The organism is Eggerthella sp. BIOML-A1 (assembly GCF_009875595.1).
In the GTDB taxonomy this organism is placed as follows: Bacteria; Actinomycetota; Coriobacteriia; order Coriobacteriales; family Eggerthellaceae; genus Eggerthella; species Eggerthella lenta.
The window spans coordinates 1-56,658 of the sequence record NZ_WWRZ01000004.1; the positions used below are offsets into that span (position 1 = coordinate 1).

Here is a 56,658-nt window from a genome sequence, read left to right on the forward strand (position 1 = left end):
GGAATGACCTGCATGCAAGCGGCCCTTATCGCATGGATTACGATTAGGCTCTGGACACACTTTCTTGCCTATAACCCACGCTTCCGATGGGATGCGTTCACGCCGCTGAGCATAAAAAAGCAGGCCACCGGTTTCTCCGATGACCTGCTCTAAGTTGCTGGTCGGGTTGACAGGATTTGAACCTGCGACCCCTTGACCCCCAGTCAAGTGCGCTACCAAACTGCGCCACAACCCGTTGTGCTTGCCCGGTTGCTCTTGCGAGCTTCCCAAACAGCGTTGACTATCTTAACGGTAACCTGCCGGCTTTGCAAGACATTACTTCAAGGTATTTTGCCTTCCCTCTCAGATTCCTCGATGCGATGCAAAAGCTCTTCGCGCGTATGGACGCCGAGCTTCCGGTAGATCGATTTCGTATGAGCCTTGATGGTGTTCTCGGACACGACGAGCTCTTCCGCAATAGACGCGATGGTGCGCGCTCGTGCAAGCTCGGCAAGCACTTCCCGCTCGCGCCCGCTCAGCCGATACCGCGCGCTCACCGTCGCGCATTGGCGCGCGATAGCTGACGCCAGCGAAGGCTCGCGGCTCTCCTGACGCGCGCCTTCTTCGGAAGAGGCCTCGACGACCCTCGCCTTCACGGGTGCGACGTACTCGAACGAGTATTCCTCCTCGTCGAAGTTGTTCACGCGAAAAAGGCTGTACGACTTGCTTCCCAACAGCAGGAAACCCGCGACGAGCAAGGCATACGTCACAGCGAGCACGGTGAGGGCCGTGCCTTGTGCTCCGAACCACCGCTCGGTTCCCGCGATGATCGACCCTAGCAGCAGTCCTCCTACGTTGGCGAGCATGGCGCTGGAGAACAGGCGCGTCGGATTCGCGTCGGTCGTGGCCGCGATGGGCCCGAGGGCTAAATACACCATCGCCAGGAACAAGTAGTATCCCGTGTACAGCAGGCTGGGAACTGCGAAGGCGTAATCGTCGCGCGCGAGCAGGTACGTGACCATGGCCGCACTGAGGAGGCAGAGCACGAAGCCGGGAACGAGCAGAATGCCCCGACGCTCCGCCGCAGTCTCGGCCAGGGCGATGAGCGCCAGCGCCACGGCCGCGACTGCAAGCACGCTCGGCCATTCGACGGCGCTCGCATACACCGCCTGCAACCCGTCCGCATTGCGGAGGTAGTTGTACGGAATGGAGAACACGGCGATGCAGACGAAGAACAGCGCGGGCGACTTGCGATTCGCGGAATCCCCTTTCGCGCGCCATGCCCCCGAGGAGCCGACCAACCTGCTTCGCGCGCCGGCGAGGCTCCCCAGGGACACGAGGGGCAGCATCGCGAACATCGCCACGGACAACGGCGCGGGAAGCAGTATCTCGACAAGATACGCGACGACGGCGAGCGTCGCGGCCGAAAGCGTCACCAACAGCTGCTCGCCTTTGGGATCGAGGTACTTGTACAGCTCGCCCCACATGATGATCAGGGGCGTGGCCCCGCACGCCACGAGCACGTTGCCCGCATAGTTGCATGCTGGCGACGAAAAGAGCAGGTTCCCGACGAGCAGCAGCGCGATGCCGCCGACCAGGCATAGCGCTGCTGCCGGATGCAGAGCGCGCTTCTCCAGAAGCGGGGTTATTCGGCGAGAGAGCGCGAAGATCAGCAAGAACACGGTGAACGTGCCCAAAGAGTTGGCGATCCACGCGCTGCCCGGCTCGACTTCGGACTGCACGCCGATCACGCTCCCCAAAAACGTGATCGAATGCAGAAAGGACCACTGGGCGCTCATGCCCACCAGCGCCAGCAGAATGCCCATGGCGTGATACGAGCTGTAATGCGGCAGCTTGTCCTCCTGCGGCTTTTCCTTCAAAGACAGGATTCCTGCTTCCATACGGTTCCCCTCCCCTACGGTTCTCAGATCATACCCCACTTTGCATTCGAGGCCTTACCCGTTACGGGTAATTCTCGCGCAGTCCGCACGGATTCTACCTATGGCGGGTGATGGCTGCGCAGCGTACGCGACGATAGAATTCCCGTAGGATCTGCGCTTCGCCGCAAGTTCTCAGGAGGGATTCGAAAAGGAGGCATCATGGATCTGACAAGAAGGAGCTTTCTCGGCATCGCCGGAACCGCGGGCTTGATCGCAGGGGCGGGTTTGGCAGGGTGCGCGCCGACGAGCGCGAACACGGGCGGATCGCAGCAGGATGCGCCCCAGGACGAGAAGGGCGCCCGCACCAAGACGTTCGACGCAGTGGCTACCTACGACTGCGACATCTGCATCTGCGGCGCCGGCAACTCCGGGCTTTCCGCCGCCGTCGAGGCCGCCCAGCAAGGGCTCGGCGTAGTGGTCCTGGAAAAGCAGGGAGGAACGGGAGGCGGCGGCATCGGCACCGAAGGCGTGTTCGCTGTCAATTCGGAGATGCAGCAAGCGGCCGGGATCTCCATCGAGCCCGCCGAGATCATATCCACCGAGATGGAATACTCCCACAATCGAGCCAACGGCTTGAAGTGGTTCGACCTTGTTCAGGCTTCGGGCGAGAACATCGCCTGGCTCAAGGAATGCGGGGTCAACTTCACCGGCGTGGTCGACGATTATCACGGCGGCAAGTTCGAGACGTTCCACTGGTTCGGCGAAAACCGAGCCCACGACGACTTCTCGCCCGCGATGACCTCGAAGGCGAAGGAACTCGGCGTGGAGTTCCTCATGAACTGCCCGGCCATAGAGCTAATCAAAGGCGGCGACGGTTCCGTGAACGGGGTGTACGCGAAGAAGCTCAACGGGGACTACGTCCAGGTGAACGCGAAAGCGGTGGTCTTGGCCACGGGCGGTTTCGCCAACAACGACGAGTATCTCCAAGAAGGAGGCTTCTCGGACACGACGAACGTCAAGCGGTTCCTCTACGGCTACGACGGCGACGGGGTGCGCATGGCGCTTGAAGCCGGCGGAGCCAGCAACATACCGCGTATGTCGGGCTTGATGCAGTTGACCGTGTCAGGCGCCCCCGGCGGCGAATACGGCACGTACGGCCGCGGAGACGGGCTGGTGGTGGCAGGCCACAATCCCTGCTCGCTGTGGATCAACGAGGACGGCCAGCGCTTCTGCGCCGAATCGGCCGGCGTCGACAACTGGATGAGCGACATGATCCCCTCGCTCGCGCACCAACGGCTCTACTCGATCTACGACGCCAAGGTGTTCAAGGATGCCTACGACGGCATGATAGCCCCTCGCCTCGATTGGGAAGCCACCCAGGAGGAGCTTGCGCAGCGCATACGGGAGAACCCCCACGACGACTTCTTCAGCGCCGACACGCTCGAGGAGCTGGCGAAGAAGGCATGCGACGCGTTCGGGCTGGATCTGGACACCGTGCTCGCCTCGATCGCCGACTACAACGACATGTGCGACAAGGGCGACGACGCCTATTTCGGGAAGCCGAGCGAGTATATGCAGAAGCTCGACAACCCGCCCTTCTATTTCTGCTACATGCCGCAATCGTGCATGGTGACGTTCGGAGGCATTCGCACGAACCGCAAGATGGAGGTCGTCGACAAAGCGGGCAAGCCGATACCCGGCCTCTATTCGGCCGGCGTCGACTCGGCCGACCTGTGGCCCAACATCTACACGATCAATGTCCCGGGCGGCACGAACGCGAACAACATCAACTCGGGCCGCTTCGCCAGCCGCTTCGCCGCCGCCTACATAGGCTCGTCGCGCAAGGGATCGGTAACTTCGGAGGGAGACACGTCCCCATCCGTCTTGGAAGCCGCCTGGTCCATGCCGCAGGGGACGCTCAAAGACGGCACGTACCGCGACACCGAGTTCGGCATGTTCAGCGACATCACGGTGGAAGTGACCATCGAAGGAGGATCGATCGCCGCGATCGCCCAGGAAAGCGAGCTCGAAACTCCCTACGTCGGGCAGGCGGCTATGGAGGACGTCTTGATACCGGCCGTCATCCAAGCCCAAGACGTGCAGGTCGACACCGTCGCCGGGGCGACGCGCACGTCGCAAGCGTTCCTCACCGCCGTGCAGAAGTGCTGCGAAGAGGCGGCATCCTAGAGCAGGGCCGCCGCAAGATGCAGGGCGCCGGTCCAAGGCGCCCTGCATCCGTTCCTACGCCAGGAACTGCATGGCCTTGTTGAGAATCTCGTCGGCGAGGCGAGTCTTGGACATGCGGGGAAGCTCCTCGACGTCCTGATCGTCCACGAACCATACCACGTTGTCGTCGGCACCGAACGCGCGGCCGCCTCCCACTTCGTTAGCGACCACCAGATCGGCGTGCTTGGATACGAGCTTCTTCTCGGCGTTCGCCACCACGTCGTTCGTCTCGGCGGCGAAGCCCACCACCACCTGCTGCTCCTTGCGCTCGCCCAGCGTGGCCAGGATGTCCGGGTTCTCGACGAGGTCGATGGTGCCCAGCTCGGCGTCGGCGATGCCCTTCTTCAGCTTATGCCCGGCCGCCTCGCGCGGACGCATGTCCGCCACCGCCGCCGCGAAGATGGCGATATCGGCGTCTTCGAAAGCGTCCTCGGCCGCCGTGAACATGTCGCGCGCCGTCTTCACGTGCACCATATGCACGCCTTGCGGGGCGGGCAGCGACACGGGTCCCGAAATAAGCGTCACGTCGGCTCCGCGAAGAGCCGCAGCGCGGGCGAGAGCGTAGCCGGTCTTGCCGGAGGAGTGGTTCGAGATGTAGCGAACCGGGTCGATGGGCTCAACCGTGGGGCCCGCGGTGATCATGACACGGCGCCCGGCCAGGTCGCGCTTCACGCCCAGCTCGTCCAGCGTTGCCGACACGATGTCGTCCACCTCGGCCAACCGGCCCTTGCCGATGTCGCCGCACGCCAGGTAGCCGTCGCCTGCATCGATGAAGCGCGCGCCGCGGATATGCAGCTTGCCTATGTTGTAGCGTGTGGCACCGTTCTCGTACATGTTCACGTTCATGGCCGGCGCTATGACGAGCGGCGCGGTGGTGGCCAGCGCCGTGGTGGTCAAGAGGTCGTCGGCGATGCCGTTCGCGATCTTGGCGATGACGTTCGCGGTGCACGGCGCGATGAGGAACACGTCGGCCTCCTGCGCGAGCGACACGTGGTGGATGGGGTCGGACGGGTCGTCGAACAGGCCCACGGCCACCGTCTCGTGCGTGAGCGCGCGGAACGTCGTGGGTCCCACGAACTCGGTGGCATGCTCGGTCATGACCACCTTCACGCGCACGCCCGCCTTCTGCAGGCCCCGCACGATCTCGCACGATTTGTAGGCGGCAATGCACCCCGTCACGCCCAAAAGCACGGTCTTCTGCGCGGGGTTTGCCGCGCCTTCGTTCACGTTAGTCACGAGAGCCCTCCTCTATATGCGGGCGCAGCACGTCGGAAAGCACTCGAAGGTGCGCGCGGCTGCGGTCGAGGCAGGGCACGTACGTGAAGCTTTCCTCACCGGGCGTGCGGCCCGCCTGCTTGATCTGGTCGAAATAAAACGGCTTGAGCTCGTGGTCGATGTCGTAGAGCGTCTCCAAACAATCGACGGCGAAGTTCGGGCAGATGAAGAACACGCGTCCCACTCCGGTTTCCGCCCAGCGCGTCAGCACGTCGCGCGTGTACGGGGAGAGCCATTCGCGGCCCTTGTCGAAACGGCACTGGTAGCCGATGGTCCAGCGGTTGCGGTCGATGCCCAGCTCGCTGGCCACCTGCAAGCTGGTGGCGCCCGTCTGCAGCTCGTAGGTGTCCCCCGCCTCGATGTCCACGAGCGGGATGGAATGGTACGAGAACAGCACTTTATCGTCAGAGTCCACCTTGAAACCGGCATGCTCGATGGACGCAGCGATGGCGCGGATGTAGGTGGGGTCGTCGTGGTAGTTGTCGACGAAGTCGCACGGCACGTCCCAACGCGCCTTCTTGAGCGCGCGCTCCACGCTGTCGGACACAGAGCCGGTGGTCGAGTAGGCGCTTTGCGGGTACAGCGGAAGCACGATGAGACGCGTGCAGCCCGCGCCCTTGAGCTCGCGCACGCAATCGAGCACCGACGGGTCGCTGTAGCTCATGGCGCAGCGCACCGCAACGTCCAGCCCCTCGTCCTCGAACGCGGCCCCCAGGCCGGCCTCCAGCTTCTGATGGGCGATGGTGAACGGCGATCCTTCGTCGGTCCAGATCTTCTGGTATTTCTCGGCAGACGCGCGTCCCCGCTTCGGGAGGATGAACAGATGGAGGACGAACCACCATCCTGCCCGGTTCATCGGCGCGATGCGCTTGTCCATCAAGAACTTGGCGAGATATTTCCGCACGGCGCGGGGCTTGGGCACGGTAGGCGTGCCGGTGTTCACTAGGAGCACCCCCGAGCGCTTCCCCTCTGGCACGATGTTCATCACCTTCCTGCGGAGTAGACATGACGAAACGGTTGAATTCCGCCCTGGAAAATCTGTTATAGTTTAGCCCATTGACTATCGACAGGGCAGGTGAATGGAGAAAGAACCGAAAAAATCGGCTGTGGAATCGACGTCGCGACAGGCCGAAACGTCCGATCGGGAACCCGAAGCCGGCTCCTCCCCCTGCGAAAGCCCCGAACCGCATCCGGGCATCCTCCGCGAGATCGGCAAAGAGGCGCGCGAGCAGGTCCGTCCGAACCAGGGATACCTCAAGATCGACTACTTCACGCTGTTCTGGCTGTTCGTCGCAGGCAGCGTGTTCGGCCTCGTAGTGGAGACGGTGTTCCACGCCATCGTGTACGGCGGCTACGAAAGCCGCGCCGGCCTCGTGTGGGGCCCGTTCTCGCCCATATACGGCGTGGGTGCGGTGGTGCTCACGGTGTCGCTCAACCGCTTCTACCACTCGCACAACCTCATCATCTTCCTCATAGCCATGCTGCTGGGCTCGGTGATGGAGTACGCGACGAGCTGGCTCATGGAGGTGCTGTGGGGCGCCATCGCCTGGGACTATACCGGCACGTTCGGCAGCATCAACGGCCGCACGAACTTCGCGTTCGGCGTGATGTGGGGGCTTCTGGGCCTCGTGTGGGTGCGCACGATCCTGCCGTTCATCAAGCGGGTGTTCTCGCACGTGGATGCCAGGAGCATGCTCGCACGCCTGGTCACCGCGGCGCTCAGCCTGTTTATGGCGCTGAACATCGCCGTCACCCTGCTCGCGCTCGACCGCGAGGGGCAGCGCGCCGCGGGCGTGCCCGCCACCACGTGGGAACAGCGGTTCTTCGACGAGCACTTCCCCGACAGCTACCTGCAATCCCGCATGCAGAACATGAGCGTGTACGGGAAGGGATAGGCTACAGCCGCGGCCTCGGGGCGCCTTCCAGCAACGCTCGCACTTCCTCCCCCGCCGTCGTGCGGCCCGTGCTGCGGGAGGCGAGGTCGTCGAGCGCTTCCTGCAGGTCGGAGGGCAGGTTGTCCGCGAAGCGCAGGCCCTCCCCCGTGACGGGATGCTGGAACGACAGCTGGAACGAGTGCAGGAACTGGCGGTCGAGGCCGAGGTCGGCCGCAGGCGCGCTCGGCGCGCCCGACGTGTACGCCGGGTCGCCCACAAGAGGGTGCTTCGCGTACTCCAGATGCACGCGTATCTGATGGGTGCGCCCTGTGAACAGCTTGCAGTCGATGAGCGTGTAGCCGTCGTCGCGCCCCCCGTGCTCGAAGCGCTCGAGCACCCGAAACGTCGTGATGGCCTCGCGAGCCGACGGCGTGTCGCGGACGGCCATGCGCGTGCGCTCCTTCTCGGCGCGCGCGATGGGAGCGTCGATCATACCGGTGTCGTGGGCGATCACGCCGTGCACGAGCGCCAGGTAACGTCGGTCGACCGCGCGATCGCGGATGTCCGACATGAGGGCATAGCCCGTCTCGTCGTTCTTCGCCGCCAGCATGAGGCCGCTCGTGTCGCGGTCGAGGCGGTGCACGATGCCCAGACGGTCGTCCTCGCCCTGCACGTTGCACAGGTTCTCGGCGCCGCAGTGGTAGATGAGGGCGTTCACCAGCGTGCCGTCGTCATGGTCGACCGACGGATGGCACACGAGCCCCACCTGCTTCGACAGCACGATGAGGTCTTCGTCCTCGAAGCGTATGTCCAGATCGATGGGTTGGCCGCGCAAAGGGCCGGGCTCTACCGGCTCCTCAACCTGGTACACGATCGTGTCGCCCGGCGCCACGGGATGCTTCTTCGCAACCTCCGCGCCGTTCACGAACACGAGGCCGTCGTCCACCGCGCGCGCAGCCGCGCTACGGCTGGGATACAGACCGCGCGCGGCCAAAAGCGCATCGAGGCGCTGACCCGCGTCGTCGGGTGCTGCGACGTAGCTCAACATGCGGCTCATCGCGCGTCGGTTCCTTCGCCTTCGCCGTCGGACGCGGCAAGCTCTGCGGATAGGCGATCCTCGTGGCGCCAGCTGACGATAACGCCGACAAGGAATAGCACGAATCCGCATGTCACGCCAATATCAGCCACGTTGAACACGGGGAAGTCGATGAACACCGGCTCGATGAAGTCCACGACGTAGCCTAACGCGAAGCGATCGAACGCGTTGCCGAGGCCGCCCGCCACCACGAGCGCCGCGCCCACCACCTGCACGATGTTGGGACGATACGCTAGGAAGAACAGATACACCGTGAGCAGCACGCATACGATCAGCGACATAACGCCCAGAAGGAACGTGGAGTCGCCGAACATGCCCCAAGCCGCACCCGTGTTGTGAACGAGGTGGAACCGCACGAGGCCGAGCAACGGGCCCGTGATCACCTCCCCCATGGAATACGAGCCGTTGAAGTAGTTCTTCGTGAGGGTGTCGAGAGCGAGCCATGCAAGCACGACGATGCCGAACACAAGCGTGTGACGCGAGCGATCGGCCTTCAATTGCCGGGCTTCTTCCTCCGAAAAGGCGGCTTCCTTCGAATCGCCTCGCTCGTCCGAAAGGGTCGGAACGCTTTCGGACGAGGCCGCATCGATTCCATCGACCCGCTCCGGTCGTTCGGGACGACGCGAGGAGGGCTGCTTGTCGGGCGATTCCGTATCCAAGAACCTATTCCCCTTCCGCGAAGCCGATGGCGTCGAGCGCATCGCCGCAGCGCTCGCAGACGGATCCGTGGTTCGCGTTGCCGCCGAGCGCACGGTGGTTCCAGCAGCGCGGGCATTTCTCGGCCTCGGTCTTCGAAACCGTCGCCGCCAGCTCCTCGCCTTCGGCGAACGACACGGACGCCACGATGAACAGCTCCTCGAACACCGCCGCGTCATAGCGCTCCACCGCGTCGAGCACGGCGCGGGGCGCGGTCACGACGACGGCCGCCTCCTGGCTCTTGTTCACGACCTTCTGGCCGCGCGCGTCCTCGAGCGCCTTGGTCACGACTTCGCGCACGCCCATGATCACGCCGAAGTCCTCGGACACGCGCTCCCCGTCCGCGGGGATGGCGGGCGCGAAGTCGGACGCCTTGGGCCAACCGGCCAGCTGCACGTTCGTCGGGCGGCCTGCGCGCTCGCGCATGGCCTGGGGGTAGTGCTCCCACACCTCGTCGGTGGTGAACGAGAGCACCGGCGCCAGCACGCGCACGAGCACCTCGAGGATGTTCATCAGTACCGTCTGCACGGCGCGGCGGCGCGGCGAGTCAGGCGCCTCGGAGTACAGGCGGTCCTTCGTCGCGTCCATGTACACGGCCGACAGGTCGTTCACAATGTAGTCGTACACGGCGCGGTACACATAGTGGAACTTGTACGCGTCGTAGGCGGCGCTCACGTCGTCCAGCAGGTGCTTCGTGCGCACCATGGCCCACTGGTCGAGGGGCTCGAGCGCGTTCCAATCGGACACGGCGTCCTTCTGATCGTCGAAGTCGTCCAGGCTGCCCAGCAAGAAGCGGAACGTGTTGCGGATGCGGCGGTACGCCTCGGAGGTGCGTTGGAGGATCTCGTCGGAGATGCTCACGTCCTGCGAGTAATCGACGCTGGCCACCCACAGGCGCAGCACGTCGGCGCCGCTCTTCGCCATGACCTCGGCCGGATCCACGCCGTTGCCCAGCGATTTCGACATCTTGCGGCCTTCGCCGTCCACGGTGAAGCCGCAGTGCATGACGGCTTTGTACGGCGGCACGCCGTACGCGCCCATGCTAGTGAGCAGCGACGACTGGAACCAGCCGCGGTGCTGGTCGGAGCCTTCCAGGTACATGTCGGCCGGGAAGCGCAGACCCTCGGCCTCGCGATGCTTCAACACGCTGGTGTGCGACACGCCGCTCTCCCACCACACGTCGAGGATGTCCTTCTCGGGGGTCAGCTCGGTGCAGCCGCACGTCTCGCATTTCACGCCGCGCGGCAGGTACTCGGACGGCTCGCGCGTGAACCACGCGTCGGCGCCCTCGCGGTAGAACAGGTCGATCACCGCGTCGAATGTCTGCTCGTTCGCCACGGTGGAGCCGCACTTCGCACATTTGAACACGGGGATGGGCACGCCCCACGAACGCTGGCGCGAGATGCACCAGTCGGGACGGTCGGCCACCATGGATCCGATACGGTTCGAAGCCCACGCGGGAATCCACTCGACGTCGTTCTCGATGGCCTTGAGCGCGTTCTCGCGCAGGCTGTTCTTGTCCATGGACACGAACCACTGGTCGGTGGCGCGGAAGATGACCGGCTCGTGGCAGCGCCAGCAGTGCGGGTAGCTGTGCAGGATCTCCTTTTGGGCCACCAGCGTGCCGCGTTCGCGCAGCCATTCGATGATGACCGGGTTCGCCTCGTCAACGTCGAGGCCCGCGAAAGGGCCCGCCTCGTCGGTGAGAACGCCGTTGTCGTCCACCGGCATGAGCAGCGGCACGTCGAACTCCAGCGCCACGAGGTAGTCGTCCTGACCATGGCCGGGAGCCGTGTGCACCGCGCCCGTGCCGGAGTCCAGCGTGACGTGGTCGCCGTAGATGATGGTGCCCTTGAGGTCCTGGCGGACGGGGCACGTGTAGGTGAGGCCGGTGAATTCGCGGCCCTTGAGCGCGACGGGCTCGCCGTCCTCGCCGCGCACGAGGTCGTAGGATTCCCAGCCCGCGATCTCGGCCACCTGTTCCACCAGCTCGCGCGCCATGATCATGTTGGAGCCGTCCGCCTGGACCATCACGTAGTCGGCGTCGGGCGCCAGCGACACGGCCGTGTTCGCCGGAAGCGTCCAGGGCGTGGTGGTCCAGATGAGCACGTAGGCGTCGCCCGCAGCGCCTGCAGTCTCGAACATGCCGGGCATGATATCCATCTTGAACTTCACGAAGATGGACGGCGACGTCTCGTCGGAGTACTCGATCTCGGCCTCGGCAAGCGCCGTGTGGCAGCGCTTGCACCAGTGGATGGGTTTGCGGCCGCGGTACACCAAGCCGTCGAGGTACATCTGCTTGAACACCTCGACGTTGCCCGCCTCGTAGTTCGGCGTGAACGTGAGGTACGGATGCTCCCAATCGGCGTTCACGCCGAGGCGCTTGAAGCCCTCGCGCTGCACGTCGACGTATTTCTCAGCCCATTCGCGGCAGAGGCGGCGCAGCGTGGGCTGGTCGATCTTGGCCATTTTGTCGGGGCCGAGGGTCTTCTCCACCATATGCTCGATGGGCTGGCCGTGGCAGTCCCAGCCGGGCACGTAGGGCGTGAAGAACCCGCGCTGCGCATGGGACTTGTTCACGAAGTCCTTGAGGATCTTGTTGAAGGCATGGCCGATATGGATGGGGCCGTTGGCGTACGGAGGGCCGTCGTGCAGGATGAAGGGCTTGCCGTCCTTGTTCTTCTCGAGAACCTGCTCGTAGATATGCTCTTCTTCCCACTTGGCCAGACGCTTCGGCTCGCTCTCGGGCAGGTTAGCCCGCATCGCGAAGTCGGTCTTCGGCAGGTTCATCGTTTCTTTGTACGTGTTCGCCACGGGTGCCGTACCTTTCCTCAAAGCATGTGCGCTTCTGTCGCCATAAACCGCTATAGTATAGTGGAACGAACGCCGTTTCCGGCGAGCCTGCCCGCACTTTTCAAAATTGCGACACAGGAGCGCGACGCTAAACGGTATACTTTTAACGATCGCATATTCACAGCGGGAAGCTCGGGTTTTTCCGACCGCTGCAGTTTCAAGGAAGGACGCGTCGTATGCCGATGAACTTCGAGATCGTCACCGATTCCAGCTGCAACCTCGTCGAGGACATGATCGACGAATTCGGTCTGCATATCCTGCCCCTCACCTTCATGGTGGACGGCGAGCAGTATCAAAGCTATCTCAAGGGGCAGCACACCGACCTCAAGCAGTTCTACACGATGATGCGCGACGGCAAGGTGATCACCACGTCGCTGCCGAACCTGGCCGACTCCGAGGCGCTCATGCGCGGGCTGCTGGAACAGGGACGCGACGTGCTGTACCTGGGCTTCTCCAGCGGGCTGTCGGGTACCTACGAGGCCGTCGAGCTCCTGGTGAAGCAGCTGGCCGCGGAGTTCCCCGAGCGGAAGCTGCGCTCCGTGGACACGCTGGCCGCCTCGGGCGGCGAAGGCCTGCTCGTGTGGCACGCCGTGCAGCGCGCCCGAGGCGGCGCCTCCATCGACGAGGTGCGCGACTGGGTAGAGCAGCACAAGTTGAACCTGGCGCACTGGTTCACCGTGGACGACCTCATGTTCCTGTTCCGCGGCGGGCGCGTGTCGAAGACCGCGGCGTGGGCGGGCACCATGCTCAACATCAAGCCGGTCATGCACGTGGACGACGAGGGGCGCCTCATCCCCCTGGAGAAGGTGCGCGGACGCAAGAAGTCGTTGCACGCCCTGGTGGACCACATGGAGAAGACGGCCATCGCCCCCATCGACCAGCAGATGGTGTTCATCACGCACGGCGATTGCCTCGAGGACGCCGAGTACGTGGCCCAAGAGGTGAAGGAGCGCTTCGGCGTGAAGGAGGTCGTCATCAACTACGTCGACCCCGTCATCGGCGCCCATTCGGGACCTGGCACCATGGCGCTGTTCTTCCTGGCCGACAAGCGATAGCCTGGCGTCCATTGTCGATTTTTCAACCTGTTGGGGGTCGGGGCAGACATGCCGTGCTCAAACAGTCCTGAGCTCGCTCGAAGCGTTCACAGGACGCTTCGGCTCGTGCGGAACTGCGCGCGGCATGCCCGCCCCGACCTCCTCAGGCCGGCTTTCTCGAAGGGTTCGCGGCTGCATATCGCTTGCGTCCGGCTTCGCTTTGATAATGTCTACTTGTAGTCGGCCGGGTTCTTGCTGGCGGAGCCGGTGGTGTTGCCCTCGCCTCGCAGCTCGCGGCCGAAGCGGACCGCGGATTCGCCGAACTTGTCCTTGACGAGGTCGGTTGCCTCGATGAGTCCGCGCCGCTTCGCCTCGTCTTTGATGACGGGGTCCACATCGTCGTCGCTGGGAGCAGCCTCGGCGATGTCGAACAGGCTGCCCTGCACGCTTTCGCCTCCGCCGAACCCGGTCATCGCCACGCCGATGAGGCGCACGGGCATGCCGGGGCGCCACAGCTCGTCGGCCATGCGGTACAGAAGCGGCGTGTAGGAAAGCTCGTCGTCGCTGGGCGCCGGCAGCTGACGCTGCACCGAGCGCACGCTGCGGTCGTCGTAGCGCATGCGCAGGCCCAGGGTGCGGCCGCGCAGCCCCTTGCGTCGCAGGCGGCGCCCCACCTTCGCGGCGATGGTGGCGATGGCGCCCTCGACGTCTTCGCGCGTGGTGAGGTCCACCGCGAACGTCATCTCGTTCGACACCGATTTCACCGTGTCGTCCTGCTCCACGGGCGCGTCGTCGCCCCCGTTCGCCCGCACGTGCATGACGCGGCCGTTCTTGCCGAACGCGCGCAGCAGCATTCCTTCGTCCGCATCGGCCAGCTGGCCGAGGGTGCGTATGCCGCGGGAGTGCAGCTTCTCCTCGGCTGCGGCTCCGATGCCGCTCATCGTGCGCACGGGCAGGGGCGCGAGGAAATCCCGCTCGCCTCCGGGGTACACCACGGTCAGCCCGCGCGGCTTGTCCATGTCCGAGGCTATCTTCGCGACGGTCTTCGACGTGCCCACCCCGATGGAGCACGTGACGCCCAGCTCCTCGACGCGCTGCTGGATACGCTGCGCGACGCGCACGGGATGCTCTCGGTTCACCGACGTGGGAGACACATCCATGAACGCCTCGTCGATGCTGACCTGCTGCACGTGCGGCGTTTCGGCGCGCAGTATGTCCATGATGGCGTTCGACATCTCGCGGTAGCGGTCGAAGCGGCCGTGCGTCCAGATGGCGTGAGGGCACAGGCGCTTCGCCGTGGAAGAGGGCATGGCGCTGCGCACGCCGTACGGGCGCGCCTCGTAGGACGCCGTGGACACCACGCCGTGCTTGTCGGCGTCGCCGCCCACGATGACGGGCTTGCCGCGCCAGGCGGGATGGTCCAGCTGCTCGACCGAGGCGAAGAACGCGTCGAGGTCCACGAGCAGGATGGCCGGGCCCTCCCACGGCTCGAGCGGCATGGCGTAGCCGCCGCCGCTGGCGGGCCGTTCGGGATCGGTCTGTGGTGAATAGGATCGCATTGCGCGAATAAGTCTACCATGCCCTGTCCGGGCGTAATGAACTTGTGCTAGGATATTCATTCCTTGCCTCGAGCCACGAGGCAACATGCGGGGAGGGAGAGACATGACGATGACGCAGCGAGACACCGACGCGCTTCCCAGCGTACGAGCCTGCGTGACCGCGCTGCCCGAGCAGCTGCTGTCTCCTCCCTACGAGATGCGCTCGGAGATGAACTGGATCGACTTCTCGGGCACGGCGAACCCCTTGGGCACGCCCCCTTCTTTCATCCGCGCTATGGAGACCGCGCTCGCCGCCGGCGAGCTGAACTACCCGCCCGACCGCGAGGCTCACGCCCTGCGCAGCGTGCTGGCCCGCAAGTTCGGATTGTCCGTGGAATCGTTTCTCGTGGGCTCCACCGTGGGCGACATGGTGCGCGCCGTAGCCCAGACCTACCAGCCCTGCACCGTGGGTGTGGCCGTTCCCGGCCCTGTGGAGTACGCGCTGGCCGCAGGAAATGCCGGGCATCGCGTGGTTGAGATCGCCAGCCCCGCCGGCTTCACCGTGCCCGATCCGGCCGCGGCCGAGCGCCACGGCATCGTGTTCGACGCCGCCGTGCTGGCGAACCCGGGCTACCCCACCAGCCGCCTGCTGCCGAAGCCGACGCTGCTTGCCTACCTCGACGCCTGCACCTGGGTGGTGGTTGACGAGCGGTCCATCGAGCTCACGCTGGGCGGCGAGAGCATGGTATCCCTCGTGAACGAGCACCGCAACCTCGTGGTGGTGCGCTCGCTGTGCGAGCCGTTCGCCATGCCGGGCATCCCCATCAGCTACTGCATCGCGCATCCCGACACCATCGCGCAGATCACGCGCTTTTACGACAGCTCGTGCGTGCCGATGTTCGCCGAGGTGATCGGCGAGCTGGCGCTCACGGAGACCGAGCACCTCGAGCGCACGCGCGAGTTCTTGGACTCCGAGATCCCCTGGCTGCAGTGCATGCTCAACCTCATCCCCGGCATCGACATCTTCCCCGCCGAGGCGAACTACGTCATGTGCACGTTCGACGCCGGCCCCGACCTGGCGCTGGGCGTGGCGAACACCGACGAGCTGGCCCAGCGCCTGCAATTGGCCGGGTTCCTCGTGCGCAAGCTGGAAGGAACTCCCGCGCTCGAGGACAGCCGCTACTTCTGCGTTGCCGTGCGCACGCGCGAGGACAACGAGAAGCTGGTGGCGGCTCTGCGCGAGATCGTCGTGGGCTGCTAGGGCGCAGCTCGCCTTGACACACACCGCCTGCGCTCAGGATGACAGTCGGGGCCTACTTCACCTCGTAGCCCGCCTCTACGATCGCGGCGGCCAGCACGTCTTCCGGCACGTCGTGCGCGAGCTTCGCGGTGGCGGTGCCGGCATCGAGGTCGACGACGGCCTCTTCCACGCCCTCCACGCCTTCCAGCGCCCTCTTCACGTGGGCGACGCAGTGCTGGCACATCATGCCTTCGACGTTCAGGGTCTTCTCCATGGTACTCTCCTTTTCGTTGGGGTTGTCGGACTCGGTGCTGTCGATGGGCGCGGACGCGGGGGCGTCCGACGGTGCCGCAGGGAGGTCGGGCTTCCAGCCGCGCAGACGCAGGGCGTTCGTTACCACGCACACCGAGCTCAGGCTCATGGCGGCCGCAGCGATCATGGGGTTGAGGTTCAGGCCCATGAACGACAGCGCGCCGGCGGCCACGGGGATGCACACTGCGTTGTACACGAGCGCCCAGAACAGGTTCTGCTTGATGTTGCGCAGCGTCGCGCGCGAAAGCTGGATGGAGACGGGCACGTCTAAAAGGTCGCTTCGCATGAGCACGATGTCGGCGCTCTCGATGGCCACGTCGGTGCCGGCCCCGATGGCGATGCCGACGTCGGCGCGCGCGAGCGCCGGGGCATCGTTGATGCCGTCGCCCACCATGGCCACGCGGCCCTGCTCGGACAGGCGGCGGATCTCGCGTTCCTTGCCGTCAGGCAGCACGCCGGCGATGACCTCGTCGGCGCCCACCTCGCGTTGGATGGCGGCGGCGGTGCGCTCGTTGTCGCCGGTCAGCATCACCGTGCGGATGCCCATGGCCGAAAGCGTGGCCAGGGCGGCGGCGCTCGAGGGCTTCACCGTGTCGGCCACGGCGATCACGCCCAGGAGCTCGCCGTCCTGCGCGAAGAAGAGCGGCGTCTTGCCCATGTCGGCCTGCCGCTGCGCCTCCTCGGCGAACGCGCCCACCGCGACGTTGCGGGCCTCCATCATGCGCAGGTTGCCGGCGCATGACGGGCGGTCGTCGACGAGCGCCGCCACCCCTTCGCCGGGCACCTGCTTGAAGTCCTCCACGAGCAGCGGGTAGGCATGACGGCTGCGCGCGTAGTCGCACACGGCGCGGGCGAGCGGGTGCTCGGAGCGGCCTTCGATGGACACCGCCAGCTCCAGCAGGCGCTCCTCGCCCACGCCCGGGGCCGGGACCACGTCGGTGACGCTCGGCGCGCCCTCGGTCACCGTGCCCGTCTTGTCGAACACGACGGTCTTCACGTCGTGGGCGGTTTCCAGCGCCTCGGCCGACTTGATGAGGATGCCGTTGGTCGCCCCACGCCCGGTGCCCACCATGATGGCCGTGGGCGTTGCCAGGCCGAGCGCGCACGGGCACGAGATGACGAGCACGCTGATGGCGTGCGACATGGCCGTCTCGAGCGTCGAGCCACCGAGCATCCACACGGCGAACGTGACCACGGCGATGACGATGACCACGGGCACGAACACGCCCGATATCTTGTCGGCGATCTTCTCGATGGGCGCCTTCGTCGATGTGGCCTCGTCCACGAGCCGGATGATGCCGGCCAGCGTGGTGTCGTCGCCCACGCGGTCGGCGCGCATGGTGAACCATCCGGTGCGGTTCACGGTGGCGCCGGTCACCGCATCGCCGGGGCGCTTGTCCACGGGCACGCTCTCGCCCGTGATCACCGACTCGTCCACCGTCCCCGAGCCCTCGAGCAGGGTGCCGTCCACGGGGACGCCCTCGCCCGCGCGCACCGCCAGCACGTCGCCCGCGCGCACCGCCTCCACCGCGACGCGCTCCTCGCGGCCGTCCACAAGCCGCGTGGCCTCCTTCGGCGCGAGGTCCACGAGCTTGGCGATGGCGTCGGTGGTCTTGCCCTTCGCGCGCGCCTCGAAGTACTTGCCCAGCGTGATGAGCGTGAGGATCATGGCCGCCGACTCGAAGTACAGGTCCATGGCCGCCAGGTGCGCGGCGTGCAGGTCGCCCGCGCCCAGCGCGATGCCGATCTTGTAGATGGCGTAGATGCCGTACACCGTGGCCGCCGTCGAGCCGAGCGCGATGAGCGAGTCCATGTTCGGCGCGCCGTGGAACAGCGTCTTGAAGCCCACGCGGAAGAACTTGAAGTTGACGAACACGACGGGCAGCAACAGCAGGAACTGCGTGAACGCGAACGTGAGCACGTTCTCGTCCCCCAGGAAGAACCCGGGCAGCGGCCAGCCGAACATGTGTCCCATCGACAGGTAGAACAAGGGGATCGTGAACACGGCCGACACGATGAGGCGCATGCGAACATGCTTGGCCTCGGCGGCCGCGTCGGCCACGGGGCGCGCCTGGGCCGCACGGCTCCCCGCGCCCTGCCGGCCGCCGCTCGCGCCTGCCGGGACGCGCGCGGCGGCGCCGTAGCCCGCCTTGTCGACCGCGGCCTCGACGGCGACCGTCACGGCCGACGGTTCCGCGCCGTCGTCGAACGAGATGTCCATGCTGTTCTTCAGCAGGTTCACGGCCACGTCGGCCACGCCCGGCACGGCCCGCGTCGCCTTCTCCACGCGCGCGGAGCACGCCGCGCACGTCATGCCGGTGACATCGAACGTTTGCTTCACTTCTTACTCCTTCGCAGCCGCCCTCCCCTTCGCGCGAACGGATGTTTCACGTGAAACATCCGCGACAAACGGACGAACGGCCTTGTCTTTCAGCGCGGGTTAGCGCGAGAACTTCTTCAACAGGTTCATGACCTCGTCGATGATCTCCACATTGCCGCGTTCGATCTGTTCGACCACGCACGTTTCCAGGTGGTTGCGCAGCACCACGGCGGAAATGCTGTGAACCGCACTTTCCGCGGCCGCCAGCTGCGTGAGCACGTCGGCGCAGTAGCGGTTGTCGTCGATCATCGTCTTCACGCCGCCCAGCTGCCCGATCACGCGGTTCAAGCGACGATGAAGGTCGGCCTGCAGCTCTTCCGAGCGCGGCGTCTCCTTACGGTGGCAGCAGCACGTCGACGCGGGGCGCGACGAGAAGGCGGCGTTTTCAGCTTGCGCGTGATTCTCGGTCATGACGATTCCTTCCTTCTATACCCCATGAGGGTATCCAAGCGCGAGTATATACCCCTTAAGGGTATTGTCAACCCCTTCGTCCGCGAGCGCTTGAACGGAGGGAGCGACGGCACGCGTTACGGAGGGCCGCGCCGCCGACGTCGCGGAGGCGGCTCGCCCGCGCTGCAGCCAATGCGAAAGGTAGCGGCGCAGCCGAGCCGGAACGCGGCCGTCACGCGAAGGACACCGCACGGTAGCCCCGCATCGTCGTGCGAACCGCTACACTGGATGCGAGCGGAAACGCGAGGAAGGAGCCGTGGATGTGCCGCCGTTTCATACCGATCGACTGCGACGAAGTCGCCCGCATCGCTGCGGAGATAGAGCGCGACCTGGCCGCGCACGCGGACGAGCTGGCTTCGCTCGACCCGATCGAGGCCTATGAGGACTTCCTCTTCTTCCCCGAATCCGCGCAGCCGGACCGCGCCGAGCAGCGAGCGGAACGCGAAGAGGCGCCTGTGCAGCTCTCGCTGTTCGACGACGAATCGGACGAGCCGGCAGAAGCCCGCGGAACCGGCGTGATCGGCCGCGCGAGCCGCCCCGAGGCGCTTCCCTCATCGGTCGTGCCGCTCATCGTGGCCGCGGGCGACGGATGCGGCCTCGCGGTAGCCCATATGGCCTGGGGATACGAGGTTCCTTGGAAGAACGGACCCGTGTTCAACACGCGCATCGAGACGACTCTGCGCGGCGAGGGCAGCATGTGGGCCGAGTCCTTCGCACGTCGTCGCTGCCTGGTGCCTGCTCGGGGCTTCTACGAATCGCATGCGACCGAGACGGTGCCGAGCGAGCGCACCGGGCGCCCCGTGAAGCGCCAGTACGCCTTCGCAGCGCCCGACGGCGCGCCGCTCTTGCTGGCGGGCGTGCACGATCGCGGACGGTTCTCGCTCGTCACCACCGAACCGAACGCCGCCGTGGCTCCCGTGCACAACCGCATGCCGCTCGCGCTGGAACCGGGCGAGGCCGCCCTATGGCTGCGCGGCGTCTACGAGCCGCTGCTCGACCGCGGTGCCGTGCGGCTGACCGCGCGTCCCGAGCGTTGAGCCGGCGAAAGCTTCGACGCCGGAGCGGCGACGGAGCCGACATCCCTCGGCATCGCGACGCACAGATGTTTCACGTGAAACATCCGTGCGTGTTTTCCATTCGACGAACGATGTTCGGTGGAACCCTTCGCTCGAAGCCGCCCAGTCCCGAGCATCTCCGTGCAGCCGGTTAGACGTGTAATGGAGAAAACATATCGAATTCGGAAGAAAGCCGCGAGCTTCGCGGGGATGAGCGGGCGCAATCCCACGGCTTCCCTTCTGCGATCGGGCACTATGCGGAAAGGCAGCTTGCGCTGCGCCTTCGAACCCCTTGCGAACTTCCGAATCCGATGCTTTTTCGCCACCGACGTTGCTTTCGGACGCGTGCGCCGCCTCGCGGCGCGCTACTTCCCGCGCTCGGAAAGGAACAGCCCTGCGATGGTGAGCAGGACTCCGGCGACGACCGGCGGGGTGAGCGGGTCGCCCAGCACGGCGGCCGAGGCCAGCACGGTGAGCGCCGGCACGAGGTAGATGTACAGGCTCGTCTTCACCGGCCCCAGCTCCTTCACCGCCATGTTCCACGTCACGAAGCACAGCGCGCTCGCGCCCAGCCCCAAGAACACGAGGTTGCCCCACATCTCGGGCGCGGCGAGCGAGCCCCAATCGGGCGAAAAGCCCAGAAGCGGCAGCGCGGGAAGCATGAACGCGAGACCCCAGGCGAACGTGCGGCGCGTGACGAGGATGCTGTCGTAGCCGAACGTCGAGAGCTTCTTCGTCACGATGGAGTACACGGCCCACGTGCCCGCCGCCGCCAAGGCCAGCGCCACGCCGATGAGCCCCGCCTGCCCCAGCCCGCCTTCTGCGACAAGGCCGCCCGACGCGCCGCCCGCGAAGCTGACCAGGCACACGCCCGCCATGGCCACCGCGAAGCCGACGAAGAACGGCGCGCGCAGGCGCTCTTTCAGCACGACGGCCGACGCGACGCCGGTGAACAGCGGCGCCGCGGCCACCACCACGCCCACGATGGAGGCCGTGGTGAACGTGAGCGCGATGTTCTCCAGCAGGTAGTACACCGTCACGCCGGTAGCGCCCGCCAGCATGAACCACCGCTCCTCCTTGAAGCCCCGGACGTGCAGGATGCGCGGGCGCAGGAGCGCGAGCGCGACGAACCCGATGACGAAGCGGAAGAACAGGATCTCGATGGGTGCGAGGTGCACGAGCAGCACCTTCGTGGATACGAACGTGACCGCCCACACCACCACGGTGACCAAAGCCAGCGCATGCCCGCGCACGGCGGGGCGGCGCTGATCCGCCGGCGCCCCCTCTATGGCCTCGCTTGTTTGAACCGCCATCTCGCTATCCTTCCCGCACCCGCGTGCGCGCCGCCGTTCGGTAGCTGCCGGGGGTGATGCCGTAGAACGATTTGTACACGCGCCCCATGTGCGCCTGGTCGGCGAACCCCGACCGCGCGGCCGCCTCGGCCGGGTCGACGCCCGCCGCCAGCAGGTCGCGGGCCCGGTTCGCGCGCACCGCCTGCAGGTAGCGATGCGGCGTGAGGCCCGTTTCCTCGGAGAACACGCGGATGAGGTGGTAGCGCGACACGCCCGCGCAACGCGCGAGGTCGTCGAGAGTGATGCACGAGGCGAACCGTTCTTCGAGGTATGCCCGCGCCCGCGCCACGTTCGCCGCGGAGGGAGCCTCGGGCGCCGGGGGCTCGGCCGCCGCGCTCTCGCAATACCGCGCCGTCTGCGCGAGGAGGGCCCAAAGCGCTTCCTCCTCCTCGAGCGGGTCATGCGCGGAATCGGCCCGGGCGAACGCGTACAGCCGGTCCATGCACGCCGAAAGAGCCACGTCGCGCACCACCACGGACTTGAAGCGGCAAGCGGGGCCGCCGTCGAGCAGGGACGCGGCGCCGATACCGTGTGATTCAGCGAACGCTTGCGCGAACAGGCCGACGGGCACGACCACGCTGCGGTACATGAGCGGCGCGTCGTCCAAAGGCTTGCAGCCGTGCACCTCGCCGGGGCCGAACAGCACGAAGTCCTCGAGCCCCAGATCGTGCACCTCGCCGCGGCACGTCATGCGCCGCCGCCCTCCCACCATCTGGCCGATGGTCCAGAAATCGTGGAAATGGAGCGGGAACGGCTGCACGATGCCCTCGAGCGTGACGAACTCCACGCCCGGGCACGGCCCGAACGGCGCGATGCGCCGGTTCTCGGCGCCCATGTCGGGGTCGGCCAGCCGCGCGCCGCGCACGTCGGGGCGCGCGTTCCAAGATTCGATCGTCTCCATCCAAAACCTTTCGTCCAAGCAGGAAACGATACCACGAACCGCACCGAGCCGCTTGTACGAAATTGCGGGCGGAAGCGCGCGCCTCCTTCGCGCGCCGCGCATCCGCGTCTATCCGTACAGATGTTTCACGTGAAACATCTGCGAGAGGCTGCGCCGACGGGAAACCTTCACGCAAACGCCCCTCCGGGGGGATCGCGGCTTCGCTCGCTAGCGGCGCTCCAGCAGCGCGCCCTTCGTCGAGATCACCGCCACCTCGAACGGCACGTTCTTGCCGCTGCGCTCGAGCGCGGCGCGCGCCGCATGTTCCAGGCCTCCGCAGCACGGCACCTCCATGCGCGCCACGGTGACCGACGCGATGTCGTTGGAGGCGAACAGGGCTTCGAGCTTCTGGCTGTAGTCGACGCCGTCGAGCTTGGGGCAGCCGATAAGAGTGACGCGCCCGCGCATGAAGCCGCGATGGAAGTCGGCGTAGGCGAACGCCGTGCAGTCTGCGGCGATCAGCACGTGCGCGCCCGCGAAATACGGCGCCTGCACGGGCGCGAGCTTGATCTCCACCGGCCACTGCGAAAGCTGGGAGGGCGTTTCTTCGCAAACCGGTTCGGCGACGGGGGCGGAAGCGGAAGGCCGGGCGGGCTTCGCCTCAGGATCTTCGGACGCGAAGAAGCGCGAGAGCGATCCGGGACAGCCGCCCGACAGGCGTGCGACCGAATTCTCCTGCGCCGTTCGAGCCTTGACCGCAGCCTCGTCGTAGGCTGCCGCCTCGCGCTCCACGAACGAGATGGCGCCGGTCGGGCACGCGGGCAGACAGTCGCCCAACCCGTCGCAATAGTCGTCGCGCAGCAGGCGCGCCTTGCCCTCCACCAGGCCGATGGCGCCCTCATGGCACGCCGCGACGCACAGGCCGCAGCCGTTGCAGGCCGTTTCGTCGATCTCGATGATCTTCCGCAGCATAGATTCCTCCCGAAACAAGTCGTCCTCTTCGCTATCGTCCGGGAGCATAGCATGGCTCGACAGCGCGCTGCGTTGGAAATACAACAAGCGGGAATTTCCCCTTCGGCCCCTTGACACGAACCTTGTTGTCCGTATACTTATGAACAGTTGATCATATGTTGAGAGGTTGACGGAATGAAGCCAGACAAGATTACCGAAGCGGCACCCGGAAGCGAAGACGCCCAGAACGCGCACGACAACGGCTGCTCGTGCGGCAGCGCCGAGCATGCGGTCGCGCCGAGCCCCGAGTGCATGCCCGACGAGGAGCTGTTGTACGACCTCGCCGACCTGTTCAAGGTGTTCGGCGACACGACGCGCATCAAGATGCTGTACGCGCTCATGGGCCAGGAGCTGTGCGTCGCCGACCTCGCCGAGCTTATCGGCGCCACGCAAAGCGCCGTCTCGCACCAGCTGCGCACGCTCAAGCAGGCCCGTCTCGTGAAGTTCCAGCGCGACGGCAAGAACGTCATCTACTCGCTGTCGGACGACCACGTGTACACGATGCTCGCCCAGGGCATGACCCATATCTGCGAATAAGCCCCGCATCGGCCGCGGCACGGGATGCTTCGACTCCGCACCGCGCGCCCCCGCTCGCAACTACGCCGAAACGAAAGGACACCGCCATGCGAAAGGCATTCAAACTCCAGGATCTCGACTGCGCGAACTGCGCTGCGAAGATGGAGAACGCCATCAAGAACATCGAAGGCGTGAAAAGCGCCTCCATCAGCTTCATGACGCAGAAGCTGGTGTTGGAAGCCGACGACGACCGCTTCGAAGCGGTGCTGGACGAAGCTCAGCGCGCCTGCAAGAAGTTCGAGCCGGACTGCGTCATCCTGCGCTAACCCGCCGACAATCGAAGAGCCGCCCGCGCGAACGGATGTTTCACGTGAAACATTCCGGCGGCGCGGTGCGCCCTTCCCCGGACCACAAGGTTGGAGATCATGAACAAGAAACAGAAACGCACGAGAAACCGCATCCTCCTCGCCATCGCGCTGTTCGTCGTCGTGTACGTCGTGGCGGAGCTGCTTCCGCTGTCGACGTGGCTCGGCAGCGAGACGGCGGCGCTATGGGCGGAGTTCGCGCTGTTCCTCGTCCCCTATCTCATCGCCGGCTACGACGTGCTGCTGCGCGCGGCGAAGAACATCGGCCACGGCCAGGTGTTCGACGAGAACTTCCTCATGAGCGTGGCCACCATCGGCGCGTTCGCGCTGGTGCTGTTCCCCGACAGCGACCCGCACATGGCCGAAGGCGCGGCCGTCATGCTGTTCTACCAGGTAGGCGAGCTGTTCCAAAGCTACGCCGTGGGCAAGAGCCGCAAATCCATCGCCGACATGATGGACATCGCGCCCGACTTCGCCAACGTGGAGCGCGACGGGCAGCTCGTGCAGGTGGACCCCTACGAGGTGGCCGTGGGCGACGAGATCGTCGTGAAAGCCGGCGAACGCGTGCCGCTCGACGGCGTGGTGCTGTCCGGCACGTCCCAGCTGGACACCGCGGCCCTCACCGGCGAGTCGGTGCCGCGCGAAGTGCGCGAGGGCGACGAGATCATCTCGGGCTGCGTCAACATGACCGGCCTCATCACCGTGCGCGTGACCAAGCCCTTCGGCGAGTCCACCGTGAGCCGCATCCTCGAGCTCGTGGAGAACGCGGCCGAGAAGAAGGCCAAGACCGAGAATTTCATCACCCGCTTCGCGCGCTACTACACCCCGGCCGTGGTGGGCATCGCGGTGCTCTTGGCCGTCGTACCGCCACTGCTGCTGGGCCAGAGCTGGTCGGAATGGGTGCAACGCGGGCTCATCTTCCTCGTGGTGTCGTGCCCGTGCGCGCTCGTCATCAGCGTGCCGCTGTCGTTCTTCGGCGGCATCGGCGGCGCCTCGCGCCTGGGCATTCTCGTGAAGGGCAGCAACTACCTGGAGACGCTGGCCGGCACCGAGACCGTCGTGTTCGACAAGACCGGCACGCTCACCGACGGCTCGTTCAACGTGGTGGCCATCCACCCGCAGGCGGGCATCGACCCCGACCGCCTGCTGTCCATCGCCGCGCACGCCGAGGCGTACTCGAACCACCCCATCGCGCTGTCGGTGAAGCAGGCGTACTCGGGGCCCATCGACCAGCAGCGCATCGACGACGTGCAGGAGCAGAGCGGCCACGGCGTGCGCGCGAAGATCGACGAGCACGTGGTGCTGGTGGGCAACGACAAGCTGATGAGCGAATGCGGCGTGGGCTGCCACGAGTGCGAGCTGACCGGCACCATCCTGCACGTGTCGCTTGACGGCGAGTACATCGGGCACATCGTCATCGCCGACGTCGTCAAGCCCGACGCGGCTGAGGCCGTTGCCGCGCTGCGAGCCGCAGGCGTGAAGAAAACCGTCATGCTGACGGGCGACCGCGCCGACGTGGCAGCAGCCGTGGCGAAGGAGCTGGGCATCGACGAGTTCCGCGCGCAGCTGCTGCCGCAGGATAAGGTCGCCGAAGTAGAGAAGCTGCTGGAGGAGACGCACGAGAGGGGCTCCGGCAAGGGCAAGCTCGCGTTCGTGGGCGACGGCATCAACGACGCGCCCGTGCTGACGCGCGCCGACATCGGCATCGCCATGGGCGCGATGGGCTCGGACGCGGCCATCGAGGCGGCCGACGTGGTGCTCATGGACGACAAGCCGTCCAACATCGCCCGCGCTATCGGCATCGCCCGCAAGACCATGGGCATCGTGTGGCAGAACATCGTGTTCGCCCTCGGCATCAAGTTTCTCGTGCTGGTCCTGGCGGCCGTGGGCATCGCCAACATGTGGCTGGCAGTGTTCGCCGACGTAGGCGTTGCCGTGATCGCCATCCTGAACGCCATGAGGGCGATGAACGTGAAGAAGTAAGCCGCTTGCGTCATCCGAGCGAATCGCCCGCGCCGCCCCGAGAGAGGCGGCGCGGCGCGTTGCGGAAGGGTCGCAGCGTCGCATCATCGCCTGAAAAACACGCTAGAAGGCCGTTTTGCGTGTTTTTCGGGCGATGATGCGACGCCCGATGCCGATGTTTCACGTGAAACATCCGTTCGGACAGGCCTGCGACGTCCGGGGAAACGTCGCAGGCAACGGTACGGTGCCCGTGTCGGGGGTCGGATCGGGGGGCGTGGTATGGTGGGGGCATGGACGATCGGATGCAAGATATCGGAGATGCGAAGCCGCGCATGTCGAAGCGGCGGCGCTTCATCGTGGTCGGGCGCTGGGCGCTGGCCGCGGCATGGGCGGCGGTCGTGTACTTCGGGCCCGCCGTGAGCGCGCCTTCGGCAGTGGCGTACTTCGTCGAGTTCGCGGTGCTCGGCTTCCTGCTGGCGAACGCGCTGTGGCAGCATATGGGACTGCTCACCGCCTGCGCAGCGGCCGTCCTGATCACGTGCATGCTGGGCATCGCCGACGGAGCGGTGTCGCTCATGGTTCCCGACCACCCCTTCAGCTTCTTCGATTGGCTCGTGGGCGCGGGAGGCGCGCTGGCGGGCGGCATCGTGGCCCATCCCGCCCTGCGCCTCATCGACAGCTTCGTCTCGTCCGATCTTTAATTTCGGCCTCGATCCGAGCAAACGCTTTCCAACCGAACGTTACAGCTGCGACTCGCCTCGCCCACGCCGCGCGCCCGCCCGCTGCGCCGACGCGCCCGAAGCGTAAGGTGCCGAGCGGAAGGACAAGCCAAGCAGAAGGAGCAGCCATGAACGCGAAAGAAGGAAGCGCCCGTCCCGCAGCCCTCGGCCGGGGGCTGGACACCCTCATGGGAAACGAGGAGGAGCGCGACGCGCCCTCAGCGGAGGAAACGCCGGATGGGCCGGAGGGGCCGCATCGACCCGCGACGCCGGACGCCCGGCGATGCCAAGACCCCGAGCATGCCCACGGGAAGAGCGCAGGGCTCGTCGGCGGGCTCATAGCCGGCGGAGCGGCGGGCGCCGTCGCCGTGGCGGCGTTCACGCTCCTCGGCGTGCGCGCGGTGCTGGCGATGGGGCGCCGTCGGTAAGGCGGCCCGCATGCGGAAACGCCGTCCGAACGGGCGGCGTTTCCCGTTTTCGCGAGGATTTCGGCCCGAACGTCCGCTTCCGGCGGGAAACGCCGCGCACATGCGTCATCATGGAGCGCACACGTTTCGAGGAACACGGAGAGTCCATGCCCGACAACCCCGCAGATCGGCAGCATCCCAACGACCCGCTGCACGGCATCACGCTGGAGACGATGCTCAAGCAGCTGGTGAACAAGTACGGCTGGGACGGCCTGGCCAAGCGCATCAGGATCAACTGCTTCAAGAAGAACCCGAACTTCAAGAGCTCGCTCACGTTCCTGCGCAAGACCCCGTGGGCGCGCAGCAAAGTGGAGGAGCTGTACAAGAACTCGAGGTTCTGGGTGGATCTGTAGATCGACCGGCTGCATGTTTTGACGTAAAACGTCATATTCATATCATTTTGCGTCATGTTTCGGCGTATACTGGGAGCCATCCGATAGCGAGGAGACCCCTATGGACAAGACGCGCGCCAAGATCAAGTCGACCAGCATGACCGCATTCGTCGCGATCCTCGCCATCGCGCTGCTGTTCGGCATTCAGACGTCGATCAATATCTTCGACTGGCTGACGACCGGTGAAGCGCTGTCGAACCCCGACTCCGTGCGCCACGGCATGGGATTGCTCGGGGACGGGCTTCTCGTCGCGTTGGCCGTGTACGTCGCTCTCGTCTTTCTGCGCATCAATCGCGAGGAGACGCCGTTCTTCGCAAACCTGCCGCGCAAGATCAAAGCGGTGGCCGTGCTCCTTTTCGCGACGCTCGCGGTGCCGAAGTGGCTGTACTGGGCAGTCGTCAGCATCCAAACCGGAACGCTGTCCGGCGCTCTCGTGGACGAATCGGTCATGTTCGCCTTCATGCTGGCCGCCATCGTGTTCTGCCTCGGGCAGATCATCGAGTACGGCTATCTCGTCCAAGACGAGAACTTCGAGATCATCTAGGAGGGCGGCATGGCTATCGTGCTGCGCCTCGATCGGATGATGGCCGATCGCAAGGTTTCCCTGGGAGAGCTGGCCGAGAAGGTGGGCATCGCCGACGGCAACCTGTCGAAGCTGAAGAACGGCAAGGTCAGTGGGGTGCGCTTCAAAACGCTCAACGCCATCTGCAAGGAGCTGGACTGCCAGCCCGGCGACCTCCTGGAGTTCGTCGACGACGAAGAAGGCTGATCCTCCCCTCCCCTTTCCCGCGTTTTCTGCTACCGTGGAGCGATGCACCCGAAGGGAAGGACGTCCCATGCGCATGTTGCTCGTTGAAGACGACGCGGCCATCGTCGCCAGCTTGACGGACCTGCTGCGATCGAAAGGATACGAGACGCGCTGTGCCGACGGCCAGGACGCGGCCGTCGAGTTGCTGCGCAGCGAACGTTTCGACCTGGCGCTGGTGGACGTGGCGCTCGCCCAGGGCAACGGGTTCGCCGTGTGCGCGGCGGCCAAGGCGTGCGACCCGGCTCCCGCCGTCATCTTCCTCACGGCCTCCGACGACGAGTTCAGCACCGTGGCCGGCCTCGACATGGGCGCCGACGACTACATCGCCAAGCCCTTCCGCGCCCGCGAGCTGCTCTCGCGCATCCGCTCGGTGCTGCGCCGCACGAACGCCGCATCGTCGCTGTTGCGCCTGGGCGACGTGGAGATCGACGCCGGCACCGCGTGCGTGCGCAAGGCGGGCCGCGACCTGGCGCTGACGGCGCTCGAGTACCGGCTGCTCCTGCTGTTCGCGCAAAGCCGGGGCAAGCTGGTCACGCGCGAGCACGTGCGCAACGCCATCTGGGACAGCGCCGGCGAATACGTCAGCGACAACACGCTGAGCGTCTACGTCAAGCGCCTGCGCGACAAGGTGGAGGACGATCCGGCCGACCCCCGCCTCATCCTCACCGTGCGCGGGCTGGGCTACCGGACGGGAGCGTGACATGGGCCTGACGAGGAACCGGGCCTTCGCCTGCCAGCTGGCGCTGCTCGCGGGGGCGCTTGCCGTCGTCGCCGCAGGGGCCGCCGCGGTGGAAGGACCGCGCGCGGGCCTGTGGGTGCTGGCCGCCGGAGCGCTGGCCTGCGCGCTGTTCGCGACGTTCTCGCTGCGGCGTTACCGGCAGATCGCGCGTTTGGCGTCCGAGGTCGACGAGGTGCTGCACGGCGGCCGGCGCATCGCCTTCTCGGACTACCGCGAGGGCGATCTGGCCGTGCTCAGAAACGAGCTGGCGAAGATGGTGGCCGCCCTGCGCACCGCCACCGAGCGCCTCGACGCCGAGAAGAACGCGCTGGCCGACGCGCTGGCCGACGTGTCGCACCAGATACGCACCCCGCTCACGGCCATGGGGCTGCTCATCGGCACCGCCGAGCGCACGAGCGACGAGGCCGAGCGCATCCGCGCGCTGCACGAGCTGGAAACGCTCGTGAGCCGCGTGGGATGGCTGGTCACGGCGCTGTTGAAGCTGGCGAAGGCCGATGCCGGCGCCATCCGCGTGCAAGCTCGCCCCGTGGATGCGGCGCGGCTCGTGCGCGACGCGCTGGCCCCGCTGGCCGGCGCCTTCGACCTGCGCGACGTCGCCTGCGAGACGCACGTCGACGAGGGAGCGTCGTTCAACGGAGACGCCGCCTGGTCGGCCGAGGCGCTGGGCAACATCCTCAAGAACTGCATGGAGCACACGCCCGCCGGCGGATGCGTGCGCGTGCAGGCGTCCGAGGACGCCGTGGCCTTCCGCCTGTCCGTCGCCGACACGGGCCCGGGCATCGCCGCCGAGGATCTTCCCCGCCTGTTCGAGCGCTTCTACCGCGGCGCGGGATCGGAGGGGTTCGGCATCGGCCTCGCGCTGGCCCAGGCGCTCGTGACCGCCCAGGGAGGCACGCTGCGCGCGGGCAACGACCGCGAAACGGGCGGCGCTCGCTTCGACCTGACGTTCCCGAAGGTGGTCGTGTAGGAGGCCCTTCGCCCGGAACGGCGGGCTGGCCGAATATGACAATTCCGTCATGCGGCGTTCATGCCCGCGCAAGCGCGGGATGGCACACTGTTCCGTAGACCGTTAGCGAGAAAGGCTCCTCATGGACATTCTGACCATCGACCATCTCACCAAGGTGTACGGAAGCGGCCCCACGGCGCTCAAGGCGCTCGACGACGTGTCGTTCAGCGTGGCCGCGGGCGAGTTCGTGGCCATCGTCGGCTCGTCGGGCTCCGGCAAGTCGACGCTTCTGCACCTCATGGGCGGCGTCGACCGCCCCACCTCCGGCACGGTGCTGCTGAACGGCGCGGACGTGTACGCGCGCTCCGACGAGGAGCTGGCCGTGCTGCGCCGTCGCGACGTGGGGCTGGTCTACCAGTTCTACAACCTCATCCCCGTGCTCAACGCGGTGGAGAACATGACGCTTCCCGTGCTCATGGACGGACGCGCCGTGAACGAAGAGCGCCTCGGCATGCTTCTGGACGGCTTGGGACTGCGCGGCCATGAGCGCTTCCTGCCCAATCAGCTGTCAGGCGGACAGCAGCAGCGCGTGGCCATCGGGCGCGCGCTCATGAACGCGCCTGCCGTGGTGCTGGCCGACGAGCCCACCGGCAACCTCGACTCGCGCAACTCGCACGAGATCATGGCGCTTTTGCGCGAGTCGAACAAGCGCTTCGACCAGACGCTCGTGGTGATCACGCATGACGAGGACATCGCGTGCATGGCCGACCGCGTCATCGCCATCGAGGATGGCCGCATCGCCTCCGACGAAAGGAGGCGCTGATGGCCGGCATATTCACGCGTTTCACCCTGCGCTCGCTCGCTCAGAACCGCGTGCGCACGGCCGTGACCGTCGTCGGCATCGCGCTGTCCACGGCGCTTCTAGCCGCCGTGCTGACCAGCGTGGCAAGCGTGCAGCAGGGCTTGCTCGAGCGCACGATGGTAACTGAAGGACCATGGCACGTGTATTCCCCCGACGTGCCCGCTCAGGGCATCGATGCGCTCGTGGAAAGCGACGCCGTGACCGACCTCGCCACCTTCCGCGACCTCGGATCGGCCGCACTCGCGCCCGACGACGCCAACCGTCTGGGTGTGTTCATCGCGCTGAAGACGACGCCGACCACCGTCAAGGGCGTCGACGAGCCGGGCGGCGCGCCGTACTCCCTGATGCCCGAGCTGGCAAGCGGGCGATGGCCCGAGACAGCGGACGAGATCGTGCTGCCCGACTATCTCCAAGGCGAGGAGCTGGGCGCGGGAGGCGCCGAAGGCGTCGTTTCGAACGGCCCCCTTGAAACGGGCTCCACCCTCACGGGAGGTTTCGGAAACCTCGCAGCCGCCGAAGACGGCGCGCGCCTCGCCGACGGAAACGAGACGCGCGTCGAGAACGCCCGCGAGCGCACGCTGACGGTTACCGGATTCTACAAGCGACAAGCGCCTTTCCTCGCCAACAACTACACGGCCTCTTCCGCGCCCAGCGTCGCCCTCACCGTGGCCGACGCGTCTGAGGAAGGAGCGGCTGCGGGCGCGTATCTGGTCACGCAAGGTCTGGGAACCCTCGACGAGATGAAGGCCTTCTTCGCCGACGCGACCGGATTGGACGATACGGCCGCCACTCTGTACCACACCAGCCTGTTCTCGTACTTGGGCATCTCCGACGGCAGGCCCATCTGGGGAAGCCTCTGGGCGGTTGCCGCCGTGTTGGCCATCGTCATCGTGGCGGCGTCCGCATCGCTGATCTACAACGCATTCGCCATCTCGGTGGCCGAGCGTACGCGGCAGTTCGGACTGCTGGCCTCTCTCGGCGCTTCGAAGCGGCAACTGCGCAGCACCGTGCTGGCAGAGGCGCTGCTGCTGGGAGCCGTCGGCGTGCCGATTGGCCTCTTAGCGGGCGTGGCGGGCACGGCAGACGCGTTCTCGTCGTCGCAGGAGGCGTTCGCTGCGATGCTGGGATCGGGATCGGCGGGGCTCGCGGTGCACGTGGATGCCGGAGCGTTGGCTGCGGCCGCGGCACTGTCGATAGCCACTTTGCTGGTGAGCGCCTGGGTGCCGTCGGCCCGCGCCGCCCGCGTCTCAGCCGTCGACGCCATCCGCCAAACGCAGGACGTGCGCCTCTCGAAGCGCGCAGAACGGTCGGCACCATCGCACGCGCCCGACGTCGGGCGCGTGAAGCTGGGCATCGCGGGCAGGCTGTTCGGCATCCCCGGGTTCGTCGCACACCGCAACCTGTCGCGCTCGGCGACGCGCGGGCGCACCGTGGTGGCATCGCTCGCGGTCAGCGTGACCCTCGTGGTGGTCGCCGGCAGCACGGCGCTGTACCTCGCGCCGCTGTCCGACCGCGCCAGCAGCTCGCGCGGCGCTGGGAGCGGAGCCGACATCGTGGTGTCGGCGCATCCCGACTACACCGCCCCGCGCGAAGGGAACGACCTGTCAGACTATGCCGCCGAATACGACGAGTTCCTGACGCGGGCGAGCGAGATCGAGGGCTTGCAGCTCATAGGCTCGTGCCGCCAAGGTCAGGCCGAAAGCGTCGTCGACGGTCGCATGATATCGCAAGAGGCGCGCGCTGCTCGACAAGCTTACAACTCCCAGACGAGCGCCGACTGGGTTCCCGACAGCTTCGGCGAGGACGGCGATTACTACGGGGCCCTGTACACCTTCTTCGTCGACGATGCCTCGTGGCGCGCGCTGCTGGACGAGCTCGACCTGGACGCAGCCGCCTACACCGACCCGGAGAACCCGCGCGCCATCGGCCTGAACACCTATCAGGACAGGATGCCCGACGGCACGTACGTGTCCACGAAGCCTTTCGCGGGCACCGGCGCCGTCGACCTGTACGTCACCGAGGAACGTGAAGGATTCTCCAACATGGGCTTGCAGGAAGGCCCGGACGGACGGCCCCTGGTGGGGTACCTCGACCGGGAGGCCGGGGCCGGCGGGACGGCCGACATCGTAACCGCCCCCATCGACGAGGCGGCCACGGCTTTCCGCATCGAGATAGGAGCGCTCTGCGACGAGGAGCCGGCCGTGCTGAACGCCATCGCGGCCAACAACCGCTTCCCCTCGATCATCCTGCCGGAGAGCGTTGCGGAGAGAGCCGCAGGGCTGGGCGACTACCACTCGAACCCGTACACGTACTCGTTCGCCGGAGCCTCGTTCACGGCGGAGGATCACGCGAAGGCTTCCGACGAGCTGGAGGCGCTGGGGCGCGACTTAGGCGACATCGTGGTCAACGTGAACGACATCGAGAACGCGGCGCGCCAGAACCGATTGATCGCGCAAGCTTTCCAACTGTTCGTGCTGTGCTTCTCCGTCATCACGACGCTCATCGCCGTGGCCAACGTGTTCAACACGCTGGCGAACGGGATCATCCTGCGCACGCGCGAGTTCGCCGCGCTGCGTTCCATCGGCATGGGCAACCGCGCCTTCGCCCGAATGCTGGCCTACGAGTGCGCGAGCTACGCCCTGCGCGGTTTGGGGATAGGGCTGGCGGCAGCCGTAGCGGTTACATTCGCGCTGTTCGCAGCAACGTCCATGGCGTTCGCCGGCCTCGAGTTCACGCTGCCGTGGGACTACGTGGCTCTCGCCGTGGCCATCGTGGCCGTGGTGCTGGCGCTCAGCGTGGCCTACGCGCTGCGCCGAGCGCACGCCGCCAGCGTCGTGGACGCTCTGAGGTCGGACGCGATCTAGCAACGCCCGCGCGCCCCTTTCCGCGAGGGGCGTGCGGGCCGACAGGACGGTCGCTTTACCGTGCGCGCACCGTATTCACGATGGCATCCACGACGTCGATGACGAGCGCCGCCACGACGAGGCCGCAGAACGCCGTCTGCGCGTTGGACACCGCCCACAGCACCGGGCCCTCCAGCGCCTTGCCCGACGACTGCATCGCCTGGACGACGGCTTGGGAGTCGACCAGCTGGAAGTTCGTCAGCCAGAACACGACGAGCGCTCCCGCTACCAGGTCGCATGCGAACGTCACCGCCAGCACGCGCTTCGTATAGCGGCCTTCCACCAGCTTGAAGCACTCGCCGGCGACGCACACGAACGTCCACACGACGACGACCCATGCCGAAGCGCGGAAGGCGTCGACGTTGAACGGATCGAACGGCACGCCGTCTGCGCGATGGCTGAGCGCGTTCAGCACGTCGGGGAACAGCAGGAACACAACGGCGCCCACGATGGAGAACACGATGCCGGCAACCGCATCGCCGCGCGTGGAAGACCTGGTCTCGCGCGGCACGGGCGGCAGGTCGTCGAGCGAGCCCATCGTCTCGACCTCGATGCCCCGGCGGGAGAAGAAGGCGAACAGCAGGGTGACGATCGCGAACGCGAAGAGAAGCGCCCCTATCAGGGATCCGATGCCCTCCAGCACGCCTCCGAGGAGGCTCCCTTCCGCGCCCGTTGCGAGCGACAGCGCCCCGGCGACCAGCATGCCGCCTGCGACGCAGGCCAGCACGATCTTCAGAACGTAAAGGTACTGTGCGTAGTACGGCTGTCCGATCAGGCATTCCCCTTCCCCGCTCGTGTACTTGCGCACCATCTCGCCCGGGGTTCCCAGCTCGGTGAGCACGACCCGGACGTCCTTGGCCGTGGGCGGCAGGCTGCCGCAGCGCTCGTCCAGCATGTCCGAGATAAGCGTGCGCAGCTCCTCGGCCACGTCGGAGCGCTGTGCGCTGGGCAGGTGCCGCGTGATGGCGTACAGGTAACGCTCGATCAGGTCGTTATCGTTCGGCATGTTCCCGATCCTCTCTGTTTGTCTCCAACAGCTTGCCCACCCCGTCGCACAGAACGTGCCACTGGGCCTCCACTTCGCGCAGCACGCGCAGGCCCTCGTCGGTGGTGCGGTAGTATTTGCGCGGCTTCGAGCCGCCGTTGTCCCATTCGCTTGCCAGCAGCCCTTGCGACTCGAGGCGCCGCATCAGCGGGTACAACGTGTTCGCCTCGATAGGGATGCCGTGGTCGGCCAGCGATTTCACCAGCGCGTAGCCGTATGCCGGCTCGCGCAGCTGGCTCAGCACGAGCATGACCAGCGTGCCGCGCCGAAGTTCCAAGACCATGCTCGATACGATGTCGTCGTACGCCATGCGCCCCTCCTTCCAGTGCCGTTTCCCTGCGCCGCAGGTTTTGCGGTTGCGTCGGATAGTGTGTGTCGCACACTATAACATAGTTCACACGATAATGTGCGGCACACAGTACAAATCGTATGGGGTATACTCGTGCCTGCCGGTTCAGCGAACCGGGCGGGCCGAGGGCTCGCGCGCCCGCCGACGAAAGAGGCCGCCATGCACCGCATGACCGACAGCGAGTTCGAATCAGCCGTGGAGGAGGCGCTCGGATGCATTCCCGAGCGGTTCCTCGACGCGCTCGAGAACGTGGCCGTCGTCGTAGAGGACGAGCCGAACGACTACCATCTGGAAACTCTCGAGGAACCCGATTGTCTAGGGGCTTCCGTCTGCGACAACGAGTTGCTGGGGCTCTACGACGGCGTGTCGCTGCCCGATCGCGCCGACGGCTACGACAGCGACGTCCCCGATGTGATCACCGTGTTCAAAGGTCCCCATGAGCGCTGCTTCGGCTCGCGCGCGGAGATCGTCGAGGAGATCGGGAAGACCGTCGTGCACGAGATCGGGCACTACTTCGGCATCGACGACGCTCGCCTCTACGAGATGGGATACTGAGCAGGGCGCCGAAAGAACGAACGACCTGCCTATACACCCGCGCCATTTCACGTATAATTTCCTCAGATCATTGCCGAACACGAGGAGGACCCCCGCATGGACCCCAACAAGCGCCCCGAAGACATAGAGCGAATCACCACCCCCGAGCTGGCGAACGCCTTCATCGACGAGCAAATGGACGCGATCCGCGCCCAGATCGGCGACAAGAAGGTGCTGCTGGCGCTGTCCGGCGGCGTGGACTCGTCGGTGGTGGCGGCGCTGCTGATCAAAGCCATCGGCAAGCAGCTCATCTGCGTGCACGTGAACCACGGCCTCATGCGCAAGGGCGAGAGCGAGCAGGTGGTTGACGTGTTCCAGAACCAGCTGGACGCGAACCTCGTGTACGTGGACGCCACCGACCGCTTCCTCGAGCTGCTCGACGACGTAGCCGAGCCGGAGGCCAAGCGCAAGATCATCGGCGCCGAGTTCATCCGCGTGTTCGAGGAGGAGGCGCGCAAGGTGGGCGACGAGGTGAGCTTCCTCGCGCAGGGCACCATCTACCCCGACATCCTGGAATCCGACGGCGTGAAGGCGCACCACAACGTAGGCGGTTTGCCGGACGACCTGCAGTTCGAGCTGTGCGAGCCCGTGCGCCTGCTGTACAAGGACGAGGTGCGCGTCATCGGCCGTGAGCTGGGTCTGCCCGAGGGCATGGTCGAGCGCCAGCCGTTCCCCGGCCCGGGCCTGGGCGTGCGCTGCCTCGGCGCCATCACGCGCGACCGCCTGGAGGCGCTGCGCGAGGCCGACGCCATCCTGCGCGACGAGTTCGCCGCGGCCGGCCTCGAGGGCAAGGTGTGGCAGTACTTCGTGAGCGTACCCGACTTCCGCGCCACCGGCGTCCGCGACGGCGTGCGAGCCTTCGAGTGGCCCGCCATCATCCGCGCGGTCAACACGGTGGACGCCATGACGGCCGAGGTGCCGGAGCTCGATTGGGCGCTGCTGAAGAAGATCACGGAGCGCATCCTGAATGAGGTCGCCGGCATCTGCCGCGTGTGCTACGACTTGACGCCGAAACCTTGCGGAACCATCGAGTGGGAATAGGGTTCCTTACCTCTAGCAATTCATAATACCTGTTAGAATGCCTGTCTACTGTTTTGACGGGCATTCTTATTGCGAAATGACTATACTTTTACCTATAACGCAACAGATTGAAAGTGGCACTATTCGATGTTATCAAGCAAAGGGATAGATCATTGATAAATACTCCCTTAAAAACCAGCAAGAACTATCCGACGATCACCGAGAAAAGCTGGTGGGCTGTTCGCAATAAGTTCAAAGCATCCATTCCAAGTGTTGTTACGCCATCATATATTTTGTCGTTCTTACCTCTCAACAGCATTCCTTCGGCTAATTCTAACGTTGTTGTCCCCCTCAAAAGAATGGGGCTAATCGACTTTAATGGCGTTCCGACATCATTGGCAAAACAATGGCGACTGGATCAAGAATACAAAAAGGTATGCAAAAAGATTCTTGAATTGGTTTACCCTCCCGAACTCCTTGCCCTATTCCCTGATTCAGTGATTGATAGACCATTGGTGAAAAGTTGGTTTATGGCTCAGGGAATCGGTGAGGAATCTTCAAGAAAGATGGCTCGCGTGTTTTGTATGCTTAAAACCAGCGATTTGAAGAAGGTGAGTATGGAATACCGAAAAAAAGATACCCGTTTACCCAATGGCTCCATCTCTTCAAAAGAAAGCGCTAGCAAAGATACCGATGATCACGCACGACCCGAGGTGCATATTGATCTCCAAATACACATTTCTCCCGACTCAACCCCAGAGCTTGTAAACTCGATCTTTAGCAGCATGGCTAAACATCTGTATGGGAAGAATCAGTGACAATGGTTGCCTTTGAATTATTCGCTATTGCACATAATCTTAACGCCGAGCTTTCCACACTTGGTATCACCTCAAAAGAGGCAGAGAACGACTCTTCCTTGTATGACCATCTGATAGTTAATGAATCATTAAGAGAAAAAACTCGCGAACTGTATTTTGATGGCCATTACACCAGAGTGATTGAAGAAGCTTTTAAGCTGATCGATAACTTGGTTAAAGAGAAGGCTTCCATCGCTCCATCTTCTTCTTTAACAGGGTCCAAGCTGATGCAGATGGCATTTTCCAGAGAGAGACCTCTCCTTCGGCTCAATCAAGGCTCGTCAGCTTCTGAAGCTGACGAGCAGCTTGGATACATGCAATTGTTCGCCGGATGCATGACTGGCGTTAGAAACCCAAGAGCCCATGATGCGAATTGGAAGGATTCTAAGATGCAAGCTCTTCAGCTACTAGTATTTGCAGAGCATTTAATCGAAAAGGTGGAGATGGCGCAAATAAACGAGCTTTAAGTACTTATAATTGCATCTAGCCGACCAACCAGATACAACAAGTGAGAATAAGGATACGGGGCACCCTCTGAGATTGATCTCAAAGAGTGCTCCGCATCCGATCTCTACTGAGAGCCATTGTGTCAAAGTTACGCACGAACGTTTCGGCACGCACCAGCAGAAGAACCATAAGCAGGAAGCTCAAGCAATGTAGATATTACCTTCGACAAATCATCGACAGTACCTACAATCCATGCCAAGTACTCTTCAACGGATTTCTGCACAGATGATTGTATAGCCATCTCAAGAATTGTTCCGGCATCGTGACATTTGCCTAATTTGCTATCAAGCAGTTTTGAAAAATCGTAGTGGACGAACGCGTTTCTAAGATCGCTGGTTCGCTCGATCTCTTTTCGCATGCTTTTAGGAATCATGGTTGAAAGAATTTCAGCACCCTCCGAAGTGCATTCATGTCGATCTGGTTTAGGTTTAACACATCTTGAGAATTTGCTAATGCTGCGGCATGCTGCCAGTAGAACCGTTGTTGCGAACTTCATTTGAAGAGCATCGCTGAAAAAGCCGCTGTTACGCAGCACCGTGATCGAATTCAACTGCGTCAAGATATCCGATAACATGAAGAAACACGCAATATTTGATATACCCTTACAAGATAAGGGTATCAACAGATCTGAAAAATGGAGATCGAGAGATTCGGCTTCGAACTTATTGGAGACAAGCGAACTCTCTTCAATGCCCAACTGAGCAACTGTATAATAATTAACACTTGCAGCCTGACCAATATCGAAACCCAGCCGACTAACTACATCAGGATTTGCGAGGACACCCTTCAAGCCACCATCAGCCTGACCAACATACCGGGCAACATTGTATGAGGTTGAAACAGGAAGCCCATTGCAATACACAATGGCAATATCTGGCTGCATAGCATTTAGCAAATCTCCAAATAAACCTGAATGGTTCTTTGCAGAAGCCGTTAGTGTACTGGTTATCGCCTTGGCTTCTAAAGCATACTCTTCAATATGAAGTCCTTTGGAAGAAAGCGCTTTTGATGCATTGCGAAGCCTGTTGACAGCATTTGAATCAAGCGGAACAGTGGCATCAAAATACTTTCTGACGAATCTAACGCTATCATGAACGGTCAGAGCGAGAAAAGGCAATATGGAGAGCATGAGCAGCGGGGTTGCTTCGGGATAGCGTCGCGAATGCTCAATCACCTTGTGAAACATACGACCCTCATCGACAAACAAGAGGATACTGCAGGCATCGGCTTCGTTGTTGCTGCTATTTATTGTCAATTCCTATTCACCTGCCAGATCTATAAGTATTACAGATGATTGTATGTAGCGAATTCGATTTTAACAGGAAGCGGATGGAAATTGTTAGAGGAGAAAACAAGAGCCACTGAGTAACCTTGCAGAAACAGCAAGTCATCCGTTAGCTTCAATTGCTTATATGTCATTACCAACGAAAAATCATCCCTTGCAGTTGACCCGAAACCTTGCTGGTGCAAAGGCGGCAATCGGCGTAGCAGACATCGGCCAAAGTAGCCGAACGAAGAGCAGCGCCAGCGACGCGGCATCCCTTGCCCCGGAACCCGTACGCCACCCTCTGCGTCTCTCACGACTACCCCACGCTGGTCAAGCGCAAGAAGAGGTCAGGAAGATCCCGGTGAAGCTGTTCTGGGACCTCCAAAGACCGCGTCGTCCTTTGGGCACAACGCAGCTGGATCGAGAACTACGAGACTGTGGCACCATGTCGAAGACGCGCTACGAGAAGTCGAACCTGGCCCAAGTGCTGGGCAAACGCGGCGCACAAGAAGTTGACACCTGTGCGCTACACAAGACTCGCAGGATATGCGACGAAAACGCAGCGGGCCCCGCTTAGGGGCCCGCTGCTAAACATCGGTGTCTTTGGCCGCGCCGTCCAGATTGCGCGCTAGACGAACGTGAGCCGTTTCTTCTGGGCGGCGCACTCGCCGAGATACATGTTGATGATGTTCTGGTAGGGTATGCCCGTCCTACGCGCCTCCTCCTTGAAGTAGTCGATGGTCTCAACATCGATATTCACAGTCACCGGCCTGCGTACGCGCTCGGCGTAGGGGTTCGGGCGACTCCCGCTGAAGTCGTACTCATCCCTCATGGCAGTACCTCCAATACTCTTTCGATTCTGCCTTCGTCGCCTTTCTAGCAGAAATTATGCGGATCACATCCCCATCAGCCCTGTAGCAGTGGCGCACGACGAGGACGTTGGCTCTCATGCTCGCGCACGTCGACATCGCCAAGATGGCGAACCGCGTCGTGCGCGAGACGATAGGCCTCTAGATGAGGGGACCCTGGAACAGCTCGTCGTGACTGCCCATGCGGACGAGCCTGATGATCGGGTTCGACTTATGGGGCATGTAGAGCACCACGACATCGACCATGCCGTCCGAGAGGTGAAAGTCTATGTGCCCGTTGTAGTTCCCGCCAGGATTGCTGAGCTCGTGCGGGCCGTACTCGTTCGGCACCGCGCCGGTCCTCATGAGCTCCGAGACCGCCTCCTTGAATTCGCCCCTCAAGCGGGGGTGCCGTTTCATGACGCGGGCGTAGTCCGCCTTGAAGGCCGGCTCGACCTTGATCTCGTACACGGGCTACTCCTCCTCGAGGAACGCCACGAGTCCGTCGATATCGTCAAAGGCGGGCGCATCGTCGGGGATGAGGCCGAGCTCCTTCGCCTCCGCGGCGACCAGAGCGCGGCGGGTCTCCTCGTTCGGGACCCCGCCCGCCGGAACGATCTCGAAAGGGATCCTGCGCTGGTTCACCAGCTGGTGCGTCGCCATGACAACGTAAGTGTTGTAGCTCAACCCGACAGATCCGAGGATCTCGTTCGCCTGGGCCTTGAGGTTCTCATCGACGCGAACCGTTGTCGGTTTAACTGCAGTGGCCATGCCGTGTCTCCCTTCCTTTTTGGAACGATTATACCACTGAGCGCAAAGTGATGCCGTATGACATCTATATGCTATACAAATCTGTATGAATTGTTCTTTTTTCAGACATCAATCGAACAAGATGCTTCGCACCAGCGGCTGAAAGGGCTTTTGAACATGACTACCCTCTCACCCCTCGGAACCGACCCCCAACGCTCTCCGACTAGACGATCCTCACGTACCCGTCCTTGCGAGGCTTCGGCTCGGGCGCAGGGCCGTCGCCGTAACCCAGGATACAGTTGGCAACGCCCACGTAATCGCCGTCGAGACCCCAATCCTTCAAAAGCGCTCGACCCTCGTCGGTCTCGAAGACCTCCTTGGCACGATAGATGAAGCACGAGTCGACCCCGACGGCATGCGCCGCATTCAGAAGGTTGCCCGCCACAAGACAGGCATCTTCGAACCAGGTAGGCGCAGCACCCCTATGGCCGAAAACGATAGCAACCGCAGGAGCCCCGTAGAAGGGATCGATGTCACGTCCCATCACCCCTGCGTTGAGGGCGGCCACCTTGTCCCTGACCTCCTTGCTTTCCACCAGCACGATCACGGGCGACTGGGCTCCCATTCCCGTAGGCGCATAGGTCGCAGCCTCCAGGATCGCGTCAAGCTTCTCGCGCTCCACGGGCCTGTCCGCATAACCCCTCACCGCACGCCGAGTCTTCAGGCTTTCGATAACCGCGTTTTCCACCATCATAAGCCTCCGTTCTTCTTACGCGGAGCATTTCGCTCCACCGCTTTCACTCCTTCGCTCAACCCTCAAGTTTCCTCGACTCGAATATAACGATCCCGCCGCATCGATTAAATAGCCAGATGCGAGAATCAGATCAATTAAGAGAACGACCATTGCAAGACCACGAATCATCGATATCGGGCTTCTTCGCGCAGACTCATGGAAGAGCGCAGGATCAAAGTCGATAGAAGAAGATATACTTTAACGATACCTTGCAAAAGCGCAAAAGCGAGAACTTTGCGGGCGCAAACTGTAAACGAAAGGGTTCGGGATGACGGAACTTGTCTCCGCCGAGATATCTCTCAGCACCGAAGGACTCGCCGAATGCGAGTCTCTGGACTTAATCAACCGGAAGCTCTCGGATGTCGAAGAAAACCTCAAGCGCTACACATGCACCGCGAACAGAGACGATTACGCATTCGCGGTATTCAGCGGACTATTGGCGGGAGCTATGGACTCGCTGATCGTCGGAGAAACCAAAATCGAAGCTGCGGACATCAGCCTTTCGCATCGCCAGGTGAACCAGTTCATCCAGCAGTTCGCAGGACAGAAAGAGGGCGACGGGGGCAGGCTCGTCGATGCCATAAAAAACCTCGAATCGAGTTACGAGGTCCCTCAAGACAACATCTGGAAAGGCAAGAGCATAAGCGTTTCTGCTAGCAACCACCACCTGGCGGATCTCGCGCACCACCCCACTCCAATCGGCCTTCTGGCCGCGATGGCCGTCCAGTTCTTGAGGGTCGGAACGTTTGTGGACAGAAACGGCAAATGGCACTTCGTGATGGTTGGAACAACGGCAAAGGACGTTGCGCAGATTCTGATTCCTGTCGCGATCACGGGAATGCTGAACTGGATAGTCTCGCTGGCCGAGCACGCCTACGAGGAAGAAGCAGCGGAGCAAATGCCCGAGGCCGTTCGCAGACTGGCAAGACTTGCGGCCTCCGCACCGATACTTGCCGAAGTGGCGAGATGCGCGACTAGGTGGTTCGGGCATCTCGTAAGCGACATGGGAGGCTCCAAGAACACTCCCGGCGGAGGCATGGGCGTACCCGGAGTTCTCGTTTCGCTCTTACATGAGGTATCTTCGCTTCCCCGCCTAAAGGACAGCGGGTTGCCCGGAATGGTCGATCAGCTTTACACGAAGCAAAGAATCGACTTACGTCGCGAGATTCCGCTGTACAAGGCCGCCGCAAAGCAAACGCTTCCCGTGCTGTTGAACGAGGCGTTTGTGCGCACGGGCTTTTTTCTCAGCCGACTGGCCAGGGAAGCATCCTCCCACGACGATCTTGCCGACATCGACTGGAGCCATATCGTTCCCATTGGGAACAGGACGGTCGACCGAATGCTCGCCATCTCGTCTATGACTTTCAGTATTGCGGACACAGCGGATGCCGCCACTCGCGCGGCTATGGAATCAGGGGCGAACTGGATTCTGCTAGCGGGAAGAATGACGGCTCGCATCAACTATGTCGGAGCGGGTCGCGCTACAATAGCGATCGCAAAGGAGATCGACAACGAATCGAAAGAGACGAAGCTTCTCCACGAAAAGATGGTTCTGTCAGAAACGAGGGCGGCAATCTTCATCAAGCAGCTCCGGAAGTTCGAGAAAAACTTAGAGCAGCAAGTCGGCGACTACATAATCGACGATCTCGAAGCGTTTGCAAACGGCATGAACGACATGGATCGCGGCATTGCAGAGAAAAATGCCGACTTCGTCATCAAGGGCAGCGTCGCGATACAGAAAGCTTTGGGCAGGGATACCCAATTTGCAAACAAAAGAGAGTTCGAAACGTTAATGGGATCGGACGACGCTCTGATCCTCTAATCTTCAGGAGGTGGACATGGGTCTTGAGAACCTGAAAAAAAGCTTCGACGGGGCAATTACGGCAGCGGCGAACGCCGCGAGCGATGCGACCTCTATTGCTAAAAAGAGCATCCAAAGCATTGACATCAGCGATGCGAAAAAGGTTCAGGAAAAGGCCGCCGCCGCCCTGCAGAGCGCCAAAAATACGGCTTCCGACTTCGCCGAGAACGCGGGGGCTGCAGTTTCTGATCTGGTAGCTCGCACAACGAGCGACGAAAACGAAAGGATCAACGGCATAGCCCTTCAGGATGACCACATCTCGAAGATCGGGGCAACGCGGATCCTGTACTACCTCATGGCCGCCGACGGAGATGTCAAGCCGGAGGAATTGGAGAAATTCGACCTGATCGGAAATGCCCTGCTGCAGAACTACGCGCAGATCAGGGATTCGCTCCTGCAGCAATGCGAAGATGCGACTTCCAAAATCAACGAAAACGATAGTCGAACCGACGCGATCAACGACCTTGTCGACAAGGAGATAGAAACAGCGGAATCATCGGACGACGATCTCATGGATCCATCCCTTCTTGTCTGGAACATGCTTGTCACCGCAATGAGCGATCAAGATTACGCCGAGCCGGAAATCGAAATTGCCAGCCATGCCGCCACATCTCTCGGGATTAGGCGAGACCGGTTCGCCGAACTCGAAAACAGCGCATTCGCGCTTTCCGATCTCGAGCGCGAGGCTTGCTGGCTCAAGACATCCGGCAGGCCGTATTCGCAAGTTGCCCCTCTCGTGGCCGAAGTCGAGAAGCGTCAAGAAATCATATTCAAAAGCATTCGCGACCTCATCGCTCTCTAAGGAGGATACCATGCCTTTGCCAGTGTTCTTCATCGGAGCCGCGGTGGCAACCGGTGGAGCCGGAGTCGTCAAATCAGTTAAAGCAGGCATCGACGCCCGTACCGCGACAAAAATGAACGAAGATGCAAACGCCCTCGTCGAGTCGACCACGGCTCGGCTTAACGCGCATCGCGAATCATGCGGAACCGCGTTGTCCAACCTAGGTGAAGAAAAGGTGTTCGTCCTCGAGAACAGCATGAAGACATTCCTGGACACATTCACGAAATTGAAGAACGTCGACTTCAAGGAAACAGAGGGTCTTTCAGAGCTCTCTAAGATGCGCATTGATGAGAAAGAGTTCGACGAGCTCAAGTCCATGGTGAATTTCGCGGCATCGCTTACCGGCGGCGCAGTTGCCGGAACAGCCGGCGGCGCACTCGTTGCCTTCGGAGCGTACGGCGCAGCACAGGCTCTCGCCTGTGCATCAACAGGCACCGCCATCGCATCGTTGAGCGGAGCAGCGGCAACCAACGCCACGCTCGCGTTTTTCGGCGGCGGATCGATTGCTGCGGGCGGCCTGGGAATGGCTGGAGGCACAGCCGTTCTAGGCGGCCTGGTTGCCGGCCCCGCTCTACTCGTCCTCGGTCTCGTTGCAGGGCGCACAGCTGACAAGGAGCTTGATAAAGCTCGCACGAACAGGGCAGAGGCGATGCAGATCGCTTCGCAACTGGAAACAGCGATCCTGCAATGCGAGGCCATCCGAGGCAGGACCTACTTGTTCTACAACCTGATCGCGAGACTTGATGCTCGCTTTTTGCCGCTTGTCTTCGAGATGGAAGACAACTTCTCGAAGCAAGGCGACGATTTCAGCTCGTACGACGACGAGGCAAAGCGCATCGTTGCATCGTGCGCAGGAGTCGCCGTGGCAATCAAGACCGTTTTAGACACGCCGATGCTTACCGACGATGGCCTGCTGACCGACGAATCGGAAGCGACCGCAACAAACGTGACGAGAGTCCTCCATGAAAAGGGAATCGCCCTCTGAACAGCGGCAATGCGAAGGCGCAGCGACAAGCACACAAAAGGAGAAGGACACCGCGGCGTTCGACGGGTCGAAGGCAGCCGCAGGCGCATGCCCCGCCCATCGAACGCTACTGGGCGTCCGTAACGCGAATCTCGTATTCGGCGCCGAGCTTCTTGCCGACTCCTTCCACATATTGGCGCAAAAGCATCTCCGCCCGATCGCGCGCTTCCCTCATCAGCATCTCGTTGCCCTCGGCGCTCTCCCTCATCTTGTCTTGCGCCGCAGCGTACGCCTCAGCCTGATCGACGGATGTGATCGAGGTCAGCAGGCCCGTGTCGCTGTAAACATCGGAAAACGTGCTCTCGTCCGCATCTGGAACGCCAAGAACCTGCGCCTGCGGAATAACGATCGTCACCACGTTGTTCTCGTCGGGGCCCTCGATGCGGACCTTCGACACGTCGACGCCAAGCTGCATGGTTCCGTCGTACTCGAACCACGCCTTCTTGTAGCCGACGTTGATGCCGAACAGCATGTTGGTTCCGTCGTTGTAAATCTCGGCGACGTTGTGGTACACGCACTTGATCGTAGCCAGCTCGGCGATCTTCGAATACCCAGAGAAATCAGGGGGCTCTTCCTCCTTGCCGCACCCGACAAGGCCCGCGAAAGCGAGCACGCCGGCAAGCGCAAGGCAAACGAAGCGTTTCCTATTCATCGGCCGCAACCTCCTCGCTGTACTCGGAAATAGGCTTGAATTCAAGCTTCAGATCGTCGCCGAGCAAATACTTCGTGAGAGCCGACACGGTATCCTGCAGGCTCGCGTCAGCCTCTCTCCTGATCTCGTCCCTGTCCACGTCCGACGCTGCATCCTCGCGGCACAGGGCGATGACGTCCTTCATGTCCGCAGTTGCGTTCTCGGGGAGATAGCCGAACTCCTTGTGATCAAGCTGCGGCTCGCCGATCTCCGCCTCGGGAAGGTACGCAGTCGCAACCCCGTTGTCCCTATCGACGCGAAACTCGATATCGACAAGCTTGTAGCTCGCGCGAACGTGCGCCTGGTACTTGACCCGATAGTCCACCCGATCCTGCCAAAGGAACGTGCTGTGCTTCTCCGCGATGCCGTGGTACACGTAGTCGATGGTCGAGAGGTTGTCGATGTCGACGGCGGACTTCAGATCGGACTCTGTAACGTACTGGTTCTCATCGTCGTCCATGACGTAAGGCAGGACGAAGCCGAAGATCGCAATCAACGCAACTAGCAACCCCACCGCGATCGTCACTGTCACTTTCAGGGGAAAGCGCTTTGCAAATCGTCCCAACGCTTTCCTGGAAGCCCTGCGAGATTCCTTCTTCCGACTACGTTCTTCCGCCTCGATTCTCGCGGTGCGCGCTTGCTCTAGGCGAATCTCGCGCTCCTCCGCTTCGCTCGCGTCGAAGCCGCTTGCCCACCCCGTTTGCGTTCTTCCAAAATAAACCCTCGCTCGAATAATCAGTTTTCAGGTTCGGTATAATTCTATCAGCACACAGAGCGCCTGACGAAGAACCTCCGGAGGGAGAATCGATGAAACTAGGCAAACCCGCAACAGCAGCCCTGATCGTCTTGGCAGCAGTCGTCGTTCTCGTTCTTCTAGCAAGCTCGATGGGTATTCTGTCCATCAGGTTGTAAGCCGAAGCCTGTGGGTGATGCGCTCCAACGGAACGCATCGAAGCTTACGAACTCGCGGACAATATCAGAACACCGCCCGTTCGCCACGGAATGCTCATCGCCCCGAGTATCATACGAGACTCCGAGCATCTGTCGACACAGCGCTTCAGCCCTTGTCGATGCTTCGCTTTCCCCGATTTGTTGCCCTCTTGTAATCTTGCAGTATAATGGCGAAGCGCAAAATCGAATCCAACCGCATAGTATTCGCTTGCGTTCCGCCCGGTCGATCCGGGCGGAACGCTTTTTCGCGCGCACCGAGCAGAAGCGACGACATGGAAGAGCAGAGCATTGCAACGCGACAAGATCAAACCGATACTTTTCAGCATCATCAAGCACACCGACAGCGAAGAGCTCAAACGACAGCTTCCCAAAGACGTCGTTTCGGGCGTCATGGTGGCCGTGGTGGCGCTGCCTCTTTCCATCGCGCTGGCCATCGCTTCGGGCGTGAGCCCTGAGCAAGGCCTTTACACGGCCATCGTCGCCGGGTTCCTCATCGCGTTCCTCGGCGGCAGCCGCGTGCAGATCTCGGGCCCCACGGCGGCGTTCGCCACCATCGTTGCAGGCATCGTGGCAACCGACGGCATGGACGGCCTCGTCGCAGCCACCGTCATCGCCGGCGTGCTGCTCATGCTGATGGGCTTCTTCAAGCTGGGATCGCTCATCCGGTTCGTTCCCTACACCATCACCACGGGCTTTACGGCAGGCATCGCCGTGACCCTCGTCATCGGTCAAGTCAAAGACTTCCTCGGCCTCGCCTTCCCCGCCGGCGCGCCCACGGTCGAGACTATGGACAAGCTGCAGGCCGTCGCCCAAAGCATCGGAACGGCCAACTGGCAAGCGTTCGTCGTGGGAGCGGTCTGCCTCGCCATCCTGTTCGCCTGGCCTAAGGTCAGCGAACGCATCCCCGGATCCCTTGTCGCGCTCATCGCGGGAATCGCCCTGGTCAGCGGCTTCGGCATGCAGGTGAGCACCATCGGCGACCTGTACGTCATCAGCAGCGACCTGCCCGAATTCCGCATTCCCCAACTCAACGTCGACCTGCTGGCCGACCAGCTTCCCAACGGCATCACCATCGCCATCCTGGCCGCGATCGAATCGCTCCTGTCCTGCGTCGTCGCCGACAGCATGATCAGCTCGCACCACCGCAGCAACATGGAGCTGGTTGCGCAGGGCGTGGGCAACATCGGCTCGGTGCTGTTCGGCGGAATCCCCGCAACCGGCGCCATCGCGCGCACCGCCGCGAACGTGAAGAACGGAGGCAGAACGCCCGTCGCCGGCATGACCCATGCGCTCGTGCTGCTGATCGTCCTCGTGTTCTTCATGCCCTATGCGGCCCTCATCCCCATGCCGACCATCGCGGCCATCTTGCTGCACGTCGCCTACAACATGTCGGGATGGCGCAATTTCGCACACTTGTGCAAGACGGCCTCCCGAGGAGCGGTGGCCACGCTGCTACTCACCTTCGCGCTGACCGTCGTGTTCGACCTGGTGGTGGCGATTGCCGTGGGCATGCTGATCACGGTCGTCCTGTTCATGAAGATGGTGAGCGAGGAGACCGAGGTTCGCGGCTGGAAATACTACTGCGACGAGGATTCCGAGGTCACGCACCTGCGCGAACTCCCTGAAAGCGTGCGCGTGTACGAGATCAACGGACCCATGTTCTTCGGCATGACCGACCGCATATCCGACATATCGGTGAAATCCTTCACGAAGTACCTGATCATCCGCATGCGAGGCGTGCCATCGCTCGATTCGACGGGTATGAACGCGCTGGAGAATCTCTACGGGTACTGCCGCGAGAACGGCGTCAGCCTCATCTTCTCGCACGCCAACGAGCAGCCGATGAAAACCATGCGCCGCGCGGGTTTCGTGGACATGGTGGGAGAAGACCATTTCCGCAGCAATATCGACGATGCAATCGCTTACGCGCGCAAGCTGCTGGACGAGGAGGGGGAAACGGCATCGGCCTAGCTTTCAAATGCCCGCCACGACGACGGAGGCCGAACCATCCTTACGACGTAAGCTCCCGATACGCGAAGCAATCGACCACGTGGTCGTTCACTATGCCGATGGATTGCAGGTAGGCGTAGACGATGGTGGAGCCGACGAACTTGAAGCCGCGCTTCTTGAGATCCTTGCTGATGCGATCGGAGAGCGGCGTGGTCGCCGGCACGTCGGCCTGGGTTTTCCAGCGGTTCACGATAGGCTCGCCATCCACATAGTCCCATATGAACGCGTCGAAGCTTCCGAACTCGCGGGTCACGTCCAGAAACAGCTTCGCGTTAGTTATGGCCGCGTCGATCTTGCGGCGGTTGCGCACGATCCCCTCGTTCGTCATAAGCTCTTCGACCTTCGCCTCGTCGTAAAGCGCCACCTTGGCGGGGTCGAAGCCGTCGAACGCTTCGCGGTACGCCTCGCGTTTCTTCAGGATGGTCAGCCACGAGAGGCCCGCCTGCGCGCCCTCCAAAACCAACAGCTCGAACAGCATGCGATCGTCATGGGTGGGCTTTCCCCACTCGTTATCGTGGTAGTCGACGTACACGGGCACGTCGCCCGCCCACGAGCACCTGCGCTTCTCGTCCATGGCGCCTCCTAGCGAAACGTCATCCGGTATTCCAGCACGGCACGCTCCCCGGGCGCAAGCGTGCGCACGCCGGGCTTCTCGGACAGCTCACGTGGGGAGAAGCGTGCGTCGGGCAGCGCGGACCAGGGCTCTATGCACAGGTATCGGGCATCGTCCTGGCCGGCCTTCGTCCAAATGCCCAGATAGGGAAAATCGGAAAACTCCACCGTCACCTCGTAGCCGCTCTTCGAGCTGCCTAGCGTCGCGACGCTGCCGGGAACGTTCTCCAGCACGACGGTATCGATGCCCAACTGCTCGGGCGTCCTGGTCAAGCGGCCGTCTTCCAGCGGCACTTCGATCTTCGGCAGCGTCAGTATCCCCGCCTCGTCCATCCCGAACATCTCGAGCTTATCGATGTCCTCGAAGCGCACGAAGCAATCCACCATGCGCTCTCCCGGCATCAAGCGCGTCGCGTACGCTTCGTGGCCGCCCAGCTCGAACGGCATGGGAACGTCGCCCAGGTTCTCAACGGTGTGCGACTTGACGATCGAGGAACCCTCGAGCGAGAAGTCGACGGTCAACCGGAAATCGAAGGGATAGACCGCCCGGGTCTGCCTGTCGGACGCCGTCTCGAAACGGACGCGCGCGCCCGACTCCTGCTCGGCGGCAAACAAGCGGTCGCGGCAGAAACCGTGCATCGGCGCATCCACGCGCCGGCCCCCGTTCGCGTACCAACCGTCACGCAAGCGCCCGATCAGCGGGAACAGCAAAGGAGCCCGACGACCCCACACCGCAGGGTCGCCCGACCACATGCGCTCGACGCCGCCGCATACGACGCTCTGCAGCTCCGCGCCCACGGGCGAGATGATCACGGACAACGCGCCGTTCTCCAGCACGAACGTCGACAGCTCTTTCATCAGCACTCCTTACACCGCCCACACGGGAAACGCCCACACCTGCGAGACTATGGGGAAGGCATCTTCGGTCATGCAGAGGATGCACCCCATCCCCACTTCGCGCTTGAAAGCCCGCAGCTCTACAGGAACGTCGTCGAACGTCACTGGATCGATGGCGTTGAGATTGCGGGCGTCCTTCTTGCTTGGCGACGCGGTCTTCTTCACCTCTATCGGAAAGAGCACGCCATCCTGCTCCAAAAGCATATCGATTTCCTTTTTGTCGTTCGTTCTGAAGAAATGCAGCGGAGCTCGCCTGCCCGCATTGAGGAAGCTCTTGTAGACCTCGCCGAATGCGTACGTTTCGAAAATCTGCCCGCTCATGGCACCGACCTCCAACGCCTCGGGACTGCTCCACCCGGAAAGATACGCCGCAAGACCGGTATCGAGAAAATGCATGACGGGCTGCTTGCTCAATCGTTTTAGGATGTTGTTAGAGTACGGCTCGACCACCTTCACCAGGTAGGAACTTACCAGCAACGAAAGCCACGTCTTCGCAGTCTTCTGATCGATGTCCGCAAGCCTGGCGAGTTCGGCGTACACCACCGGCCTCGACGTGAGGGCAGCGCATGCCGCCATGAAACGCCTGAATTTGAGCTCGTCGCCCACCTGCGCGAGATCCCGGATGTCGCGCATGATATACGTATCCAGATACGACTCGTAACCGCCCGCACGCAAATCGTCGGGCAGGGCACGGATGCCGGGCAGCGAACCCGCGCATATCTGCCGATACGCTTCCGACACCCCGAAGGGCTTCGCCATATCCACGCGCCGCATGAAGTAGTCTGCGCTGGGCAGATACGGTTCCGAGGGGGTGCCAGCCACCTCGGAATGCGAAAGACCGAGCATTTCCACGATGCCGACGCGGCCGGCCAGGGACTCGGACACGGCTTTCATCAAGTGCAGCGGCTGGGAACCAGTAATCCACACGGATCCGCAATCATCGCGCTCGTCGACGATCATCTTGATATACGGAAGAAGCTCGGGGGCCTTCTGTATCTCGTCAATCAGAACAGGCGGACGATAGCGCTGCAGGAAAAGCGCCGGATCTTCCTTCGCCGTCTGCAGAATTGCCGTGTTGTCAAGCGTTACGTAAACTCGGTCGACACCGCTCTCGGCCTCTTCCTCCATCAGATGCTTGAGCATAGTCGTCTTGCCGACCTGCCTCGGTCCGGTCACGGCAACTATTTTGAAGTTCTCGGAATAGCGTCTCACCAAAGGTTCAAGCGCTCGTTCGATGTACATGACAACCTCATATCTTCTCAAATCTGGAATATACTACCATTTTTGAGAAATTTTAACAGATGAAGCCAACCTGTCTTCTCGAAACCTTGAGCCGTAGCAGCGTCGTTACGTTCCCGAACCCTGAGAGACGAGCTTTCCTACTCCTTTTCCGCCAAGATGCCGCACCGATAGGCTTCCAGCAGCTCTTCCAAGTCGGCTATCTGCTGCTTGAGCACCGAGCCGTTGTCGGTGTCGGCCACCAGCGTGCGCTTGTCGACCAGCTCCACCACCTTGCGCGACGAATGGATGTCCAGCTCGTTCACCACGGCGGCGCGCATCGACTCGAGCGGCTCGTGAGCCGCCAGCACGAAGCCGTAGGAGTTCGAGATCAGCGTGTAGCCGGCGATGCCGGTGGTGGGCTGGTAGGCTTTCGAGAAGCCGCCGTCGATGGTGAGCACGCGGCCGCCGCACTTCACCGGATCCTCGCCGTCCTTCACCTTCACCGGCACGTGCCCGCACACGATGCGCGACGTCTCGGGATCCATGCCGAAGTCCTCGAAGATGCCGCCCATCACGCGCTCGTCGTCGAGATAGGAATAGAACGAGTTCTTGACCTCCTTGCGCGCCTCCTTCTCGGCGATCAGGTACAGCTCGAACGTGGCCATCTTGCTCTTGGCGAACAGGGGCGATCCCTCGCCCAGCCACATATACCACAGAAGGTCGCGCCCGCGCTTGGCGAGCTCAGGATTGGCGTCGTCGAACGCCGCGCGCACGTAGCGCTCCATGACGTCGTACAGCGCACGGCCCTTGTACGTCTCGCCGAACACCTCCGTCTCCATGAGGGAGCCGTCGGCGTTCAGCGGCACGCACGCGTGGAACAACAGGTTGCCGTTGCATATCTTGTACAGGCTGCCCGCGTCCAGGAAGAAGCGCATATGGCGCTGCAGCTTCTCGCAGCCCGTGAACGCCTGCTCGAGGCGCTGCATGACGTCCTCCTCCTCGGGCGTCAGCCGATAAGGGTCGGCCGGATCCACCGTGGGGAACACCGTGTCGGTCAGCTCGTATTCGATGCCGTCCAGCATCACCGTGCCGCGCTCGTAGTCGATCTTGTCGAGCAGCTTGCGACCCTCCAGGCCGAAGCCGGGGTTCTCGTCGATGAGCTGCGCTTCCACCTTGAACTGGATGATGGCCATGGCCTTCTGGATCTTGACGTTCATCTCCAGCTCCTGCGGCGGGAGATCCGGATTGCCTTTGAGGCCGAAGGCGACGCACGGATCGTCCTTGTACGCTTCGAGCGCGAACGAGGCCAAGGGCAGGACGTTGATGCCGTAGGCATCCTCCAGGATGGACAGGTTGCCGTAGCGCGCGCAGTTGCGCACGACGTGCGCGATGCAGCCGCGCTGGCCGAGCGAGGCGCCCATCCACACGATGTCGTGGTTGCCCCACTGGATGTCGAGGGAGTGGTGCTCCATGAGCGCGTCCATGATGATGTGCGGATACGGCCCGCGATCGTAGATGTCGCCGACGATGTGCAGGCGCTCGATGGCCAAACGCTGGATGAGCAGGCACAGCGCCTCGACGAGCGCGCCGCCGCGATCGGTGCGGATGACGGCGTCGACGATGGCGGCGTAGTAGGCCTGCTTGTCAACGCCGTGGCGGTTCTCCGTCATCAGCTCCTCGATGATGTAGGCGAAATCCTTCGGCAGCGCCTTGCGGACGCGCGAGCGCGTGTACTTCTGCGCGGCGCGCTTGCACACGGCGACGAGGCGCTGCAGCGTGACGGCGTACCACGCTTCGGCATCGTCCACCTGCGACAGCACGAGCTCCATCTTCTCGCGCGGATAGTAGATGAGCGTGGCCAGCGAACGCTTCTCGTTCTCGCTCAGCGAATCGCCGAACACGTCGTCGATCTTGAGCCGGATGGAACCCGAGCCGTTCCTCAGGGTGTGGGAGAACGCCTCGTACTCGCCGTGGATGTCGGAGGCGAAGAACTCGGTCCCTTTCGGCAGATTCAAAATGGCGCTGAGGTTGATGATCTCCGCCGAAGCCTTGTCCGCAGAGGGAAACAGCCGGGATAGAAGTTCCAGATACCGCATATCGGTCGCGTCCACGATACAACCTCCTCGTCGAATTCTACAGCATGGCGCTCATTCTATACTATCCCGTCCGAGCGGGCTCGAATGCCGCGAAGAAACCGATCGGCGCGCCCCGTCGGCAAAGCGTTCGCTCGGCGACATCCGGATGCGCGAAGACGCATGGCCGATCACTCCCACGTCTTCCACACGTCGGGAGCGTAGCCGACCGTGGCCTGCTTGCCGTTGCGCACCACGGGCTCGGCCAGCACGTGCTGGTTCTCCAGCAGCTTGTCGAACTTCTGATCGGGCGACAGGTACGCGAGCAGCGACACCGTGTCGGCATCCTTCGCCTTCGGATCGACCAGCGCGTCGATGCCGCCGACCGCTCGGGCGACCGATTCCAGCTCGCCTTTGCTCATCCCCTTCTCCTTCAGGTCGATGAACTGGAACTTCACGCGCCGCTCTTTGAAGTAACGCTGCGCCTTCTTCGTGTCGAAGCTCTTCTTCGTTCCGAACACCTGGATATTCATCGCGCTCCCGCTTTCCGTCCGCTCGTCTATAATGACTGAACACGTTATCACCACCCGAAGCCAAAAGCGAGATGTTCACCCATGCCATCCATCCAAACCACCATCGCCCAGGAGCTGAACCTGACCGCCGCGCAGGTCGCGGCCGTCATCGACCTCGTAGACCAGGGGAACACCATCCCGTTCATCGCTCGCTACCGCAAGGAGGCCACTGGCGGCATCGACGATGCGACGCTGCGCGATCTGGACGAGCGCCTGACCTACCTGCGCAACCTCGAGGCTCGCAAGGACGAGGTACTGCGCGCCATCGAGGAGCAGGGCAAGCTCACGGCCGACCTGCGCGCGAAGATCGACGAGGCCACGGTCATGCAGCGCGTCGAGGACCTGTACAAGCCTTACCGGAAGAAGCGCGCCACCCGCGCCTCGAAGGCGCGCGACGCCGGGCTCGAGCCGCTCGCGCTGCTCATCCTCGCGCAAGGCCGCAGCGCCAAGGATCCGCTGGCCGTGGCCGCCGGCCTCGTGAACCCGGAGGCGGGATACCCCACGCCTGAGGATGCGCTGCAAGGCGCGCAGGACATCGTGGCCGAGGTCGTCGCCGACGACGCCGAGCACGTCGCCTGCCTGCGCGCGGCCACCAAGCGAAGCGGGGCCCTGTCCGTCGAAGCCGTCGACGCGTCCGAGAAGACCGTCTACGAGGCGTACTACGACTTCTCCGAACCTCTGTCGCGCATCCCCAACCACCGCATCCTCGCCGTCAACCGCGGCGAGAAGGAGAAGAAGCTCAAAGTGAAGGTGCGCACCGACGCCGATGCGGCCACGGGCCTGCTGGAGCGCCGCATCCTGCGCGGCGACGGCCCCTTCGCAGCCCTTTTGAAAGCCGCAATCGCGGACGGCTACAAGCGCCTGATCGCGCCGTCGGTGGAGCGCGACCTGCGCGCCGAGCTCACCGAGCGCGCCGAGACCGATGCCATCCGCGTGTTCGCCAAGAACACCGAGAGCCTCCTGCAGCAGCGTCCCGTGCGCGGGGCGCGCATCATCGCGCTCGACCCCGGCTACCGCACGGGCTGCAAGGTGGCCGTGCTGGACGAGTACGGCAAGCTGCTCGACCACACCACGGTCTACCCCACCCCGCCGCGCTCCCAGGTAAAGGAAACGCAGGCCCAGCTGGCCGCCTACGTCGAGAAGCACCGCATCAACGTCATCGTCATCGGCAACGGGACGGGCAGCCGCGAAACCGAGGAGGTGGTGGCCGACTACATCGCCCGGTCGAAGGCGCCCGTGCGCTACACCATCGTGAACGAGGCCGGCGCCTCGGTGTACTCGGCCTCCAAGCTGGCAAGCGAGGAGTACCCCGACCTCGACGTCACCACGCGCGGCGCCATGAGCCTGGGACGCCGCCTCCAGGACCCGCTGGCCGAGCTCGTGAAGATCCCGCCCCAGGCCATCGGCGTGGGCCAATACCAGCACGACCTCAACCAGGCGGCGCTCGACCGCGCGCTGACGGGCGTGGTGGAGAACGTGGTGAACCGCGTGGGCGTGAACCTCAACACCGCCAGCGCGAGCCTGCTGGGCTACGTGTCGGGTATCAGCGCCGCAGTGGCCAAGAACATCGTCGCCTACCGCGAGGAGCACGGCGCGTTCACCGACCGGGGTCAGCTGAAGAAGGTGCCGAAGCTGGGCGCGAAGGCCTTCCAGAACTGCGCGGGCTTTCTGCGCATCTCGGACGGCAAGAACCCGTTGGACGCCACGAGCGTGCACCCCGAAAGCTACGCCGTCGCAAACGAGCTGCTCAAGCGCGCGAAGGTGAAGCCCGAAGCGCTCGCCGACGGCGGCGTCCCCGACATCGCGAGCCGCCTCGGCGACGTGGACGCGCTGGCGGCCGAGCTGGGCGTTGGCGCACCCACGCTGCGCGACATCGTCTCCGAGCTGGAAAAGCCGGGCCGCGACCCCCGCGACGACGCGCCGGAGGTCGTGTTCAGCGAGGGCGTGCGCGACTTCGACGACCTGACCGTGGGGATGGAGCTTACCGGCACGGTGCGCAACGTCGTCGACTTCGGCGCGTTCGTGGACGTCGGCGTGAAGCAGGACGGCCTCGTGCACGTCTCCAA

General features: G+C 63.4%; 52 protein-coding genes and 1 tRNA gene (1 of these 53 only partly in view). 26 read left to right on the plus strand and 27 right to left on the minus strand.

Annotated features, from left to right (window positions below):
* Positions 1-158 precede the first annotated feature (158 nt).
* Together GT590_RS05255 and GT590_RS05260 are read right to left on the minus strand one after the other, a co-directional pair.
* Positions 159-235, minus strand: a tRNA-Pro gene (locus GT590_RS05255).
* 85 nt (positions 236-320) lie between these two features.
* Complete coding sequence (locus GT590_RS05260) at positions 321-1,880, minus strand: response regulator transcription factor (protein WP_161170940.1); 1,560 nt, start codon at positions 1,878-1,880, stop codon at positions 321-323.
* 198 nt (positions 1,881-2,078) lie between these two features.
* On the opposite strand from GT590_RS05260, the gene GT590_RS05265 reads away from it, so the two are divergent.
* Positions 2,079-4,046 (plus strand): FAD-dependent oxidoreductase, encoded by a 1,968-nt coding sequence (locus GT590_RS05265; protein ID WP_021409355.1) that lies wholly within the window; start codon positions 2,079-2,081, stop codon positions 4,044-4,046.
* Positions 4,047-4,100: 54 nt separating this feature from the next.
* Here the strand turns inward: GT590_RS05265 and coaBC are convergent, their stop codons facing one another.
* Together coaBC and hemH are read right to left on the minus strand one after the other, a co-directional pair.
* Positions 4,101-5,321 carry a bifunctional phosphopantothenoylcysteine decarboxylase/phosphopantothenate--cysteine ligase CoaBC gene (coaBC, locus tag GT590_RS05270; protein WP_021409354.1) on the minus strand — a complete coding sequence of 407 codons (1,221 nt, stop codon included), beginning with the start codon at positions 5,319-5,321 and terminating at the stop codon, positions 4,101-4,103.
* The gene (hemH, locus tag GT590_RS05275; RefSeq protein WP_009306969.1) at positions 5,314-6,345 is read right to left on the minus strand and encodes a ferrochelatase; all 1,032 of its coding nucleotides are present in this window, start codon (positions 6,343-6,345) and stop codon (positions 5,314-5,316) included. The genes coaBC and hemH overlap by 8 nt, the downstream gene beginning before the upstream one ends.
* Positions 6,346-6,439: 94 nt before the next feature.
* Here hemH and GT590_RS05280 point away from each other — a divergent pair, with 94 nt between their 5' ends.
* On the plus strand, positions 6,440-7,255 hold the full coding sequence (locus tag GT590_RS05280) for a putative ABC transporter permease (RefSeq protein ID WP_009306968.1): 816 nt from the start codon (positions 6,440-6,442) through the stop codon (positions 7,253-7,255).
* 1 nt (position 7,256) lies between these two features.
* On the opposite strand, the gene GT590_RS05285 is transcribed toward GT590_RS05280, so the two are convergent.
* The 3 genes from GT590_RS05285 to ileS are packed head-to-tail and all read right to left on the minus strand — an operon-like array spanning position 7,257 to position 11,840.
* Positions 7,257-8,291, minus strand: coding sequence for an RluA family pseudouridine synthase (locus GT590_RS05285; protein ID WP_009306967.1), 1,035 nt, complete (start codon positions 8,289-8,291; stop codon positions 7,257-7,259).
* On the minus strand, positions 8,288-8,989 hold the full coding sequence (gene lspA, locus GT590_RS05290; RefSeq protein WP_009306966.1) for a signal peptidase II: 702 nt from the start codon (positions 8,987-8,989) through the stop codon (positions 8,288-8,290). The genes GT590_RS05285 and lspA overlap by 4 nt, the downstream gene beginning before the upstream one ends.
* Before the next feature lie 4 nt (positions 8,990-8,993).
* Complete coding sequence (gene ileS / locus GT590_RS05295) at positions 8,994-11,840, minus strand: isoleucine--tRNA ligase (RefSeq protein ID WP_009306965.1); 2,847 nt, start codon at positions 11,838-11,840, stop codon at positions 8,994-8,996.
* 215 nt (positions 11,841-12,055) lie between these two features.
* Between ileS and GT590_RS05300 the strand changes: the two genes are divergently transcribed.
* Positions 12,056-12,934 (plus strand): DegV family protein, encoded by an 879-nt coding sequence (locus tag GT590_RS05300; protein WP_009306964.1) that lies wholly within the window; start codon positions 12,056-12,058, stop codon positions 12,932-12,934.
* A 209-nt stretch (positions 12,935-13,143) separates the two neighbouring features.
* Here GT590_RS05300 and dinB read toward each other — a convergent pair whose 3' ends face one another.
* Positions 13,144-14,472, minus strand: coding sequence for a DNA polymerase IV (dinB, locus tag GT590_RS05305; RefSeq protein WP_181872172.1), 1,329 nt, complete (start codon positions 14,470-14,472; stop codon positions 13,144-13,146).
* Positions 14,473-14,575: 103 nt separating this feature from the next.
* Here dinB and GT590_RS05310 point away from each other — a divergent pair, with 103 nt between their 5' ends.
* Positions 14,576-15,712 carry a histidinol-phosphate transaminase gene (locus GT590_RS05310; protein ID WP_009306962.1) on the plus strand — a complete coding sequence of 379 codons (1,137 nt, stop codon included), beginning with the start codon at positions 14,576-14,578 and terminating at the stop codon, positions 15,710-15,712.
* A 52-nt stretch (positions 15,713-15,764) separates the two neighbouring features.
* On the opposite strand, the gene GT590_RS05315 is transcribed toward GT590_RS05310, so the two are convergent.
* Positions 15,765-18,344 carry a heavy metal translocating P-type ATPase gene (locus tag GT590_RS05315; RefSeq protein ID WP_161170941.1) on the minus strand — a complete coding sequence of 860 codons (2,580 nt, stop codon included), beginning with the start codon at positions 18,342-18,344 and terminating at the stop codon, positions 15,765-15,767.
* A gap of 99 nt (positions 18,345-18,443) precedes the next feature.
* Positions 18,444-18,794, minus strand: a complete 351-nt coding sequence (locus GT590_RS05320; RefSeq protein WP_021410114.1) for a metal-sensing transcriptional repressor — start codon at positions 18,792-18,794, stop codon at positions 18,444-18,446.
* 299 nt (positions 18,795-19,093) lie between these two features.
* Here GT590_RS05320 and GT590_RS05325 point away from each other — a divergent pair, with 299 nt between their 5' ends.
* Complete coding sequence (locus GT590_RS05325; RefSeq protein WP_021410115.1) at positions 19,094-19,870, plus strand: SOS response-associated peptidase family protein; 777 nt, start codon at positions 19,094-19,096, stop codon at positions 19,868-19,870.
* A 383-nt stretch (positions 19,871-20,253) separates the two neighbouring features.
* Here the strand turns inward: GT590_RS05325 and GT590_RS05330 are convergent, their stop codons facing one another.
* From GT590_RS05330 to GT590_RS05340, 3 genes are all read right to left on the minus strand, one after another.
* Entirely contained in the window at positions 20,254-21,201 is a 948-nt protein-coding gene (locus GT590_RS05330; protein WP_009306958.1) for a DMT family transporter, read from the minus strand.
* A 4-nt stretch (positions 21,202-21,205) separates the two neighbouring features.
* Positions 21,206-22,141: an AraC family transcriptional regulator gene (locus GT590_RS05335; RefSeq protein ID WP_086414587.1), complete on the minus strand. Its 936-nt coding sequence runs from the start codon at positions 22,139-22,141 to the stop codon at positions 21,206-21,208.
* Positions 22,142-22,348: 207 nt separating this feature from the next.
* Positions 22,349-23,092 (minus strand): 4Fe-4S dicluster domain-containing protein, encoded by a 744-nt coding sequence (locus tag GT590_RS05340; protein WP_086414588.1) that lies wholly within the window; start codon positions 23,090-23,092, stop codon positions 22,349-22,351.
* Positions 23,093-23,266: 174 nt separating this feature from the next.
* Between GT590_RS05340 and GT590_RS05345 the strand changes: the two genes are divergently transcribed.
* The 12 genes from GT590_RS05345 (at position 23,267) to GT590_RS05400 (ending at position 33,771) form a co-directional block, all read left to right on the plus strand.
* Positions 23,267-23,668 carry a helix-turn-helix transcriptional regulator gene (locus GT590_RS05345; protein ID WP_086414589.1) on the plus strand — a complete coding sequence of 134 codons (402 nt, stop codon included), beginning with the start codon at positions 23,267-23,269 and terminating at the stop codon, positions 23,666-23,668.
* A gap of 86 nt (positions 23,669-23,754) precedes the next feature.
* Positions 23,755-23,973 carry a cation transporter gene (locus GT590_RS05350; RefSeq protein WP_021410676.1) on the plus strand — a complete coding sequence of 73 codons (219 nt, stop codon included), beginning with the start codon at positions 23,755-23,757 and terminating at the stop codon, positions 23,971-23,973.
* A 99-nt stretch (positions 23,974-24,072) separates the two neighbouring features.
* Complete coding sequence (locus GT590_RS05355; RefSeq protein WP_086414590.1) at positions 24,073-25,995, plus strand: heavy metal translocating P-type ATPase; 1,923 nt, start codon at positions 24,073-24,075, stop codon at positions 25,993-25,995.
* A 269-nt stretch (positions 25,996-26,264) separates the two neighbouring features.
* Complete coding sequence (locus GT590_RS05360) at positions 26,265-26,675, plus strand: hypothetical protein (protein ID WP_009306951.1); 411 nt, start codon at positions 26,265-26,267, stop codon at positions 26,673-26,675.
* A 146-nt stretch (positions 26,676-26,821) separates the two neighbouring features.
* Complete coding sequence (locus GT590_RS05365) at positions 26,822-27,121, plus strand: hypothetical protein (RefSeq protein ID WP_114519612.1); 300 nt, start codon at positions 26,822-26,824, stop codon at positions 27,119-27,121.
* A 146-nt stretch (positions 27,122-27,267) separates the two neighbouring features.
* Positions 27,268-27,513, plus strand: coding sequence for a VF530 family DNA-binding protein (locus GT590_RS05370; protein WP_009306949.1), 246 nt, complete (start codon positions 27,268-27,270; stop codon positions 27,511-27,513).
* Between the two features lie 100 nt (positions 27,514-27,613).
* Entirely contained in the window at positions 27,614-28,096 is a 483-nt protein-coding gene (locus GT590_RS05375; protein WP_009306948.1) for a hypothetical protein, read from the plus strand.
* A gap of 9 nt (positions 28,097-28,105) precedes the next feature.
* Positions 28,106-28,321 (plus strand): helix-turn-helix transcriptional regulator, encoded by a 216-nt coding sequence (locus GT590_RS05380; RefSeq protein ID WP_021410681.1) that lies wholly within the window; start codon positions 28,106-28,108, stop codon positions 28,319-28,321.
* A gap of 67 nt (positions 28,322-28,388) precedes the next feature.
* The gene (locus tag GT590_RS05385; protein ID WP_161170942.1) at positions 28,389-29,060 is read left to right on the plus strand and encodes a response regulator transcription factor; all 672 of its coding nucleotides are present in this window, start codon (positions 28,389-28,391) and stop codon (positions 29,058-29,060) included.
* A gap of 1 nt (position 29,061) precedes the next feature.
* Complete coding sequence (locus GT590_RS05390; protein ID WP_161170943.1) at positions 29,062-30,066, plus strand: sensor histidine kinase KdpD; 1,005 nt, start codon at positions 29,062-29,064, stop codon at positions 30,064-30,066.
* Positions 30,067-30,187: 121 nt separating this feature from the next.
* A complete protein-coding gene (locus GT590_RS05395) occupies positions 30,188-30,868 on the plus strand; it encodes an ABC transporter ATP-binding protein (RefSeq protein ID WP_161170944.1) in 681 nt (226 codons plus the stop codon).
* The gene (locus GT590_RS05400) at positions 30,868-33,771 is read left to right on the plus strand and encodes an ABC transporter permease (RefSeq protein ID WP_161170945.1); all 2,904 of its coding nucleotides are present in this window, start codon (positions 30,868-30,870) and stop codon (positions 33,769-33,771) included. The genes GT590_RS05395 and GT590_RS05400 overlap by 1 nt, the downstream gene beginning before the upstream one ends.
* Before the next feature lie 55 nt (positions 33,772-33,826).
* On the opposite strand, the gene GT590_RS05405 is transcribed toward GT590_RS05400, so the two are convergent.
* Together GT590_RS05405 and GT590_RS05410 are read right to left on the minus strand one after the other, a co-directional pair.
* Positions 33,827-34,816: a hypothetical protein gene (locus GT590_RS05405; protein ID WP_161170946.1), complete on the minus strand. Its 990-nt coding sequence runs from the start codon at positions 34,814-34,816 to the stop codon at positions 33,827-33,829.
* Positions 34,803-35,165 carry a PadR family transcriptional regulator gene (locus GT590_RS05410; RefSeq protein WP_161170947.1) on the minus strand — a complete coding sequence of 121 codons (363 nt, stop codon included), beginning with the start codon at positions 35,163-35,165 and terminating at the stop codon, positions 34,803-34,805. The genes GT590_RS05405 and GT590_RS05410 overlap by 14 nt, the downstream gene beginning before the upstream one ends.
* A gap of 198 nt (positions 35,166-35,363) precedes the next feature.
* Between GT590_RS05410 and GT590_RS05415 the strand changes: the two genes are divergently transcribed.
* The 4 genes from GT590_RS05415 to GT590_RS05430 all read left to right on the plus strand — a co-directional run bounded on the left by GT590_RS05415 (position 35,364) and on the right by GT590_RS05430 (position 38,142).
* Entirely contained in the window at positions 35,364-35,759 is a 396-nt protein-coding gene (locus GT590_RS05415; RefSeq protein WP_009306933.1) for a metallopeptidase family protein, read from the plus strand.
* 96 nt (positions 35,760-35,855) lie between these two features.
* Entirely contained in the window at positions 35,856-36,839 is a 984-nt protein-coding gene (guaA, locus tag GT590_RS05420) for a glutamine-hydrolyzing GMP synthase (protein WP_161170948.1), read from the plus strand.
* Between the two features lie 113 nt (positions 36,840-36,952).
* A complete protein-coding gene (locus tag GT590_RS05425; protein ID WP_057385026.1) occupies positions 36,953-37,636 on the plus strand; it encodes a DUF5343 domain-containing protein in 684 nt (227 codons plus the stop codon).
* A 2-nt stretch (positions 37,637-37,638) separates the two neighbouring features.
* Complete coding sequence (locus GT590_RS05430) at positions 37,639-38,142, plus strand: TIGR02391 family protein (protein WP_050792426.1); 504 nt, start codon at positions 37,639-37,641, stop codon at positions 38,140-38,142.
* A gap of 128 nt (positions 38,143-38,270) precedes the next feature.
* Here GT590_RS05430 and GT590_RS05435 read toward each other — a convergent pair whose 3' ends face one another.
* From GT590_RS05435 to GT590_RS05460, 5 genes are all read right to left on the minus strand, one after another.
* Entirely contained in the window at positions 38,271-39,368 is a 1,098-nt protein-coding gene (locus GT590_RS05435; RefSeq protein WP_147271388.1) for a hypothetical protein, read from the minus strand.
* A 709-nt stretch (positions 39,369-40,077) separates the two neighbouring features.
* Positions 40,078-40,281 carry an antitoxin gene (locus GT590_RS05440; RefSeq protein WP_114557645.1) on the minus strand — a complete coding sequence of 68 codons (204 nt, stop codon included), beginning with the start codon at positions 40,279-40,281 and terminating at the stop codon, positions 40,078-40,080.
* 178 nt (positions 40,282-40,459) lie between these two features.
* The gene (locus GT590_RS05450) at positions 40,460-40,768 is read right to left on the minus strand and encodes a type II toxin-antitoxin system YafQ family toxin (RefSeq protein WP_009608518.1); all 309 of its coding nucleotides are present in this window, start codon (positions 40,766-40,768) and stop codon (positions 40,460-40,462) included.
* Positions 40,769-40,771: 3 nt separating this feature from the next.
* Entirely contained in the window at positions 40,772-41,068 is a 297-nt protein-coding gene (locus tag GT590_RS05455; protein ID WP_009608577.1) for a type II toxin-antitoxin system RelB/DinJ family antitoxin, read from the minus strand.
* Between the two features lie 202 nt (positions 41,069-41,270).
* Positions 41,271-41,801, minus strand: coding sequence for a nitroreductase (locus tag GT590_RS05460; protein ID WP_009608563.1), 531 nt, complete (start codon positions 41,799-41,801; stop codon positions 41,271-41,273).
* A 307-nt stretch (positions 41,802-42,108) separates the two neighbouring features.
* On the opposite strand from GT590_RS05460, the gene GT590_RS05465 reads away from it, so the two are divergent.
* Genes GT590_RS05465 through GT590_RS05475 form a run of 3 tightly spaced genes read left to right on the plus strand, consistent with a single transcriptional unit; the run spans position 42,109 to position 45,527 of the window.
* Positions 42,109-43,662 (plus strand): hypothetical protein, encoded by a 1,554-nt coding sequence (locus tag GT590_RS05465; RefSeq protein ID WP_114557647.1) that lies wholly within the window; start codon positions 42,109-42,111, stop codon positions 43,660-43,662.
* Positions 43,663-43,678: 16 nt separating this feature from the next.
* Complete coding sequence (locus tag GT590_RS05470) at positions 43,679-44,503, plus strand: hypothetical protein (protein WP_114557648.1); 825 nt, start codon at positions 43,679-43,681, stop codon at positions 44,501-44,503.
* A gap of 10 nt (positions 44,504-44,513) precedes the next feature.
* Complete coding sequence (locus GT590_RS05475; protein ID WP_009608581.1) at positions 44,514-45,527, plus strand: hypothetical protein; 1,014 nt, start codon at positions 44,514-44,516, stop codon at positions 45,525-45,527.
* A gap of 106 nt (positions 45,528-45,633) precedes the next feature.
* On the opposite strand, the gene GT590_RS05480 is transcribed toward GT590_RS05475, so the two are convergent.
* Together GT590_RS05480 and GT590_RS05485 are read right to left on the minus strand one after the other, a co-directional pair.
* A complete protein-coding gene (locus GT590_RS05480) occupies positions 45,634-46,218 on the minus strand; it encodes a DUF4230 domain-containing protein (RefSeq protein ID WP_114557649.1) in 585 nt (194 codons plus the stop codon).
* The gene (locus tag GT590_RS05485; protein WP_256273664.1) at positions 46,211-46,789 is read right to left on the minus strand and encodes a DUF4230 domain-containing protein; all 579 of its coding nucleotides are present in this window, start codon (positions 46,787-46,789) and stop codon (positions 46,211-46,213) included. The genes GT590_RS05480 and GT590_RS05485 overlap by 8 nt, the downstream gene beginning before the upstream one ends.
* 707 nt (positions 46,790-47,496) lie before the next feature.
* Between GT590_RS05485 and GT590_RS05490 the strand changes: the two genes are divergently transcribed.
* The gene (locus tag GT590_RS05490; protein ID WP_114538107.1) at positions 47,497-49,179 is read left to right on the plus strand and encodes a SulP family inorganic anion transporter; all 1,683 of its coding nucleotides are present in this window, start codon (positions 47,497-47,499) and stop codon (positions 49,177-49,179) included.
* A gap of 40 nt (positions 49,180-49,219) precedes the next feature.
* Here GT590_RS05490 and GT590_RS05495 read toward each other — a convergent pair whose 3' ends face one another.
* The 5 genes from GT590_RS05495 to GT590_RS05515 form a co-directional block, all read right to left on the minus strand.
* Positions 49,220-49,792 carry a DNA-3-methyladenine glycosylase I gene (locus GT590_RS05495; RefSeq protein ID WP_114538108.1) on the minus strand — a complete coding sequence of 191 codons (573 nt, stop codon included), beginning with the start codon at positions 49,790-49,792 and terminating at the stop codon, positions 49,220-49,222.
* 8 nt (positions 49,793-49,800) lie between these two features.
* The gene (locus tag GT590_RS05500) at positions 49,801-50,688 is read right to left on the minus strand and encodes an aldose 1-epimerase family protein (RefSeq protein ID WP_114519752.1); all 888 of its coding nucleotides are present in this window, start codon (positions 50,686-50,688) and stop codon (positions 49,801-49,803) included.
* A 9-nt stretch (positions 50,689-50,697) separates the two neighbouring features.
* A complete protein-coding gene (locus tag GT590_RS05505) occupies positions 50,698-51,969 on the minus strand; it encodes an ATP-binding protein (RefSeq protein ID WP_009304382.1) in 1,272 nt (423 codons plus the stop codon).
* Positions 51,970-52,106: 137 nt separating this feature from the next.
* Positions 52,107-54,059 carry a fructose-bisphosphatase class III gene (locus GT590_RS05510; protein ID WP_009304383.1) on the minus strand — a complete coding sequence of 651 codons (1,953 nt, stop codon included), beginning with the start codon at positions 54,057-54,059 and terminating at the stop codon, positions 52,107-52,109.
* 152 nt (positions 54,060-54,211) lie between these two features.
* A complete protein-coding gene (locus GT590_RS05515) occupies positions 54,212-54,553 on the minus strand; it encodes an arsenate reductase family protein (RefSeq protein WP_009304384.1) in 342 nt (113 codons plus the stop codon).
* Between the two features lie 81 nt (positions 54,554-54,634).
* On the opposite strand from GT590_RS05515, the gene GT590_RS05520 reads away from it, so the two are divergent.
* Positions 54,635-56,658, plus strand: the 5' portion of a protein-coding gene (locus GT590_RS05520) for a Tex family protein (protein ID WP_114519753.1). 130 nt of this gene lie beyond the right edge of the window; only the first 2,024 of its 2,154 coding nucleotides appear in the window; its start codon is at positions 54,635-54,637; its stop codon lies beyond the right edge, outside the window.

What these genes read in the sequence shown, in the direction of transcription:
- GT590_RS05345 (WP_086414589.1), top strand. Translation starts at nt 23,267, where the DNA reads ATGAAGCCAGACAAGATTACCGAAGCGGCACCCGGAAGCGAAGACGCC.
- GT590_RS05480 (WP_114557649.1), bottom strand. Translation starts at nt 46,218, where the DNA reads ATGAATAGGAAACGCTTCGTTTGCCTTGCGCTTGCCGGCGTGCTCGCT.
- GT590_RS05400 (WP_161170945.1), top strand. Translation starts at nt 30,868, where the DNA reads ATGGCCGGCATATTCACGCGTTTCACCCTGCGCTCGCTCGCTCAGAAC.
- GT590_RS05300 (WP_009306964.1), top strand. Translation starts at nt 12,056, where the DNA reads ATGCCGATGAACTTCGAGATCGTCACCGATTCCAGCTGCAACCTCGTC.
- GT590_RS05355 (WP_086414590.1), top strand. Translation starts at nt 24,073, where the DNA reads ATGAACAAGAAACAGAAACGCACGAGAAACCGCATCCTCCTCGCCATC.
- GT590_RS05380 (WP_021410681.1), top strand. Translation starts at nt 28,106, where the DNA reads ATGGCTATCGTGCTGCGCCTCGATCGGATGATGGCCGATCGCAAGGTT.
- GT590_RS05320 (WP_021410114.1), bottom strand. Translation starts at nt 18,794, where the DNA reads ATGACCGAGAATCACGCGCAAGCTGAAAACGCCGCCTTCTCGTCGCGC.
- GT590_RS05475 (WP_009608581.1), top strand. Translation starts at nt 44,514, where the DNA reads ATGCCTTTGCCAGTGTTCTTCATCGGAGCCGCGGTGGCAACCGGTGGA.
- GT590_RS05435 (WP_147271388.1), bottom strand. Translation starts at nt 39,368, where the DNA reads ATGTTTCACAAGGTGATTGAGCATTCGCGACGCTATCCCGAAGCAACC.
- GT590_RS05375 (WP_009306948.1), top strand. Translation starts at nt 27,614, where the DNA reads ATGGACAAGACGCGCGCCAAGATCAAGTCGACCAGCATGACCGCATTC.
- GT590_RS05280 (WP_009306968.1), top strand. Translation starts at nt 6,440, where the DNA reads ATGGAGAAAGAACCGAAAAAATCGGCTGTGGAATCGACGTCGCGACAG.
- GT590_RS05415 (WP_009306933.1), top strand. Translation starts at nt 35,364, where the DNA reads ATGCACCGCATGACCGACAGCGAGTTCGAATCAGCCGTGGAGGAGGCG.
- GT590_RS05405 (WP_161170946.1), bottom strand. Translation starts at nt 34,816, where the DNA reads ATGCCGAACGATAACGACCTGATCGAGCGTTACCTGTACGCCATCACG.
- GT590_RS05505 (WP_009304382.1), bottom strand. Translation starts at nt 51,969, where the DNA reads ATGTACATCGAACGAGCGCTTGAACCTTTGGTGAGACGCTATTCCGAG.
- GT590_RS05365 (WP_114519612.1), top strand. Translation starts at nt 26,822, where the DNA reads ATGAACGCGAAAGAAGGAAGCGCCCGTCCCGCAGCCCTCGGCCGGGGG.
- GT590_RS05440 (WP_114557645.1), bottom strand. Translation starts at nt 40,281, where the DNA reads ATGAGGGATGAGTACGACTTCAGCGGGAGTCGCCCGAACCCCTACGCC.
- guaA (WP_161170948.1), top strand. Translation starts at nt 35,856, where the DNA reads ATGGACCCCAACAAGCGCCCCGAAGACATAGAGCGAATCACCACCCCC.
- GT590_RS05335 (WP_086414587.1), bottom strand. Translation starts at nt 22,141, where the DNA reads ATGGAGACGATCGAATCTTGGAACGCGCGCCCCGACGTGCGCGGCGCG.
- GT590_RS05310 (WP_009306962.1), top strand. Translation starts at nt 14,576, where the DNA reads ATGACGATGACGCAGCGAGACACCGACGCGCTTCCCAGCGTACGAGCC.
- dinB (WP_181872172.1), bottom strand. Translation starts at nt 14,472, where the DNA reads ATGCGATCCTATTCACCACAGACCGATCCCGAACGGCCCGCCAGCGGC.
- GT590_RS05360 (WP_009306951.1), top strand. Translation starts at nt 26,265, where the DNA reads ATGGACGATCGGATGCAAGATATCGGAGATGCGAAGCCGCGCATGTCG.
- GT590_RS05495 (WP_114538108.1), bottom strand. Translation starts at nt 49,792, where the DNA reads ATGGACGAGAAGCGCAGGTGCTCGTGGGCGGGCGACGTGCCCGTGTAC.
- GT590_RS05500 (WP_114519752.1), bottom strand. Translation starts at nt 50,688, where the DNA reads ATGAAAGAGCTGTCGACGTTCGTGCTGGAGAACGGCGCGTTGTCCGTG.
- GT590_RS05385 (WP_161170942.1), top strand. Translation starts at nt 28,389, where the DNA reads ATGCGCATGTTGCTCGTTGAAGACGACGCGGCCATCGTCGCCAGCTTG.
- GT590_RS05460 (WP_009608563.1), bottom strand. Translation starts at nt 41,801, where the DNA reads ATGATGGTGGAAAACGCGGTTATCGAAAGCCTGAAGACTCGGCGTGCG.
- hemH (WP_009306969.1), bottom strand. Translation starts at nt 6,345, where the DNA reads ATGAACATCGTGCCAGAGGGGAAGCGCTCGGGGGTGCTCCTAGTGAAC.
- GT590_RS05285 (WP_009306967.1), bottom strand. Translation starts at nt 8,291, where the DNA reads ATGAGCCGCATGTTGAGCTACGTCGCAGCACCCGACGACGCGGGTCAG.
- GT590_RS05430 (WP_050792426.1), top strand. Translation starts at nt 37,639, where the DNA reads ATGGTTGCCTTTGAATTATTCGCTATTGCACATAATCTTAACGCCGAG.
- GT590_RS05350 (WP_021410676.1), top strand. Translation starts at nt 23,755, where the DNA reads ATGCGAAAGGCATTCAAACTCCAGGATCTCGACTGCGCGAACTGCGCT.
- GT590_RS05465 (WP_114557647.1), top strand. Translation starts at nt 42,109, where the DNA reads ATGACGGAACTTGTCTCCGCCGAGATATCTCTCAGCACCGAAGGACTC.
- GT590_RS05470 (WP_114557648.1), top strand. Translation starts at nt 43,679, where the DNA reads ATGGGTCTTGAGAACCTGAAAAAAAGCTTCGACGGGGCAATTACGGCA.
- GT590_RS05390 (WP_161170943.1), top strand. Translation starts at nt 29,062, where the DNA reads ATGGGCCTGACGAGGAACCGGGCCTTCGCCTGCCAGCTGGCGCTGCTC.
- GT590_RS05260 (WP_161170940.1), bottom strand. Translation starts at nt 1,880, where the DNA reads ATGGAAGCAGGAATCCTGTCTTTGAAGGAAAAGCCGCAGGAGGACAAG.
- GT590_RS05265 (WP_021409355.1), top strand. Translation starts at nt 2,079, where the DNA reads ATGGATCTGACAAGAAGGAGCTTTCTCGGCATCGCCGGAACCGCGGGC.
- GT590_RS05325 (WP_021410115.1), top strand. Translation starts at nt 19,094, where the DNA reads ATGTGCCGCCGTTTCATACCGATCGACTGCGACGAAGTCGCCCGCATC.
- GT590_RS05330 (WP_009306958.1), bottom strand. Translation starts at nt 21,201, where the DNA reads ATGGCGGTTCAAACAAGCGAGGCCATAGAGGGGGCGCCGGCGGATCAG.
- GT590_RS05370 (WP_009306949.1), top strand. Translation starts at nt 27,268, where the DNA reads ATGCCCGACAACCCCGCAGATCGGCAGCATCCCAACGACCCGCTGCAC.
- GT590_RS05395 (WP_161170944.1), top strand. Translation starts at nt 30,188, where the DNA reads ATGGACATTCTGACCATCGACCATCTCACCAAGGTGTACGGAAGCGGC.
- GT590_RS05515 (WP_009304384.1), bottom strand. Translation starts at nt 54,553, where the DNA reads ATGAATATCCAGGTGTTCGGAACGAAGAAGAGCTTCGACACGAAGAAG.
- GT590_RS05340 (WP_086414588.1), bottom strand. Translation starts at nt 23,092, where the DNA reads ATGCTGCGGAAGATCATCGAGATCGACGAAACGGCCTGCAACGGCTGC.
- GT590_RS05410 (WP_161170947.1), bottom strand. Translation starts at nt 35,165, where the DNA reads ATGGCGTACGACGACATCGTATCGAGCATGGTCTTGGAACTTCGGCGC.
- GT590_RS05455 (WP_009608577.1), bottom strand. Translation starts at nt 41,068, where the DNA reads ATGGCCACTGCAGTTAAACCGACAACGGTTCGCGTCGATGAGAACCTC.